This is a genomic window from Caulobacter sp. GW821-FHT05F04 (assembly GCF_059419665.1).
On the sequence record NZ_JBWKSF010000014.1, the window covers coordinates 1 to 55,969 of the forward strand.

51 protein-coding genes, 1 pseudogene and 1 riboswitch are annotated in these 55,969 nt (G+C 67.0%); of the genes and pseudogenes, 23 read left to right on the forward strand and 29 right to left on the reverse strand.

All coding sequences use genetic code 11. The features are described from left to right. The 6 genes and pseudogenes from AC07R7_RS24530 to AC07R7_RS24555 form a co-directional block, all read left to right on the forward strand. A pseudogene (locus tag AC07R7_RS24530) lies at nt 1–191 on the forward strand (P-type conjugative transfer protein TrbL); the annotation flags it as partial. After that, on the forward strand, nt 191–877 hold the full coding sequence (gene trbF, locus AC07R7_RS24535) for a conjugal transfer protein TrbF (protein WP_125157671.1): 687 nt from the start codon (nt 191–193) through the stop codon (nt 875–877). The pseudogene AC07R7_RS24530 and the gene trbF, both read left to right, overlap by 1 nt. Continuing rightward, nucleotides 874–1,674: a P-type conjugative transfer protein TrbG gene (trbG, locus tag AC07R7_RS24540; protein ID WP_125157672.1), complete on the forward strand. Its 801-nt coding sequence runs from the start codon at nt 874–876 to the stop codon at nt 1,672–1,674. The genes trbF and trbG overlap by 4 nt, the downstream gene beginning before the upstream one ends. Next, on the forward strand, nt 1,671–2,831 hold the full coding sequence (locus AC07R7_RS24545; RefSeq protein ID WP_494636919.1) for a TraB/TrbI/VirB10 family type IV secretion system protein: 1,161 nt from the start codon (nt 1,671–1,673) through the stop codon (nt 2,829–2,831). Before trbG ends, AC07R7_RS24545 begins: the two co-directional genes overlap by 4 nt. After that, on the forward strand, nt 2,828–3,052 hold the full coding sequence (locus AC07R7_RS24550) for a DUF2274 domain-containing protein (RefSeq protein WP_494636920.1): 225 nt from the start codon (nt 2,828–2,830) through the stop codon (nt 3,050–3,052). The genes AC07R7_RS24545 and AC07R7_RS24550 overlap by 4 nt, the downstream gene beginning before the upstream one ends. Before the next feature lie 169 nt (nt 3,053–3,221). Next, nucleotides 3,222–3,392: a hypothetical protein gene (locus tag AC07R7_RS24555; protein ID WP_494636921.1), complete on the forward strand. Its 171-nt coding sequence runs from the start codon at nt 3,222–3,224 to the stop codon at nt 3,390–3,392. A gap of 400 nt (nt 3,393–3,792) precedes the next feature. Here AC07R7_RS24555 and AC07R7_RS24560 read toward each other — a convergent pair whose 3' ends face one another. The 3 genes from AC07R7_RS24560 to AC07R7_RS24570 form a co-directional block, all read right to left on the reverse strand. Continuing rightward, nucleotides 3,793–4,200, reverse strand: coding sequence for a ribonucleotide reductase subunit alpha (locus AC07R7_RS24560; RefSeq protein ID WP_494636922.1), 408 nt, complete (start codon nt 4,198–4,200; stop codon nt 3,793–3,795). 123 nt (nt 4,201–4,323) lie between these two features. After that, entirely contained in the window at nt 4,324–4,830 is a 507-nt protein-coding gene (moaC, locus tag AC07R7_RS24565) for a cyclic pyranopterin monophosphate synthase MoaC (protein WP_494636923.1), read from the reverse strand. Next, a complete protein-coding gene (locus AC07R7_RS24570; protein ID WP_494636997.1) occupies nt 4,827–5,300 on the reverse strand; it encodes a molybdenum cofactor biosynthesis protein MoaE in 474 nt (157 codons plus the stop codon). The genes moaC and AC07R7_RS24570 overlap by 4 nt, the downstream gene beginning before the upstream one ends. A 321-nt stretch (nt 5,301–5,621) precedes the next feature. Between AC07R7_RS24570 and AC07R7_RS24575 the strand changes: the two genes are divergently transcribed. The 6 genes from AC07R7_RS24575 (at nt 5,622) to AC07R7_RS24600 (ending at nt 12,772) form a co-directional block, all read left to right on the forward strand. Next, nucleotides 5,622–6,803: an acyl-CoA dehydrogenase family protein gene (locus AC07R7_RS24575; RefSeq protein ID WP_494636924.1), complete on the forward strand. Its 1,182-nt coding sequence runs from the start codon at nt 5,622–5,624 to the stop codon at nt 6,801–6,803. A gap of 311 nt (nt 6,804–7,114) precedes the next feature. Beyond that, nucleotides 7,115–8,983: a methyl-accepting chemotaxis protein gene (locus tag AC07R7_RS24580; RefSeq protein ID WP_494636925.1), complete on the forward strand. Its 1,869-nt coding sequence runs from the start codon at nt 7,115–7,117 to the stop codon at nt 8,981–8,983. A 228-nt stretch (nt 8,984–9,211) separates the two neighbouring features. Next, the gene (gene ubiT, locus AC07R7_RS24585; protein ID WP_494636926.1) at nt 9,212–9,682 is read left to right on the forward strand and encodes a ubiquinone anaerobic biosynthesis accessory factor UbiT; all 471 of its coding nucleotides are present in this window, start codon (nt 9,212–9,214) and stop codon (nt 9,680–9,682) included. After that, the gene (gene ubiU, locus AC07R7_RS24590) at nt 9,682–10,674 is read left to right on the forward strand and encodes a ubiquinone anaerobic biosynthesis protein UbiU (protein ID WP_494636927.1); all 993 of its coding nucleotides are present in this window, start codon (nt 9,682–9,684) and stop codon (nt 10,672–10,674) included. The genes ubiT and ubiU overlap by 1 nt, the downstream gene beginning before the upstream one ends. Next, on the forward strand, nt 10,671–11,579 hold the full coding sequence (ubiV, locus tag AC07R7_RS24595; RefSeq protein ID WP_494636928.1) for a ubiquinone anaerobic biosynthesis protein UbiV: 909 nt from the start codon (nt 10,671–10,673) through the stop codon (nt 11,577–11,579). The genes ubiU and ubiV overlap by 4 nt, the downstream gene beginning before the upstream one ends. Continuing rightward, entirely contained in the window at nt 11,576–12,772 is a 1,197-nt protein-coding gene (locus AC07R7_RS24600) for an NAD(P)/FAD-dependent oxidoreductase (protein WP_494636929.1), read from the forward strand. The genes ubiV and AC07R7_RS24600 overlap by 4 nt, the downstream gene beginning before the upstream one ends. On the opposite strand, the gene hemN is transcribed toward AC07R7_RS24600, so the two are convergent. From hemN to AC07R7_RS24665, 13 genes are read right to left on the reverse strand one after another with little or no spacing between them, the layout of a single operon-like run. After that, nucleotides 12,735–14,111, reverse strand: a complete 1,377-nt coding sequence (hemN, locus tag AC07R7_RS24605) for an oxygen-independent coproporphyrinogen III oxidase (protein WP_494636930.1) — start codon at nt 14,109–14,111, stop codon at nt 12,735–12,737. The genes AC07R7_RS24600 and hemN overlap by 38 nt on opposite strands. Nucleotides 14,112–14,120: 9 nt before the next feature. Then, nucleotides 14,121–14,675: an SRPBCC domain-containing protein gene (locus AC07R7_RS24610; protein WP_494636931.1), complete on the reverse strand. Its 555-nt coding sequence runs from the start codon at nt 14,673–14,675 to the stop codon at nt 14,121–14,123. Between the two features lie 10 nt (nt 14,676–14,685). Next, nucleotides 14,686–15,330 (reverse strand): molybdenum cofactor guanylyltransferase, encoded by a 645-nt coding sequence (mobA, locus tag AC07R7_RS24615; RefSeq protein ID WP_494636932.1) that lies wholly within the window; start codon nt 15,328–15,330, stop codon nt 14,686–14,688. Beyond that, complete coding sequence (locus AC07R7_RS24620; protein ID WP_494636933.1) at nt 15,327–15,992, reverse strand: carbonic anhydrase; 666 nt, start codon at nt 15,990–15,992, stop codon at nt 15,327–15,329. Before AC07R7_RS24620 ends, mobA begins: the two co-directional genes overlap by 4 nt. A gap of 15 nt (nt 15,993–16,007) precedes the next feature. After that, nucleotides 16,008–16,553, reverse strand: a complete 546-nt coding sequence (locus AC07R7_RS24625; protein WP_494636934.1) for a hemerythrin domain-containing protein — start codon at nt 16,551–16,553, stop codon at nt 16,008–16,010. A 28-nt stretch (nt 16,554–16,581) separates the two neighbouring features. Continuing rightward, nucleotides 16,582–17,781 carry an alginate export family protein gene (locus tag AC07R7_RS24630; RefSeq protein WP_494636935.1) on the reverse strand — a complete coding sequence of 400 codons (1,200 nt, stop codon included), beginning with the start codon at nt 17,779–17,781 and terminating at the stop codon, nt 16,582–16,584. A 6-nt stretch (nt 17,782–17,787) separates the two neighbouring features. Continuing rightward, the gene (locus tag AC07R7_RS24635; RefSeq protein ID WP_494636936.1) at nt 17,788–18,894 is read right to left on the reverse strand and encodes a peptidylprolyl isomerase; all 1,107 of its coding nucleotides are present in this window, start codon (nt 18,892–18,894) and stop codon (nt 17,788–17,790) included. A gap of 4 nt (nt 18,895–18,898) precedes the next feature. Next, entirely contained in the window at nt 18,899–19,672 is a 774-nt protein-coding gene (gene narI / locus AC07R7_RS24640; RefSeq protein WP_494636937.1) for a respiratory nitrate reductase subunit gamma, read from the reverse strand. 2 nt (nt 19,673–19,674) lie between these two features. Then, nucleotides 19,675–20,394, reverse strand: coding sequence for a nitrate reductase molybdenum cofactor assembly chaperone (gene narJ / locus AC07R7_RS24645; protein WP_494636938.1), 720 nt, complete (start codon nt 20,392–20,394; stop codon nt 19,675–19,677). A 4-nt stretch (nt 20,395–20,398) separates the two neighbouring features. Further along, nucleotides 20,399–21,922 carry a nitrate reductase subunit beta gene (gene narH, locus AC07R7_RS24650; protein WP_494636939.1) on the reverse strand — a complete coding sequence of 508 codons (1,524 nt, stop codon included), beginning with the start codon at nt 21,920–21,922 and terminating at the stop codon, nt 20,399–20,401. Next, nucleotides 21,919–25,650 carry a nitrate reductase subunit alpha gene (locus AC07R7_RS24655; protein ID WP_494636940.1) on the reverse strand — a complete coding sequence of 1,244 codons (3,732 nt, stop codon included), beginning with the start codon at nt 25,648–25,650 and terminating at the stop codon, nt 21,919–21,921. Before AC07R7_RS24655 ends, narH begins: the two co-directional genes overlap by 4 nt. Next, on the reverse strand, nt 25,647–27,068 hold the full coding sequence (locus AC07R7_RS24660) for a NarK family nitrate/nitrite MFS transporter (protein WP_494636941.1): 1,422 nt from the start codon (nt 27,066–27,068) through the stop codon (nt 25,647–25,649). The genes AC07R7_RS24655 and AC07R7_RS24660 overlap by 4 nt, the downstream gene beginning before the upstream one ends. A gap of 14 nt (nt 27,069–27,082) precedes the next feature. Beyond that, a complete protein-coding gene (locus tag AC07R7_RS24665) occupies nt 27,083–28,393 on the reverse strand; it encodes an MFS transporter (RefSeq protein WP_494636942.1) in 1,311 nt (436 codons plus the stop codon). A gap of 321 nt (nt 28,394–28,714) precedes the next feature. Between AC07R7_RS24665 and ftrB the strand changes: the two genes are divergently transcribed. After that, nucleotides 28,715–29,485: a transcriptional activator FtrB gene (gene ftrB, locus AC07R7_RS24670; protein WP_492841565.1), complete on the forward strand. Its 771-nt coding sequence runs from the start codon at nt 28,715–28,717 to the stop codon at nt 29,483–29,485. 7 nt (nt 29,486–29,492) lie between these two features. Here the strand turns inward: ftrB and moaA are convergent, their stop codons facing one another. From moaA to AC07R7_RS24685, 3 genes are all read right to left on the reverse strand, one after another. Beyond that, nucleotides 29,493–30,470, reverse strand: coding sequence for a GTP 3',8-cyclase MoaA (gene moaA / locus AC07R7_RS24675; RefSeq protein ID WP_494636943.1), 978 nt, complete (start codon nt 30,468–30,470; stop codon nt 29,493–29,495). Further along, a riboswitch (molybdenum cofactor riboswitch) is annotated at nt 30,460–30,598 on the reverse strand. Its footprint overlaps the gene before it by 11 nt. 57 nt (nt 30,599–30,655) lie before the next feature. Beyond that, nucleotides 30,656–31,831: an NnrS family protein gene (locus AC07R7_RS24680; protein ID WP_494636944.1), complete on the reverse strand. Its 1,176-nt coding sequence runs from the start codon at nt 31,829–31,831 to the stop codon at nt 30,656–30,658. Between the two features lie 73 nt (nt 31,832–31,904). Then, nucleotides 31,905–34,148, reverse strand: coding sequence for an adenosylcobalamin-dependent ribonucleoside-diphosphate reductase (locus AC07R7_RS24685; protein ID WP_494636945.1), 2,244 nt, complete (start codon nt 34,146–34,148; stop codon nt 31,905–31,907). A gap of 185 nt (nt 34,149–34,333) precedes the next feature. Between AC07R7_RS24685 and AC07R7_RS24690 the strand changes: the two genes are divergently transcribed. Further along, nucleotides 34,334–34,933 (forward strand): hemerythrin domain-containing protein, encoded by a 600-nt coding sequence (locus AC07R7_RS24690; RefSeq protein WP_494636946.1) that lies wholly within the window; start codon nt 34,334–34,336, stop codon nt 34,931–34,933. Nucleotides 34,934–34,949: 16 nt separating this feature from the next. Here the strand turns inward: AC07R7_RS24690 and AC07R7_RS24695 are convergent, their stop codons facing one another. The 7 genes from AC07R7_RS24695 to AC07R7_RS24725 form a co-directional block, all read right to left on the reverse strand. Then, nucleotides 34,950–36,137 carry a molybdopterin molybdotransferase MoeA gene (locus tag AC07R7_RS24695; RefSeq protein WP_494636947.1) on the reverse strand — a complete coding sequence of 396 codons (1,188 nt, stop codon included), beginning with the start codon at nt 36,135–36,137 and terminating at the stop codon, nt 34,950–34,952. Then, entirely contained in the window at nt 36,134–36,703 is a 570-nt protein-coding gene (moaB, locus tag AC07R7_RS24700) for a molybdenum cofactor biosynthesis protein B (protein WP_494636948.1), read from the reverse strand. The genes AC07R7_RS24695 and moaB overlap by 4 nt, the downstream gene beginning before the upstream one ends. 2 nt (nt 36,704–36,705) lie before the next feature. Continuing rightward, entirely contained in the window at nt 36,706–36,960 is a 255-nt protein-coding gene (locus tag AC07R7_RS24705) for a MoaD/ThiS family protein (protein WP_494636949.1), read from the reverse strand. A 164-nt stretch (nt 36,961–37,124) separates the two neighbouring features. Beyond that, nucleotides 37,125–37,907, reverse strand: a complete 783-nt coding sequence (modC, locus tag AC07R7_RS24710; RefSeq protein ID WP_494636950.1) for a molybdenum ABC transporter ATP-binding protein — start codon at nt 37,905–37,907, stop codon at nt 37,125–37,127. Continuing rightward, nucleotides 37,904–38,569, reverse strand: a complete 666-nt coding sequence (gene modB / locus AC07R7_RS24715) for a molybdate ABC transporter permease subunit (protein WP_494636951.1) — start codon at nt 38,567–38,569, stop codon at nt 37,904–37,906. Before modB ends, modC begins: the two co-directional genes overlap by 4 nt. Before the next feature lie 420 nt (nt 38,570–38,989). Then, the gene (fixJ, locus tag AC07R7_RS24720) at nt 38,990–39,595 is read right to left on the reverse strand and encodes a response regulator FixJ (protein ID WP_494636952.1); all 606 of its coding nucleotides are present in this window, start codon (nt 39,593–39,595) and stop codon (nt 38,990–38,992) included. Then, nucleotides 39,588–41,087, reverse strand: a complete 1,500-nt coding sequence (locus AC07R7_RS24725) for a PAS domain-containing sensor histidine kinase (RefSeq protein WP_494636953.1) — start codon at nt 41,085–41,087, stop codon at nt 39,588–39,590. Before AC07R7_RS24725 ends, fixJ begins: the two co-directional genes overlap by 8 nt. A gap of 149 nt (nt 41,088–41,236) precedes the next feature. Between AC07R7_RS24725 and AC07R7_RS24730 the strand changes: the two genes are divergently transcribed. From AC07R7_RS24730 to AC07R7_RS24760, 7 genes are all read left to right on the forward strand, one after another. Next, entirely contained in the window at nt 41,237–41,926 is a 690-nt protein-coding gene (locus AC07R7_RS24730; protein WP_494636954.1) for an alternative oxidase, read from the forward strand. 48 nt (nt 41,927–41,974) lie between these two features. Then, entirely contained in the window at nt 41,975–42,358 is a 384-nt protein-coding gene (locus tag AC07R7_RS24735; RefSeq protein WP_494636955.1) for a response regulator, read from the forward strand. A gap of 73 nt (nt 42,359–42,431) precedes the next feature. After that, nucleotides 42,432–44,465, forward strand: coding sequence for an ATP-binding protein (locus AC07R7_RS24740; protein ID WP_494636956.1), 2,034 nt, complete (start codon nt 42,432–42,434; stop codon nt 44,463–44,465). Nucleotides 44,466–44,791: 326 nt separating this feature from the next. Next, on the forward strand, nt 44,792–45,658 hold the full coding sequence (locus AC07R7_RS24745) for a DUF6538 domain-containing protein (RefSeq protein WP_494636957.1): 867 nt from the start codon (nt 44,792–44,794) through the stop codon (nt 45,656–45,658). Next, nucleotides 45,549–46,535 (forward strand): DEAD/DEAH box helicase, encoded by a 987-nt coding sequence (locus tag AC07R7_RS24750; RefSeq protein ID WP_494636958.1) that lies wholly within the window; start codon nt 45,549–45,551, stop codon nt 46,533–46,535. Before AC07R7_RS24745 ends, AC07R7_RS24750 begins: the two co-directional genes overlap by 110 nt. A 112-nt stretch (nt 46,536–46,647) precedes the next feature. Continuing rightward, nucleotides 46,648–47,115, forward strand: a complete 468-nt coding sequence (locus AC07R7_RS24755; protein ID WP_494636959.1) for a hypothetical protein — start codon at nt 46,648–46,650, stop codon at nt 47,113–47,115. 568 nt (nt 47,116–47,683) lie between these two features. Further along, a complete protein-coding gene (locus AC07R7_RS24760; protein ID WP_494636960.1) occupies nt 47,684–49,231 on the forward strand; it encodes a N,N-dimethylformamidase beta subunit family domain-containing protein in 1,548 nt (515 codons plus the stop codon). A 152-nt stretch (nt 49,232–49,383) separates the two neighbouring features. On the opposite strand, the gene AC07R7_RS24765 is transcribed toward AC07R7_RS24760, so the two are convergent. After that, complete coding sequence (locus AC07R7_RS24765) at nt 49,384–50,658, reverse strand: aminotransferase class III-fold pyridoxal phosphate-dependent enzyme (RefSeq protein WP_494636961.1); 1,275 nt, start codon at nt 50,656–50,658, stop codon at nt 49,384–49,386. A gap of 79 nt (nt 50,659–50,737) precedes the next feature. On the opposite strand from AC07R7_RS24765, the gene AC07R7_RS24770 reads away from it, so the two are divergent. Both AC07R7_RS24770 and AC07R7_RS24775 read left to right on the forward strand, forming a co-directional pair. Continuing rightward, a complete protein-coding gene (locus tag AC07R7_RS24770) occupies nt 50,738–51,682 on the forward strand; it encodes a carbohydrate kinase family protein (RefSeq protein WP_494636962.1) in 945 nt (314 codons plus the stop codon). Then, nucleotides 51,682–52,332: a class II aldolase/adducin family protein gene (locus AC07R7_RS24775; protein WP_494636963.1), complete on the forward strand. Its 651-nt coding sequence runs from the start codon at nt 51,682–51,684 to the stop codon at nt 52,330–52,332. Before AC07R7_RS24770 ends, AC07R7_RS24775 begins: the two co-directional genes overlap by 1 nt. 65 nt (nt 52,333–52,397) lie before the next feature. Here AC07R7_RS24775 and AC07R7_RS24780 read toward each other — a convergent pair whose 3' ends face one another. Both AC07R7_RS24780 and AC07R7_RS24785 read right to left on the reverse strand, forming a co-directional pair. Further along, nucleotides 52,398–54,641: a TonB-dependent receptor gene (locus tag AC07R7_RS24780; RefSeq protein ID WP_494636964.1), complete on the reverse strand. Its 2,244-nt coding sequence runs from the start codon at nt 54,639–54,641 to the stop codon at nt 52,398–52,400. A 363-nt stretch (nt 54,642–55,004) separates the two neighbouring features. Then, a complete protein-coding gene (locus tag AC07R7_RS24785) occupies nt 55,005–55,658 on the reverse strand; it encodes a TetR/AcrR family transcriptional regulator (RefSeq protein WP_492841005.1) in 654 nt (217 codons plus the stop codon). Between the last annotated feature and the right edge of the window lie 311 nt (nt 55,659–55,969).

Here is a 55,969-nt window from a genome sequence, read left to right on the forward strand (position 1 = left end):
GCGGCGAGCCCGGCGCGGGCGCCGCGTCGTCCGGCGCGGGCGAGGCCCCGGCCGCCGAGGCGCCGGCCTGGGCGCGCGATCTCAAGCAACAGCAGGCCCTGGCCCATGGCGCGAGCCTGGCCGCCCACGGCCTGGCCAGCGGCGACGACCACAGCGGCGGCGCCAGTCCCTCTCTCTCGGAGCAAAGCTGATGAACCCCTTCAAGGGTCCCTCGCGCCTGGGCGCGACCCCCGTCCCTGAAACCCCTTACCAGCGCGCCGGCCAGGCCTGGGACCAGCGCATCGGTTCGGCCCGGGTCCAGGCCGCCAACTGGCGGCTGATCGCCCTGGGCCTGCTGGCCAGCAACATCGTCCAGTCCGGCGGCATGATCTGGCAGGCCGCGCGGGGCACCGTCACGCCGTGGGTCGTCGAGGTCGATCGCCTCGGCCAGACCCTCGCGGTCGGCCCTGCGGTTCGCGGCTATCGTCCGCCCGATCCGGTCATTGCCTGGACCCTGTCGCGCTTCATCGAGAACACCCGCGCCCTGCCGGCCGACCCGGTGGTGCTGGGCCAGAACTGGCGGCGCGCCTACGACTTCACCGACGCGGCGGGCGCGGCGGCCCTGTCGGACTATGCGCGGGGCGCTGATCCCTTCGTAGAGGTCGGCAAGGCGCAGGTCTCCGTCGACGTCACCAATGTCGTGCGCGCCTCGCCCGACAGCTTCCGCCTGGCCTGGACGGAGCGGCGCTATGTCGATGGCCAGCTGGTCTCGACCCAGCGTTGGAGCGCCATCCTGACCCTGGTGATCGCCGCGCCGACCTCGCCGGAGGCCTTCGTCAAGAACCCGTTCGGGATCTTCGTGCGGGCGATTTCGTGGTCCCGGGAGTACGGCGCATGACCCGCTCGATGCTGATGATCGCGCTGGCGGGGCTCGCGACGCCGGCGGCCGGCTTGGCGGCGCCGGCCCACAAGGCCGCCGACCGGACTGTGCAGGCGGTGGCGGCCACGGAGTATCTCTTCGTCGAGCGCGGGGTGTTCGAGCTGGTCGCCGCGCCAGGCCGGATCACCGACATCGTCCTGGAGCCGGGCGAAGCCCTGGTCGAGACCAATCCGATCGCCGCCGGCGACACCGCCCGCTGGGTGATCGGCGACACCACGAGCGGGGAGGGGGAGAGCCGCCGCGTCCATGTCCTGGTCAAGCCCGTTGAGGCGGGCCTTTCGACCAACCTGATCATCAACACCAGTCGGCGCAGCTATCACCTGTCGATGCGCGCCTCGCCGCGCGCCTATCTTTCGCAGGTGGCCTGGCGGTATCCGCAAGCGCCGAACCTGGCGTCGACGGTCCCGGTCAAGCCGGTCGTCTTGGTGTCACCGCCGGCTCCGCCAGCGCCGGTGACGTTCAATCTCGGCTATCGCATCACGGGCGAGGCGCGCTGGCGGCCAGCGCGGGTCTATGACGACGGCGCACGGACCTATGTCGAGTTTGGTCCCGCGATCGCCCTGTCCGACCTGCCGCCGCTCTACGGTCTGGGACCCGACGGCAAGACCTCGGAACTGATCAACTATCGCCTCGAAGGTCGTCGGCTGGTGGTCGATCGGCTGTTCGACCGCGCCGAGCTGCGCTTTGGCCTGAAACGATGGGAACGCCGCATCCGCATCGAGCGAACGGCGTCTGGGCGGGAGGTCGGCCAATGACCCCGCCTGTCGATCAAGAACAGCAGGCCATCGCCAAGAGTTTGCGCCTGCGAGGCGCGGCCAAGCCCGTGGCGCGCGTCTCGCGCAAGGCCCTGATCATCACCGCTAGCGTTGTGGCGATCGGCGTGGCCGCCGCCGTGGCGTGGTCGCTGCGCGAAAAGGAGCGTTCCGCCGCCCAGCCGGTGTTCCAGCCTGCCGCCTCGCCGCCCGAAGCGGTCACCGGCTTGCCGCGCGACTACCTGCAACGTCGGCAGGTTCCGGTGCTGGGGCCGCCGCTGCCGGGCGATCTTGGCCGGCCCATGCTCAGCGCCCAGCGCGCTCGCGGGCTTGACGCTACAGCCGCGCCGTCGGAGCAGGCGACCTCTTTGCCGCCGCCAGTGACCCCGCGTCCGGTCGAGAGGCCGGTGGCGGTGGACCCAGCGGTCCTGGCCCGTCAGACGGCGCGCAAAGCCGGTCTCTTCGCGGCGGCGACGGTGAAGGGCGGTGAGCAGACGTCGCCGCCTGTCGCTTCGGCGGGCCCGGCAGTCGCCAGCATCGCCGACGAGCGGGCGACCAGCCCCGAGCGGCTGCAGCCGCCGGCCTCGCCCTATCTGCTACAGGCCGGATCGATCATTCCAGCGGCCCTGGTGACGGGCCTTCGATCGGACGCGGCGGGTCTGGCCATCGCCCAGGTCAGTCAGGATGTCTTCGACAGCCTGGGCGGCCATCACCTCCTGGTCCCGGCCGGATCCCGGCTGATCGGGCAATACGAAACCGCCACCCACGTCGGCCAGAGCCGGCTGTCGGTGGCGTGGACGCGGCTGATCCTGCCCTCGGGACGTTCGATCATCCTCGACAAGCTGCCGGGCGCCGACGCCCAAGGCATGGCCGGGCTGGCCGATGGCGTCGACCGGCACGGCAAGGCGGTGCTCGCCGCCGCCGCGCTCAGCACGGTCCTGGCGATCGGCGCGGAGGCGGGACAGTCGAGCAGCGGGGACGACCTGGAGCGGGCGATCCGCCGCGGCGCCAGCCAGTCGATCAGCAACGTCGGCCAGCAGGCCGTCGGCCGCAGCCTGTCCCTCACCCCGACCCTGACGATCCGACCCGGCGCGCCCCTGCGCGTGTTGCTGTCGCGTGACCTGGTGCTCGAACCCTACACCGTGGGACGCCCTCAATGAGCAAGCTGAAACTGGGTCCTATCGAGGACGACACCCCCGTGAAGGTCACGGTGGAACTGCCCGCGGCCCTGCATCGCGATCTGCTCGAATACGGCAAGCAACTAGCGGCCGAGACGAACGCCAAGGTCGCCGAGCCAGGCAAGCTGATTGTGCCGATGGTCGGCCGCTTCATGGAAAGCGATCGCGGCTTCACGCGCGGCCGCAGGGCTCGAAGGACCTAACGTCGGTCGCCTTTGATTTCGAGCAAGAGCCGGCCAGGATCATGCCAGCGCGCCGCTCGTTATCGCGTGAGTGTTCGAGCGGCGCGTTGTGGGGTGGTCATGGGATGGCAGCCCTCTTAGATCGCTGCTGTCGGCGCTGGCCGGTTCCGTAATTTTGGGACGTCCTGTTGTGTTCAAAACCACCCGCGCCGAGGCGCTTGTGATGGCTCGCCGGCTGCTGCGCGGCTATGCCAGCGCTCCCGACCCCCGCCGCCAGGTCCAGCAACTTAATAGCGCGCTGCTCCATGGCGAGGGCTGGTCCTCCGGCCATGCGGGGGACATCCACGCCTTCGGAGCCTAGCTGCAGAGCCATCCCAATCTCGCGAACTGAAGCCGCGGTGCGCGGCGCTGCTCGGTAAGCTCGGCTGAGCGCACCCAGCAGGTCGACAATCCCTCTAGACAGAGCTTGGCCTGATGGGCGCCGGGACGGTTCCGCCGTCCTTACAGGCATAACCAACGCGCATGGACCGTTGCTCTCCGGTCAATTGTGTTTTTCTACCTTGCCCGGTTGAAGGTCGGCGTCGGTTCGTCTTATGGGACGATCATTGAGCCCGCGACGGAAGGCTTGCGAGCCCATGTCCGCCGAGCGGCCGCGGAAAACGATCACAATGCTGGGGGGATCGGCCAAGTTCGCGTGCCGGGGGGCGGGCGAGCGCGCGGTCCTCTCTGACCCGACTGCCTAAGATCACCAATCGGCCGGCTCAGTGGAAATGAAGCGGATCGCCGTTGGGGCCGAAGGCGGCGTATCGATCGACGCCACCCACCCGCACGGCGTCGACCATTGTCTTGAGCGCCGCGTCGATCTCGGCCTTGGCCGGGGGGCTTCCGTCGCGCCCGGACAGGGCGGCGGCGAACACAACCTGCCAGGGCGGTCCCGCGTCCTTGGATTCGCGAGCCAAGCTGTCGAAGTCAGACAGCTCGTCAGGGGCTTTGTCGACACACATCAGCGCCGCTAAGGCGCCGCCGCGTCCGGCCAGGAAGTTTACCCGCTGCGTCGGGGTCGGATGATCGGGCAGTTCGGCGCCAGCGAACACAAACAGCAGGCGATGAGGCTGCACCTGGGCGGCGGCGGTCTTCAGCAGTTGCTGAAAGTGGGAGTCTTCGGTCATGGGCGCACCTTTGGGGTATTTGACAGACCAAGCCCTTGCGCGAGATCAAGGTCGCCTGGACACGACATCAGCCTGGACCTCTATCCTGCTCGGCGCCACCGGCGACGAGGCGAAAGGCCGCCGTCACGGAAGGGGGCGGGATTGGGCAGCATCGCCCGGGGGCGATGAAAGCCAGGCTCCTGACTTGCCGCCACTCTTGGCGGTCAGACGCACAGCCTCGATGACCATGCCCTTCTCGGCCGCCTTGAGCATGTCATAGATGGTCAGGCAGGCCACCGAGACGGCGGTCAAGGCTTCCATTTCTACCCCGGTCGGGCCGGTGGTCTTGACCCGCGCCGTCACCGCCAATCCGCCCTCGCCGGGCTCGACGCAGACCTCAACCTTGGACAGGGCCAAGGGGTGGCACAGCGGGATCAGGTCGGACGTTTTCTTGGCGGCCATCACCCCGGCGATCTCGGCCACCGCTCGCACCTCACCTTTGGCGCCGGTCCCCGACTGCGCCAGGGCCAGGGTCGCGGGCGTCATGCGCACGAAGCCAGCCGCCACCGCTTCGCGGGTCGTCGACGCCTTGCCCGTGACGTCGACCATCCTGGCCCGTCCCTCGTCGTCGATGTGGGTCAGGCGAGTCATTGGGCAAGATCCTCGGTGGGAAGGCGCGAGCGATCCCATCGCCCTACGTCGTTATGGTCCTGGGCGGTCGGCTCGATCCAACGGACGCCGTCTGGGCCATGCTGCTTTTTCCAGAACGGGGCCTGACTTTTCAGATAATCCATCAGGAAATCGCAGGCTTCGAAGGCCGCGCGACGGTGGCCCGCGGCCGTGGCCACGAAGACGATCGCCTCGCCGGGGGCGATGGACCCCGTGCGATGGACGATTTTGTAGTCCAACAACGCGAACCGCGTCTTGGCCCGCTCTGCGAAGTCGGCGATCACCGCGTCGGTGAAACCTGGATAGGCCTCCAGCTCAAGGATCTGGGCCGCGCCGCCTTCGGCCCTCGCCAGGCCCGTGAAGCTCGCTATCGCACCGACCTCAGCGCGACCGCGGCAAAAGGCGTCGAGCAGCACGCCGGGCGCGAAGGGCTGTTGGGTCAGGGTGATGATCGGCCGTCGGGTTGCCGTGGCGACGTCACCGTCGTCTAGGCCGCCCGACGATGGAGAAACAGGTGAGCTCATGCGGCGCGGACGATAGGCGCGCCAACGGGGCAAGCAAGGGCGAATCCGGGCCTTGCGACGATGCCGCATGGCTGTCGTGTCCGGACTTGCCGCCCATCAAGCTGGCGGACGGCGACTTTGTCGATGGCGGTTGCGGTTCATCAAGGCGTGAGCCCTCTGGGCGGCCTAGGAGGAGAGGGCCGCGGATCGCGCGGGGCCAGGATCGGCTTAGTGGTTCATCGAGCAACCCCCCTTCCGGATCCAGTTTCGATGCGATCGGTGTCGGATGAGGCCTTCTTGGCCTTGGTGAGCGCCTTCCTCGAGGAGGCGCTCACACCCGACCTACGGCGGGCGGGCCGACGAACCCTGGGCGTCCATTCCGAGATCGAGGCGTGCCGGATCTGGCACGCGCGATTGTTCGCGCGCGGTTGGATCGCCCCGGCCTGGCCGGCGTCCTGGGGCGGGACAGGTTGGAGCGCTCGCCAGCGTTTCCTGTTCGATCGCGAATGCGCGTTGAACGATGCGCCGGTCCTGTTCGCCGGTGGCCTGCGGAGCCTCGGGCCACTGTTGATCGAACTGGGCAGCGACGCCCAGCGCGCCCGCTATCTGGAGCCGATCCTGTCGGGGCGAGATCTCTGGTGCCAAGGGTTCTCCGAACCGGGGGCGGGGTCGGACCTGGCGGCGGTGTCGTGTCGCGCGGTCCGTCGCGGCGAGGCCTATCATGTCAGCGGGACCAAGATCTGGACCACCGGAGCCCATCTGGCCAATCGGATGTTTGGCATATTCCGCACCGCCGACGGCCAGCGCCGTCAGCACGGACTGACCTTCCTGCTCATCGACATGGATAGCCCCGGCCTGACGGTGGCGCCGATCCTCGATCTGGCGGGTCAACACGAGTTCAACCAGGTGTTCTTCGACGAGGTGGTCGTGCCGGTCGATAACCGGGTCGGGGCCGAGCATGACGGCTGGACGATGGCCAAGCGCCTGATGCAATTGGCCCGCGCCAACAACACCCCCGCGGCCCTGGTGCGTCGCGCCTTCCGCCACGCCGCCGGGCAACTGGACCGGGCAGGGCTGAGCGTCGATCCAGACCTGTGCCGCCGCCTGACGAGCCTGGCGATCGAGGTGGACGCCTTCGAGCAGCTGGAGCTTGCGGCGCTTCCATCGGGTCGCCCCGGCCCTCACGATCAGACGGCCCCGTCCATGCTCAAGCTGGTCGGCAGCCAACTGCATCAGCAGGTGGCCGAGCTGGCGATGGAGATCGCCGGCGACGCGGCGTCGGCAACGCTCGACGCCCTGGACGTGGCCGCCGACCTGACCGGCGGCGAGGCGCTGGACGTCGGCGCGCGAGCCATGGCGCGGCGCCTGTGCTTGCGCGCCGCGACAATTTATTCGGGAGCTAGCGAGATGCAGCGCGACATCATCGCGCGGGCCTTGCTGACGGCGGGCTGATCGCTGCGTCGGGGGCGTCCCGAGAGCCCTGAACCCGAGACGAGCGGGGCCTATCACGGCGGCTTTCGAGCCGACCCATGCGCCGCGTAGACCTTCGCTTTGCGGACTCCTGACATTCAACCAGACCGGAGCTGACGGGGGTCAATTACAGCCGGAGCAGCCTGTGTCAGGCTGATCGCAACACTGGATGCGGCCCTTCCCTTTGGCAGCCCTGGTGTTCGATCCTGGTGCGTGGACCAGGCGCTCGCTTGCCTCGCGCCGTCTCAGATCGCCCATCCGGGCGTGAGGTGTTCGTCAGTCCCGAGACCCCCATGCTGTCGCATCTTCGCATCTCGCGAAAACTGTTCGTCGCCTTCAGCGCGATCATCGCCGTCTTTATCGGCGTCAGCGCCACTGTTCATTTCAACCTATCGACCATAACCGCCGCGGCGGCGTCCAAGGACATCACCAAGATGGTGATGGAAGATCGCGCGGCGATGGACACCGCGCTGCTGGCGCAGGAAAGCGCCGTGCGCGCGTTCGTCGCCACTCAAGATTCCGCCTTCGTTGATCATTATCGCCAGGAAGGGCGCGCCTATGACGCCGCGCTTAGGCATCTGCGTCGGGTCGCAACCGATCGCAAGAACCTGGCGCTGGTCGGTCAGATGGACGCCGCCGCCAACGCCTGGCGGCGCGACGTAGCCCTGAACCAAATCCGCCTGGCGAGTGACCCAGCGAGCCGACCGCAGGCGGTGGCCATGATCAGCGGGGGCAAGCTGGCGGCGGCCCAGGCGCTCAGCGCCACCATCGCGCGCAGTATTGACCAGGTCTATCAGCGTCGCACCTTGGCCCATCGCGCGGCGGTCAGTCATTCGACCCTGATCCTGTGGCTGGGATCTGGCGCCGTGGTGGCGCTCGCTGGCCTCGCCGGATGGCTCCTGACCTGCGGCGTCGCGGTCCCTGTGGCGGACATGACCCAAACAATGGGCGCCCTGGCGGCCGGACGTCACGATGTGGAAATCCCGGCGATCGGTCGCCGTGACGAGGTCGGCGACATGGCCCAGGCGGTGCTGATCTTTCGCCAGAACGCCATTGAGAAGCAGGATCTGGAAACCCTGACCGCCGCCCAGCGCGCCGCCGCCGAGGCTGAACGCCAGGAGCATGAGGACCAACGCGCCCTGGCGGCGGGGCAGCAGGCGGCCGTGGTCGCCGCCATCGCCGACGGTTTGGGCAAACTTTCGGCCGGCGACCTGACTCAACGCCTGACGCAGACTTTCGCGCCTGAATACGAACAGCTTCGCGCCGACTTCAATGCCGCGGTGGCCAAGCTCAATGACACCATGGGCCTGATCATTCTCAACGCCGAGGCGATCGGCTCAGGCTCCCAGGAAATCAGCGAGGCGGCCAGCGACCTGTCGCGGCGCACCGAACAACAAGCCGCCAGCCTTGAGGAGACCGCTGCGACGCTTGATGAGATCACCGGCACGGTCATGCGGACCGCCGAGGGCTCGACCGACGCCCACCAGATCGTCGCGGCCGCCAAGGACGAGACCGATCGCAGCGTCGACCTGGTCAACCGCGCGGTGGACTCGATGAGCGCCATTCAGGCCTCCGCTGGTCAGATCGACCAGATCGTCGGCGTGATCGACGAGATCGCTTTCCAGACCAACCTCCTGGCCCTCAACGCCGGGGTCGAGGCCGCCCGGGCGGGTGACGCAGGCCGCGGTTTTGCCGTGGTCGCCCAAGAGGTGCGCGCCCTGGCCCAGCGGTCGGCAAGCGCGGCCAAGGAAATTCGCCTGCTAATCGGCGCCTCCTCGCGTCAGGTCGATGCGGGGGTGGATCTGGTCGGCCAAACCGGCGCGGCCCTGACCCATATCGCCGACCTGGTGGGACGGATCACCGGCATCGTCGAGTCGATTTCGGCCTCGGCCCAGGAACAGGCCACCGGCCTGCAACAGGTCAATACGGCGGTCAATCAGATGGACCAGGTCACCCAGCAGAACGCCGCGATGGTGGAGCAGAGCACCGCCGCCAGCGTTTCGCTGGCCAATGAAGCGGCCGAACTGTCGCGATCCATGGCTCAGTTTCGTCTGGTCGGGTCGTCTTCGACGCCGCCGGTCCGCGGTGAGCGCGCGACGGCGAGCGTTTATCGGCCAAGCTTCGGCGGCGGCGCGGCGCGAGCCCATGGGGTCGCCCTGTAAACCTGGGAGGATTTCTAGGTCGGGCCCTGGCGGACTTGATCATCGGCAAGGTTCGACTTGCTCATTGTGCGCACTCGCGACCCCTTCAACGCCCTATCGCGCGCCGCAGGCGGCAAGGCATATCCCGAGCCCTCAAGAGGGCGCTTCATGTCAACGCGATATCGCCGAAAGACGACTTGGACAGGGCGATCACGTCCATCGGCCGATCACCTCGCGGCCGATATGTTGATGGCTCTGCGTCATCCGGTCGAACAGGTTTTGACCGGTGGTTTGCGACAGGTGGCGCGGCGGCGGCCAGAGATCTTCGAGCGCCTGGGCACCTATCAAGAGGCGCGGTTCATTCTCGCGCCCGAAGACTGGCCTGTGGTCTTTCAACTGTCGCCGCGAGGCGAGTCGGGCTCGGTGCGCGTCGCGCGGGCCACGGCGCCGATGGCGGCCACCGCGCGGGTAGGCGGCCGCCTGAGCGCGCTGCTGGGCCTGTTCGACGGCTCGGTCGACGCCGACGCGGCGTTCTTTTCGCGCAGCATCAAGGTCGAGGGCGACATCGGGGCGGTCATGGCCCTGCACAACGCGCTCGAGGCGGCGGAGTTGACGGTGGCTGATTTGCTGGGCCTGGCTGCGCCGGCCGGCGCCATGGCCAATGCTGGCCTGGCCTTTTGGCTTAGGCGCTTGGCCCCACGCGGCGGAGCCGACCTCTGATGTCGCGCATCGAGCTCGTCTGCCCGGCCGGATCGCCGGCCATGCTGCGCGCCGCCATCGAGGCCGGCGCCGACAGCGTCTATTGCGGCCTGCGTGACGAAACCAACGCCCGCAACTTTCCAGGCCTGAACTTCTCGCCCGCGGAATTGCAGGTCGCCGCCGACTGGGCCCATGAGCGGGGCGCCAAGGTGTTGGTGGCGATCAACACCTTCGCCAGGGTGGGGGCGGTGGCAACTTGGCGCGCTTCGGTCGATGCGGCGGCTCGAACGGGCGTCGACGCCATCATCGTCGCCGACCTGGGGGTCTTAGCCTATGCGCGCGACGCCCACCCGCAAATGAGGTTGCATCTTTCGGTGCAGGCGGCGGCCGGTTCGGCTGACGCCATCGACTACTACGCCAAGACCTATGGCGTGCGGCGTGTGGTGTTGCCGCGGGTGCTGTCGGCCCCCGAGATCGCCGCGCTCAATCGCTCGATCAGTGTCGAGACCGAGGCCTTCGTGTTCGGCGGCCTTTGTGTGATGGCCGAAGGCCGCTGCGCCATGTCGTCCTACGCCACCGGTCGCTCGCCCAATCTCTCGGGCGTCTGCTCGCCGCCCGAAGCGGTGTCGTTCGAGGACCAGCAGGGTCAGCTCACCTCGCGCCTGGCGGGTTTCACCCTCGACCGCTTCGCAGCGGGCGAGACCGCCGGCTATCCGACGCTGTGCAAGGGCCGCTTCACGGCCGGCGGCGAGGCGTCCTATCTGTTCGAGGAGCCCGTCAGCCTCAACGCCATGAGCCTTCTGGCCGATCTGGCCAAGGCTGGCGTCACCGCCGTGAAGGTCGAAGGCCGCCAACGTGGCAAGGCCTATGTCGCGCGGGTGGCGGCGGCCTTTCGCGGCGCGCTGGACGCGCTCGATCGCGGCGAAACGACCGCCCCCTACGAGGCGCTGCTGTCGAACCTGGCCGAAGGCGGCCGCGAGACCGCCGGGGCCTACCGAAAGTCCTGGCGATGAAAGCACGACGCATGGAGCTGGCCTTGGGACCGTTGCTGTTCAACTGGTCGCCGTCCCGCGCCGCGGCCTTCTATGACCAGGTCGCCGCCGATCCCGCGATCGATCGCGTCTATCTGGGCGAGGTGGTGTGCGGCAAACGTGGGCCCCTGCTGGCCGACACCTTGGGCCGAGCCGCTGAGGTTTTGCAGGCGGCCGGCAAGACCGTTGTTTGGTCGACCCTGGCGCTGCCCGCCTTGCCACGCGACCGCCAGGCGACCGCGGCCCTGGCCAGCGATCCGGCCCTGATCGAGGTCAATGACATCAGCGCCCTGGCCCGACGTCCGGCCGGCGCGCCCTTCGTCGCGGGGCCTTTGCTCAACATCTACAACGAGGCCGCGGCGGCCGAACTGACCGCGCGCGGCTGCGTGCGGCTGTGCGCCAATATCGAATTGTCGCTATCGGCCTTGGCGGGGTTGTCGATGCGCTGCCCAGGTCTCGAGATCGAAATCTTCGCCTATGGCCGGTTGCCGCTGGCTCTGTCGGGACGCTGCTATCACGCGCGAAGACATGGGCTGCACAAGGACAATTGCCAGTTTGTCTGTGATCGCGACCCCGACGGCCTGGCCGTCGAAACGCTTGACCACGCCGGCTTCCTGGCGGTCAACGGCGTCCAGACCCTGTCCCACGGCGTCCAGATCGTCGACAGTCCCTTGGCGCACTTGAGCGCGGCCGGCGTCACCGCCCTGCGCCTTTCGCCCCATTCGGGCGACATGGCCAAGGTGATCGCCAGCTTCCGCGCCTATGCCGACGCGAATCTTCCCCCGGCCGAGCTGGGACCGGCGATCCTCGCGGCCGATCCGCCGGGGCCACTGGTCAACGGCTATCTCCAGGGCCAGGCAGGCGCACGATGGATGACCTGGTCATGACCGCCAACCCTTGCCGTCAATCGGTCGACGTGGTCGTCCTGGGAGGTGGAATGGCGGGCGCGGCCCTGGCCGCTCACCTGTCGGCGGGCGTGCGGGTGGCGCTGATCGAGCGCGAGCCTGTGCTGGGCTATCACACGACGGGCCGTTCGGCAGCGATGTATATTCCCTCCTACGGCGGTGAGGCGGTCGCCGGGCTGACGGCGGCCAGCCGGCGCTTCTTCACCCAACCGCCTCGGGGCTTTGGCCGGCCGCTTCTGGCGCCGCGGCCGGTCATGCACCTGGCCGGTCCAGATCAGGTCCGTGGGCTCGAGCGCCTCGCCGCGCGCCACGCCGCCGATCGTCACGGGGTCCGGCTTGATTGGCTCGACGGCCAAGCGGCCCAGGCGCGAGCGCCGATCCTCCGGTCCGAGACGGTCGCCGCGGCGCTGATCGAAGCCGGGACCGGCGATCTCGACGTGGCGCGATTGCACGCGGCCTTCCTGCGCCAGGTTCGCGAGGCCGGCGGCCAATTGGTGGCCGGCGCCGGCCGCGCTGCTGTGGAACGTGACGGATCGGGGTGGCGCGTGCGGGGTAAGGGCGCGGAGATCTGCGCGCCTGTCCTGGTCAACGCCACCGGGGCCTGGGCCGATGAGACCGCGGTCGCCGCAGGGCTCGCGCCGCTTGGGCTGGCGCCGCTGCGCCGGACGGTGCTGCTGGCCAAGGCCCCGGGCCACAACAACTTCGCCGACTGGCCGGTGGTCAAGGACATCGACGAGCGCTTCTATTTTCGGCCCTGTGGCGGTCGCCTGTTGATCACCCCGGCCAATGAGACGCCGAGCACGCCCTGCGACGCGGTCGCCGAGGAAATGGATGTCGCCCTGGGCATGGCCCGGTTCGAGGCCGTCGCCGATCATCCGGTGCGCCATCTGGTCGGCCGATGGGCCGGCCTGCGGACCTTCGCGCCCGACCGGGCGCCGGTCGTGGGCTGGTCGACCCAGCATCCTGGGTTCTTTTGGCTGGCGGGCCTAGGAGGCTTTGGCATCCAGACCGCTCCAGCCATGGGCCGCCTGGCCGCGGCGCTGCTCGAGGGACGTCCAATCCCAGGCGATCTGATCGACCATGGGGTCGAAGCGCGGGCCTATGCGCCCAACCGGTTCGAACCTGTCCCATGCGCCATCAGATCGCCTTGGCGTGGCGCTGGCCCTCGGCGTTGAAATAGGCGTCGAACACCGCCGCGATCGATCGCACCAACAGCCGGCCCGGCGGCAGAATTTCGATTTTGGCGTCGCTGATCCGCGCCAGACCGTCGGCCACGAACGGGGTCAGGCGCGCCAGCTCGGCGGCCAGGTCGCTGGGCCGCCGGCCATGGCGCGCGCAGACCGCCGCCAGGTCGACGGAGAAGTCGCACATCAGCCGCTCGATGATCTCGCCTCGGAAGCGATCATCGTCGCTGATCACGACCCCGCGCGCCACCGGCAGCCGGCCCTCCTTGACCGCCGCGCGCCAGGTCAGCTCATGGGCGGCGTTCTGCACGAAGCCCTGCGGCAGGCCGCCGATCGCCGAGGCGCCCATGCCCAGGAGGGTGACGGCCGGATCGGTCGTGTAGCCCTGGAAGTTGCGCCGCAGGGTCCCGGCCGCCAACGCCTTGGCCATCGGATCGTCCGGCAGGGCGAAATGGTCGAGGCCGATCCGCACATAGCCTTCTGCCGCCAGCCGTTCGGCGGCGCTTTCGCTCTGGTCCAGGCGCGCCTGGGGTCCGGGCAGGGCCGCCTCGTCGATCAGCTGCTGGTGGCTTTTCATCCACGGGACGTGTGCATAGCCGAACAGGGCGAGCCGCTCGGGGCGCAGGGGCAGGAGCTGGTCCAGGGTCGACAGGGTGTTGGCCGTTGTCTGGTGGGGCAGGCCATACATCAGGTCGAGATTGATCGAGCCGACCTTGGCCTCGCGCAGCCAGGCGACGCAGTCGGCGATGTGTTCGAAGGTGTCGCGGCGATTAACGGCGGCCTGGACCTCGGGGGTCAGGTTCTGCACGCCCAGGCTGGCGCGGTTCATGCCGCGGGCGGCGGCGGCGCGCACCCAGTCCTGGGTCAGGACGGCGGGATCCATCTCGACGGCGATATCGATGTCGGGCGCAAGATCGAAGACCTGGCCCAGGCGGTCGAAGATCGCGTCGACCTCTGTGGTCGATAGCATGTTGGGGGTGCCGCCGCCAAAATGGATCCCGCCCGCGGCCTGGCGCACGGGCAGGGCGGCGCCCAGCAGGTCGATCTCGTCCAGCAGCAGGCGCACATAGTCGCCGACCGGTTCGTGGCGGTTCACCGCCCGGGTGTTGCAGCCGCAGTACCAGCACAGCCGGGCGCAGAACGGGATGTGAAGATAGAGTGATACGGCCTGGTCGGTCGGCAGGTCCCGCAGCCATGCGCCATAGGTCTCCGCGGTGACCTGCGGCGTGAACTGAGTGGCCGGCGGATAGCTGGTGTAGCGCGGCGCGCGGCCGTCATATTTGGCGATCAGGTCGGCGGAGGGGCGGGCGGATAGAGGGGCGAGGGGCATGGCGGCGGCTCAGGCTGGGACGGCGTTGGCCGCCGGCGTCGCGCCAAGCGCCCAGGCGGCCTGCGCGATCGCCACCGGCGCGCGAAAGGTCTCGCGGGCGGCTTGGAACCGCGCGTAGGGGAAGCGGATGGGAACCTCGGCCAGGGCGGCGGCGAGCATGTCCAGATGCGCCGCCCAGCCGGCGGCGGCGCGACCGGCGTCCTCGCTGGCGGGCAGGTTCAAGCTAAGGGTCAGGCGCGCGCCGTCGCCGGCCGCTTCGATCTCCCAGCGCAGGGGGCGGGCCGCCTCACCCGCGCCGCTCCAGCCGTATTCCAACAGCTGGCCTGGCTTATACGCGGTCACCAGGCTGTCGATGACCACGCCGCTGTCGCCAAAGTCCAATTGGACGGCGCCGCCGACCTCCAGCGCGATGGTTCCTGGAGCCAGCCATTGGACCAGATCCTCGGGTTGGGTCAGGGCGGCCCACAGGCGCTCGGGCGAGGCGTCGAAGCCCCGGCGAATCTGCACGGCGATGACCTCGCCCTGGCGCAGGAAGGTGGTGATCGGCTCGGCATGATCGAACATCGGCGGTCTCCTAGACTACAGTCTGGGCCAGGACGGGCGAGGGGGCCTTGACCCGGGTCAAGCTGGCTTGTCGCCTAGGCTGCTGGGCCTCGAGCTCGGCCAGGGTGTTGAGGTTGACGAACGGGTCGGGGGTGATCGCGCCCCAGTCGTCCGTCACCTGGCCCGCCGTCTCGGCCAGGCCGCGGAGCGATGAGCGGCCCTGCGCCAGATATTGGGTCAGCACCGGTTCGACCTTTATGCTCCACAGACCGCAGACTGGGTGCAGCCGGCCGTTGCTGGCGGGCAGGGCGACCACGGCGCCTTCAGCCAGGGCCGCGGCCAGGCGGCAGGTCAGATCGGCGGGCAAGCAGGGCATGTCGCAAGCCAGGAGCTGCACCCGCGCTGCGCCGCGGGCGCGGGCGAAAGCCAGGGCGGAGGCCAGGCCAGCTAGCGGACCGGGGATGTCGGGATGATCAAACAGCAGCGGGGCGCCCACGCCGTCGCCCAATTGCCCGGCGTCGCGGACGGCGACGGCGACCTCGTCGGCATAGCCCCTCGCCAGGGCCAATGCGCGGGCCACAAGCGAAACCTCACCCCAGGCCCGCAGCGGCTTGCCGCCGCCCATGCGCGAACCCGCGCCGCCGGCGAGAACCACGGCAACGCACGGCTTGCTCATGATGAGGCCCTTCGCGCGCTTCGCCGCCGCGGGGCCTCCGGCACTGGACCGCCGACGAAGCTCATCGCCTGTTTCAAGCTACTGATGGTGGTTTCCAGATCGCGTAGCAGGCCATCGGCCGCCGAATGGATCCAGCCATGCAGCGTAAGGGACTGGCCGCGACGCCATGCGTCCTGGACCAATGGATTGCCAGCGAGATTGACCAGTTGCGCGGTCACGTTGAGCTCGCAAAGCCGATTGGCTCGAGCGCCCGGATCTATGATCGTCTCCAACGCCTCGGCGTGACGCGAGGCCAGGGCGCGCACCGGGCCGAGCCAGCGATCAAGGAGATCAATCGGCGTGTGTGACAGCGCGGCGGCCATGACCCCACAGCCATAGTGACCGCAAACCACGACGTGTCGCACTTTCAAGACTTCCAGCGAGAACTGAAGGCTGGACAGGAATCCGACGTCCAGAGGCGGGGCTAGGTTTCCCGGATTGGTATGATGGAAGATCGCGCCGGGCGGCAGATCGGTCAGCTCCTGTCCAGAGAGCCTGCTATCGGCGCAGCCCAGCCAGAGGTAATCGGTCTGGCGCTCAGCTGCCGTGCGCCTGAAAAACTCGCTATCGTTATAGCGGCCGGCGACCCAGGCCATGTTGCTGGTCAGCAGATCTTCGGTCATGCCCTGCCTGTTCCTTTAGTCAACAACAGCGCTGAGCAGGTGACCGCGACGAGCCGCGAGCCGGCGGCCCAGAGTCGTCAGGTCGTCAGGTGTCAGGCGCAGGCGCGCGATCGGCAAGACGATGGCGTTCTCCAGGCCCAGGTGACGGCGTTCCTGGGCGGCGAAAGCGATCATCGCCTTGCGCTGCGCGGGATCTAGGCCTGGAGCGCAGCGGCGCTCCAGGCAGGCTTGCAGATGCGCGCGCACCGCGCCGGCCTGGACCACGTCGGCCCGATGCTCGGCCGACAGCATGCCCAGCACCCGCTCGACATCGTCTCCCGCTTCGCAGCGCCGCCGCAAAAGCGGGAAGAAGTCCTCCTCCTCGTCGATCACATGCAACGGCAGGTCGTGATCGAGGAAGCCGATCAGCTGGAAGAGCATCGGGCCGTCGAACACCATGGCCGCGGCGGCCGTCTCGATCATTTTGCAGGCCTGCCGATGACGATAGTGCTCGGCGAAGAACCACTCAATCGGCTCGGCCAGCAGATGCAGGGGAATCGCCTCGATCTGGGTCGTCGTCATAGCGTCCTCATCGGGCCGGGCCCGTGGATCAGAGCTTGTAGGCGAGCGTCAGCCATACCTTGGTGCGGTCGCGATAGGCTGGTTGGTCGCCGTCGAACGCCGCCGCCGCCAGCTCCGCCGACAACCTCGACGTCAGCGGCGCCGAGATGGCCAGGTCCAGCTCATCGCCCAGTCGGGCGTCGCCGCGCGCGGCGTCGAAGCGATGCGCGGCCGCCTGCAGCTTGATGGGGTGAGCCTTGGAGGCGGTCAGGTTGGTGGAGGCGGCCAGCTGCAAATCGCGCACGCCGCTGGCCGGGGTGGTCAGGAAGACGTCAGCCCAGCCCTGGAAGGCGTGCAAGGTGGCCAGCGGGGTCTGGAAGCCGCGGCTCCCGTCGCCGTCCAGGCGCTCGATCCCCAGCGCCACGGCGCTGGTTTTGGTCTTTAGGCCCGCCATCAGGTTCAGATAGTCGAGGCTGAAGGCGGCCGGGCTGTTGGCGTAGTCGCCTTGCCGGGCGTACTGCGCCTCATAGGTGAGCGTCAGGTCCGAGCGCAAGGGACGCGCGCCGCTCAGCCGGATGTCGTAGGTGGCGCTGGACTGGGTCGGAGCGTTGGCGAAGTCCAGCAGGTAGGCGCTGGCCGAGACCTGGCCGATCGGGGTCTTGGCGGCGATCTGGGCGACATGGGAGTCGCTACGCCAGCTTCCTTGGGCATGACCGTCGCCAAGGATACGATGGACCTTGTCCAGATAGGCATAGGTCAGGCTGAGCTTGGGCGAGGGGCGATAGGCCAGGGTCACCGCATCAAAGGTCTGTTCGGTCTGGCGAAAGCCGACATTGCCGATGAAGCGGGCGTTGTCGAGGATCAGGCGCTGGCGACCCACAGTGGCGCCGCCCGTCGCGCCGCCGCCGAGCGGACCGGTCCAGGACAGCTGCAGACGGTTGAGCTGGGTCGTTTCAGGATCGGCGACCACCGGATAGGCCGTCTTGCCGTTGATCTGGCTGTTGTAGCGGCCGTCCAGGGCGCTGACGTTTTCGCCCTCGACCAGCAGCTTCAGGCCGTGAACGGCGGCGGTCTCGTAGCCGAGGCGCGTGCGCAGGGTCAGGGCCTGGGCGTCCTTGGACAGGCCGTCCTGGGAGACGGCCTCGTAGCGCAGGCGGGCGTCTAGCAGGATTTGGCCGCGGGCTGGTTCGGCGGCCTGGGCCAGGGTGGGAAGGGCCGCGGCCAGGGGCAGCAGCCAGAGGATACGCATGAGGATCTAGACTTTCCGGAAGATCGTATAGGTGCGAGCCTTGGGCGTGAGCCGGGTGCGCAGCAGGGAGGCGATGGCGGCGATGGCCGGATCTTCCGCGCCCTGGGCCGCGGAGATCAGGTGGGTCCAGGACTCGTCGCCGGCGGTGTTGACGAAGTCCTTCACCGCCCGCTGGACGAAGGTGTCGATGTCGATCCCAGCGGCGGTGGCCGCAGCGCGCACCCGTTCGGCAAGGTCCGGATCGGAGGCGTCGAGCCAGGCTTCGAGACCGGCCGCCGAGGCGCCGGCCAGCCGTTCGCCGAGGGACAGCGCCCCGGTGTCGAAGCGACCGTCACGGGTCAGGCTGAAGGCCACGCCCAGGCCCCTGGCGCGATCGGCCAGGTCGGACACGTAACGCGTGGCCGCCGCCGTCCAGGCCCGGCTCTCCAGATGTAGCCGGATCTTGTCCTCGACATAATCGAAGGGCAGCTCGCGCCCCTCGATGCGGCGATCCAGCTTGAGGACATGCCAGCCGAACCGCGAGCGCACCGGCTGATTGAGAACCTGGCCAGCCTTGAGGCCGATCAAGGCCTGTTCGATCTCGCTGACCACATCCCCTGGACCAAGTTGTCCCAAGGAGCCGCCGACCTCGCTGGACGGGCAGCTCGACAGGGCCTTAGCGAGGGCGGCGAACTGGCCGGGGCTGTTGACCAGGGTCGCCACCGCGTCGAGCGCCGTCAGACGGGCGGCCTCCCAGTGGGCGTCCTCCGCGCCTTGCGGGGCGATGAGGATATGGGCCGCCTCGACCAGGGCGGGGCTGGTGAAGCGTTCGCGCTGGGTGTCGTAGATCCGTCGGCAGAGCTCGGTGGTAGGGGTCTCGATATCGACCTCCTCGTCGAGGACGGCGCGGATCAAGGCTTCCTCGTCGGTTTCTTCGCGATCGGCCGCATCGCGCTCGGGCTCAGGGCGCAGGCCTAACTCGTCGGCGCGATGCAGGAGTAGAGCCCGCACGGCCAGGGCCTTGCCCGCGGCCCGACGGGCCTCCATCGCTGAAAGGCTGGGATGGTTCTGGGCTTCCTGGGCGATCAGGAACTCGGGAATCTCGACGCCGTCGACAACGGTGGTGGCGGTCATTCGGCTACTCCCGGGTCTTGAAGGAAGAGGGCGGCCACACCGCTTCGGTCCTGTCGCGATAGACCGGCGCGGCCGGCTCGGGGGAGATCGGCATGCCGCGCTTGGTGCGCACCAGCTGCCAGCCGCGGCGATTGAGGTACCAGACCGGCGCAGACAGCATGTGGACCAGGCGCGTGAACGGGAACAGCAGCAGGATGGTCATCCCGAGCACCAGGTGCAGCTTGAAGATCGGGTTCACGTCGGCGACCGCGCTGGCGATGCCCGGCTGGAAGGTGAAAACCCCCTGGGCCCAGGTCATGAACTTGATCATCTCGTGACCGTCCAGGTGATGAGCCGAGATGGCGATGGTCGACAGACCCAGGATCAACTGCACCATCAGGATCACCAGGATGGCGATGTCGCTGAAGCTGGAGGTCTTGCGAATGCGCGCGTCGAACAGCCGGCGATGCAGCAGCAGCAGGCCGCCGGCCAGGCACAGGGCCCCGGCTAGGCCGCCGGCCACCATGGCCAGGATCTGCTTGGCGCCGTGCGGCACGCCCAGGGCGTCGAACACCCAGATCGGCGTCAGCAGGCCGACGAAATGGCCGCCGAAGATGACCAGGATGCCCAGGTGGAACATCACCGAACCGGCCACCAGCTGACGGCGGCGCAGCAGCTGCGAGGAGCCCGACCGCCAAGTATATTGCTCGCGATCGAAGCGCAGAATGCTGCCGAGCACTAGCACCGCCAGGCAGATATAGGGATAGACCCCGAACAAGAGTTGGTTGAGCACGGCCATGATCAGGCTCCTTGGGGGGCGCCGGCGCGAGCCCGGCGTGGAACGCGGCCCGGTTCGGCCTGCATGGCTTCGACCAGAGCGCCGGCCTTGGGGCAGCCGACATCCGAAGGACCGAAGGTGACGGCGGTCTCGGCCCAGGCCTTATCGAGGACTTCGAGATCGTCAGGATCCTCTTCGGGCTCGCTGAGCAGCGCCGCCAAAGCCCCCGGATCGGCCTTTTGGGACGCCAGGCTGGCCAGGGCGCCGAAGATCGCGCGATAGGGGCTGTCGCGCTTTTTGAGGCGCTCGCCCATGGCGTCCAGGACGTGGGTCGCCTCGCCGAGCAGCGAGGAGGCCTCGGCGTCGGGCAGGATCGACAGGAACTCCAGGAACACCGGCAGAAAGTCGGGCAATTCGTTGGCCGTCAGCTCAAGGCCTTTGGTGCGATAGAGCTCCAGAAGCGCCACCATGGCCTCGCCCCGATCGCGGCTCTCGCCATGGACGTGCTCATAGAGGTTGAGCGACAGCGAGCGCGTGCGATCGAACAGATCGGTGTAGCGCTCCTGCAGCCCGTAGATATCGTCGTTGGTCAGGATCGAGGCGAGACCGCCCAAGGCCTTGACCAGAGGCGCTGGCAGCAGGTTTTCCTTGATGATCTCCCCCAACGCGTAGGGAGCGGTGTCCTGCACTTGCGGGCTCGGATAGGTCAGGAGCAGGGCAAGCGCCTTGTAGGTGCGGGCCATGACTTTAGGCCTCCATAGGGGTCTTGGCGCGCGAGCGCGGATTGGAGCCGAACAGGCCCAACTCGGTGCGGCCGCCCGAGCAGCCATTGCCGAAGGTGAAGCCGCAGGAGCCGCGCAGGTCGTAGGCGTCCTCGGCCACCTCGCGGTGGGCCGAGGGGATGACGAACCGGTCCTCATAGTTGGCGATGGCCATGTAGCGGTACATGTCCTCCACCTGGGCGGCGGTCAGACCCACCTTGCCGGCGATGGCGTGGTCGATGCGGCCATCGACGGTCTTGGCGCGCATGAAGCCGCGCATGGCCAGCATCCGCTCCAGGGCCTGGACGACCGGCGGCTCGTTGCCGGCGGTGAGCAGGTTGGCCAGGTAGCGCACCGGGATGCGCAGCGAAGCGACGTCGGGCATGTCGCCGTCCATCTCCAGCGCTCCGGCCGAGGCGGCCGACTGGATCGGCGACAGCGGCGGCACGTACCAGACCATCGGCAAGGTGCGGTATTCGGGGTGCAGCGGAAAGGCGACCTTCCAGTCGATCGCCATCTTGTAGACCGGGCTCTTGCGGGCCGCGTCCAGCCAGGCCTCGGGAATGCCGTCAGCGCGCGCCTGGGCGATCACCGCCGGGTCGTTGGGGTCCAGGAAGATGTCGATCTGAGCCTGATAGAGGTCCTTTTCGTCGGGCGTGGAGGCGGCCGCCTGGATGCGGTCGGCGTCATAGAGCAGCACGCCCAGATAGCGGATGCGGCCGACGCAGGTCTCCGAACACACCGTCGGCTGACCCGCCTCGATGCGCGGGAAGCAGAAGGTGCACTTCTCCGATTTTCCCGATTCCCAGTTGTAGTAGATCTTCTTGTAGGGGCAGGCCGAAACGCACATCCGCCAGCCGCGGCACTTGTCCTGATCGATCAGGACGATGCCGTCCTCCTCGCGTTTATAGATCGCGCCCGACGGACAGGCGGCCACGCAGGTGGGGTTAAGGCAGTGTTCGCAAAGCCTCGGCAGATACATCATGAAGGTGTTTTCGAACTGGCCGTAGATCTCCTTCTCGATGCCCTCGAAATTGGCGTCGGCCGAACGCTTGGAGAACTCGCCGCCCAGGATCTCCTCCCAGTTGGGCCCCCATTCGATTTTCTCCATCCGCTGGCCGGTGATCTTCGAGCGCGGCCGCGCGGTGGGGAAGTTCTTCATCTCCGGGGCGTTTTGCAGGTGGGCGTAGTCGAAGTCGAACGGCTCATAATAGTCGTCGATCTCGGGCAGGTCGGGATTGGCGAAGATCTTCGCCAGGATGCGCCATTTGGCGCCCATCTTCGGTTCGATCTTGCCGTTGGCCTTGCGGACCCAGCCGCCGTTCCACTTCTTCTGGTTCTCCCAATCCTTGGGGAAGCCGATGCCGGGCTTGGTCTCGACGTTGTTGAACCAGGCGTATTCGACGCCCTCGCGGTTGGTCCACACGTTCTTGCAGGTGACCGAGCAGGTGTGACACCCGATGCACTTGTCGAGGTTCAGCACCATGCCGATTTGCGCGCGCACCTTCATTGAGCGAAGTCCTTCTGAACGAGCGTTTCTTCGAGCCAGTCGATCTTGGTCATCTTGCGAACGACCACGAACTCGTCGCGGTTGGAGCCGACGGTGCCGTAATAGTTGAAGCCGTAGGCCAGCTGGGCGTAGCCGCCGATCATGTGGGTCGGCTTGAGCACGGTGCGGGTGCAGGAGTTGTGGATGCCGCCGCGCAAGCCCGTGATCTGCGATCCTGGGGTGTTCACGATCTTTTCCTGGGCGTGATACATGAAGGTCGTGCCTTCACGGATGCGCTGGGAAACCACGACCCGGGCGGTCAGGGCGCCGTTGGCGTTGAAGACCTCGATCCAGTCATTGTCGACCAGGCCCGCCTTCTTGGCGTCGACCTCCGACACCCAGACCACCGGACCCCCGCGGTTGAGGGTCAGCATCATCAGGTTGTCGCTATAGGTGGAGTGGATGCCCCACTTCTGGTGCGGGGTGATGAAGTTGAGGACGATTTCCTTTTCGCCATTGGGCTTGGCGCCCGTGACGTGGGTCGTCTTCAGGTCGATGGGCGGGCGATAGACGCACAGCGCCTCGCCGAACGCCCGCATCCACAGGTGATCCTGATAGAGCTGCTGGCGGCCGGTCAGGGTTCGCCACGGGATCAGCTCGTGCACGTTGGTGTAGCCGGCCGTGTAGCAGACCTTCTCGCTCTCGATGCCCGACCAGGTCGGCGAGGAGATGATCTTGCGCGGCTGGGCCAGGAGGTCGCGGAAGCGGATCTTCTCGTCTTCCTTGGGCATGGCCAGATGGACGTGTTCGCGGCCGGTCTGCTTTTCGAGCGCCTCCCAGGCCTTGACCGCCACCTCGCCATTGGTTTCGGGGGCCAGCATCAGGATGGTCTCGCAGGCGTCGATATCGGTCTCAATCCGCGCCAGGCCCTGGGTCTGGCCCTCATCGAGCACCTCGCCGTTCAGCGCCTTGAGCAGATCGACTTCGTGCTCGGTCTTCCAGCCGATTCCCTTGCCGCCATTGCCGCTTTTGGCCAGCAGCGGGCCAAGCGCGGTGAAGCGCTTGTAGGTGTTGGGGTAGTCGCGCTCGACGATGGTGATCTGCGGCATGGTCTTGCCGGGGATCGCCTCGCATTCGCCCTTGGACCAGTCGCGGACGTCGAAGGGTTGGGCGAGTTCGGCGGCGCTGTCATGCTGGATCGGGGTTAGGACGACGTCCTGTTCGACGCCAAGCACCTCGGGCGCGACCTTGGAGAAGGTCTTGGCGATGGCCTTGAAGATTTCCCAGTCCGACTTCGACTCCCAGCCTGGATCCACGGCCGCGCTCAGCGGGTGGATGAAGGGGTGCATGTCGGAGGTGTTGAGGTCGTTCTTTTCGTACCAGGTGGCGGTCGGCAGGACGATGTCGGAATAGACCGCCGTGGTCGACATCCGGAAGTCCAGCGTGACCAGCAGGTCGAGCTTTCCTTCCGGCGCTTCGTCGTGCCATGCGACCTCGGTGGGCTTGACGCCGCCGGTCTGGCCTAGGTCCTTGCCCTGCACCCCGTGCGAGGCGCCCAGTAGGTGCTTGAGGAAGTATTCGTGGCCCTTGCCCGATGAGCCGAGCAGGTTGGAGCGCCAGACGAACATGTTGCGCGGCCAGTTGGCCGGATCGTCCGGATCCATGCACGACATCTCAAGCTCACCGCTCTTGAGCTGGTCGAGCGTATAGGCCTTGGCGTCCTGACCCTTGGCGGCGGCGGCCTTGGCCACCTCCAGCGGATTGGTTTTCAGGGCCGGGGCCGAGGGCAGCCAGCCCATGCGTTCGGCCTTGGCGTTGAAGTCGATCATCGAGCCGTTCCACACGCCCTCGGGCGCGGTCGGCGAGAGGATTTCGTCCATGCCGACGGTCTCGTAGCGCCACTGGTCGCTGTGGGCGTAGAAGAACGAGGTCGAGTTCTGCTGCCTTGGCGGCTTGATCCAGTCGGTGGCGAAGGCCAGCGGCGCCCAGCCGGTCTGCGGCCGCAGCTTTTCCTGGCCGACATAGTGCGACCAGCCGCCGCCGGACTGGCCAACGCATCCGCACATCACCAGCATGTTGATGGCGGCGCGGTAGTTCATGTCCATGTGGTACCAGTGGTTCATCGCCGCGCCGATGATGATCATCGACTTGCCGTCGGTCTTCTCGGCGTTGCCGGCGAAGCCGCGGGCCACGGCCAGGATCTGGTCGCGCGGCACCGAGGTGATGGCTTCGGCCCAGGCCGGCGAATAGGGCTGGACGTCGTCATAGTCGGCCGGCATGTGGTCGCCGCCAAAGCCCTGGTCGACGCCGTAATTGGCCAGGAACAGGTCATAGACGCAGGCCACCAGGGTCTCGCCCTCGGGCAGCATCATCCGCTTGACCGGCACGTTGCGCACCAGGACATCGGGGTGGTCGGTCATGGCGAAGCCGTTGGTGGCCGCCCCGCCGAAATAGGGGAAGCGCACGCCGGCGATCTCGTCATGGACGCCTTTGAGGCCCAGACGCAGAGTGGTCTCGCGACCGGCCCCGTCCTTTTCCTCCAGGTTCCACTTGCCGTCCTCGCCCCAGCGGAAGCCGATCGAGCCGTTGGGGACCACCACCTGGCCGGTGGCGTCGTCCAGCGCGACGGTCTTCCAGTCGGGATTGTTGGTCTCGCCCAGGGCCTGGTCGAACTCGGCGGCGCGCAGCAGGCGCTCGGGCACATAGGCGCCGTCCTGCGGGACCAGGCGGACCAGCATCGGCAGGTCGGAATATTTGCGCAGATAGTCGCGGAAATAGGGGACTTGGCGGTCGACGTGGAACTCCTTGAGGATCACATGGCCAAAGGCCATTCCCAGGGCCGCGTCGGTGCCTTGCTTGACCGCCAGCCACAGGTCGGAGAACTTCGAGGCTTCCGAATAGTCGGGGCAGATCACCACCGACTTGGCGCCGCGATAGCGCGCCTCGGTGTAGAAATGGGCGTCGGGGGTGCGGGTCTGCGGGACGTTGGAGCCCCACAGGATCATGAAGCTGGAATTGAACCAGTCGGCGCTTTCGGCCACGTCGGTCTGCTCGCCCCAGGTCTGGGGCGAGGCCGGCGGCAGGTCGCAGTACCAGTCATAGAACGAGCCGCAGACCCCGCCGATCAGCTGCAGATAGCGAGCCCCGGCGGCGTAGGAGACCATGGACATGGCCGGGATCGGCGAGAAGCCGAACACCCGGTCGGGGCCATGGGCCTTGATGGTGTGGGCGTTGGCCGCGGCGATGATCTCGGTGACCTCGTCCCAGGTGGCGCGGATGAAGCCGCCGCCGCCGCGCCGCGTCACATAGTCGGCGCGCTGGGCCGGGTCGTTCTGGATCGAGGCCCAGGCGGCCACCGGGCTGCGGGTGACCCGCGCCGCCCGCCACAGCTTCAGCAGCCGCGAGCGGATCAGCGGGTATTTCACCCGGTTGGCCGAATAGAGATACCAGCTGTAGCTGGCGCCGCGGGCGCAGCCGCGCGGCTCGTGGTTGGGAAGATCGGGCCGGGTGCGCGGATAATCGGTCTGCTGGGTCTCCCAGGTGACGATGCCGCCCTTGACATAGATCTTCCACGAGCACGAGCCGGTGCAGTTCACCCCGTGGGTGGAGCGCACGATCTTGTCGTGCTGCCAGCGGTTTCGGTAAGCCTGCTCCCAGGTGCGGTCGTCATCGTTCATGACGCCGTGGCCGTCGGAGAACAGTTCGGTCTTGCGGGTGAAGAAGGCAAGACGGTCCAGGGTATGGCTCATTGGGCGGGGACCTTGATGAGGGCGGGCGCGGGGGCGTGCAGCAGCGAGGCTTTGCGGCCGTAGAAGGCCCAGTTGACGACCACGCAGCTGATGTAGAAGCCCAGGAACAGGTAGAGGGCGAACAGGGGATCACCGGTGGCCTTCAGCGAGTCGCCGAACGCCTTGGGAATGAAGAATCCGCCAAAGGCGCCGATGGCCGAGGTGAACCCGACGATGGCGGCCGATTCCATTTCCGCGGCCCGTTGGCGCGCCTCGATGGGCGCTTGCGCCATCAGGCGGGGCATGTCGGCTCGGACGATGGCCGGGATCATCTGGAAGGTCGAGGCGTTGCCGACCCCGGTCCAGAAGAACAGCCACAGGAAGCTGGCGAAGAAGATCGGGAAGGACGGGGCCGCGCCATAGGCGCCAACCCCGGCCAGCACGCCCAGCACGCCGACGGCCAGGGCCAGGAAGGCCCAGTGGGTGACGCGCTCGCCGCCGAACCGATCGGAGATCCCGCCGGTCAGGGCGCGCGAGGCCGCCCCGATCAGCGGGCCCAGGAAGGCCAGCTGCAGGACGTTGATGTCGGGAAACAGGGTCTTGGTCAGCAGCGGGAAGGCGGCCGAGAAGCCGAGGAACGAGCCGAAGGTGCCCAGATAGAGCCAGCACATGATCCAGTTGTGCTTGCGGGTGAAGATCACGGCCTGGGCCGAGAAGGAGGCCTTGGCCGACGCAAGGTCGTTCATGCCAAACCAGGCCGCCGCGGCGGCGGCGACGATGAACGGAACCCAGACATAGGCGGCGTTTTGCAGCCAGATCAACTTGGCCACGCCGTGTTCGACGATGGTCTGGGGCGCGCCCACCAGCGGGCCAAACAGCGCCAGGCCGATCACCACCGGCACCAGGAACTGCATGACGCTGACGCCAAGATTGCCAAAGCCGGCATTGACGCCCAGCGCCGCGCCCTTTTCGCTCTTGGGGAAGAAGAACGAGATATTGGCCATCGAGGAGGCGAAGTTGCCACCGCCCAGGCCGCAGGCCAGGGCCAGCAGGACGAAGACGCTGTAAGGGGTCTCCGGATGCTGCACCACCACCCCGATGCCGATGGCCGGGATCAGCAGCGACAGGGTGGCCAGGGCCGTCCAGCGCCGCCCTCCGACGATCGGCACCATGAAGCTGTAGAAAATCCGCAGGGTGGCGCCGGACAGGGCCGGCAGCGCGGCCAGCCAGAACAGCTGCTCGGTGGTGAACTTGAAGCCGACCAGCTTGAGTTTGGCGATGACCATCGACCAGACCATCCAGACCGAGAAGGCCAGGAGGAGGTTGGGCACCGAGATCCACAGATTGCGGGTGGCGACGCGCTTGCCGGTTTCACTCCAGAACGCGGCGTCCTCGGGACGCCAGTCGGTGATCACCGGGCCAGGTTTGGAAGTCGACATCGATTGAGCCTTACTCACGAGTGAGCGGGAGGGGGGGCGACGCGCCCGGCGGACGCGGCGAAGGAGGCGGTTTTGGACAGGCCGGCCATTTCCGGAAGCTCCGGCAGGTTGGCCAATTGGGGCGCGTTGGCGCGCTCCATCCGGCCGATGGCCAGGTGCATCCAGGTCAAGGCCCCGGCGACCAGGACGAACAGGAGCATGAAGCAGCTGGTCCAGACGCCGGTCAGGTCGTTGAGCGCCCCAAAAGCGATCGGCATGATGAAGCCGCCCAGGCCGCCGACCATGCCGACCAGGCCGCCGACCGCGCCGACGTGATCGGGGTAGTAGACCGGGATATGTTTGTAGACGGCCGCCTTGCCCAGGCTCATGGCGAAACCCAGGGCGAACAGCAGGATCACGAACGGGACGAGACCGGTGGCCAGGCGGAAGGCGATGGGCCCGCGCACCCCGTCGACCACGTAGCTGGTGGCCGGATAGGCCAGCAGGAAGGCGCAGACCACGCTGATGCCGAAGGTCAGGTACATGACCTTGCGCGCGCCGATCTTGTCCGACAGCCAGCCGCCGAAGACGCGAAACAAAGAGCCGGGGATGGAATAGGCGGCCGCCAGCATGCCGGCGGCGACGATGTCGAGGTGATAGACCGCGACCAGATAGTGCGGCAGCCACAGCGCCAGGGCCACGAAGCCCCCGAACACGAAGAAGTAGTAGAGCGCGAACCGCCAGACCTGCAGCTTGCGCAACGGGGCCAGCTGGGCGCCGGTGGCTTGCGGCTTGGCGCCTGTGCGGCGTCGCGTCAGCAGGTCGGGCTCGTCCTTGGTGGTCAGGAAGAAGGCGACCGCCAGCAGGGCCAGCGCTCCGGCCCAGATCTGCGCCACGCTCTGCCAGCCGAGGGCCAGCATCACAAAGGGGGCGGCGAACTTGGTGACGGCGGCGCCGACATTGCCCGCCCCGAAGATGCCCAGCGCCGCGCCCTGGCGCTCCTTGGGAAAGAACTTGGAGACATAGGCCACGCCGACCGCGAACGAGCCGCCGGCCAGGCCGACCCCCAGAGCCGCCAGCAGAAACTGCGGATAGGTCTGGGCGTAGGACAACAGGAAGGTCGCCGCCGCCGCCGACAGCATGACCAGCAGATTGACCAGACGGCCGCCATATTGCTCGGTCCAGACGCCCAGGAACACCCGGACGAGCGAACCGGTCAGGATCGGGGTGCCGACCAGCAGGCCAAACTGCGCCTCGCTCAGCCCCAGGTCCTGCTTGATCTTGACGCCGATGATCGAGAACACCGTCCATACCGCGAAACAGGCGGTGAAGGCGATCGTGCTCATCGTCAGGGCCGATCCGGCTCCCTGTTGTGATGGCGTCGCCGTCTGCATGTCTGCCCCCAAAATCGCGCACGACAACATCTGCCGCGAACAATCTATTGCGGGGAGGAGGCTTCAGCGCATTTGATAAGCATCAAGCAAAGCGAAATAACCGACGTTCACTTACAAGTCTTCGGTGCGGCAAAAGGGCACGGTTCTATTTCATCAACCGCAATTGACTAACGCGTCAAGTATGCGATTGATATTCATCAAGCGACGCGTCATTAGCCGGGTTGACCTGCGTCAAGGCCGCCCGGTCGCGACGACGCCATTAGGGGGGGCATGATGAGAAGCGCTGATCTCGACCGTGTCAGGAGTCTGCCCTTGTTCGGCGTGATGTCGGACGAGGCGTTCAGGAACGTCACCGGCGGGGCCTTCCTGCAGAAGTTTCCGGCCGGTACGACCCTGCTCACCGAGGGCGACGCGGTCGACTTCCTCTATGTGCTGCTCGACGGCAGCGTCGAGCTGGGCGCGACGTGGAATGACAAGGACACCACCCTGGCGGTGCTGCGGCCGGTCTCCACCTTCATCCTGGCCGCCGTGGTGCTCGACGCCGACGCCCTGATGAGCGCCCAGACAATCGAGCGGTCCGACATCCTGATGTTGTCGGGCGAGGCTCTGCGTCGGGCGATGAAGGAGGACGCCGCCTTCGGCTTCGCCGTGGCCCAGGAATTGTCGGGTTGCTATCGCGGCCTGGTGCGGGCCATCAAAAACCAGAAGCTGCGCGGCGGGCTCGAGCGGCTGGCCAACTATCTGATCACCCAGAAGGTGCGCCAGGGCGGGGCAGACACCTTCACCCTGCCGCACGAAAAGCGCCTGCTCGCCTCGGTGCTGGGCATGACGCCGGAGAACCTGTCGCGGGCCTTCGCGGCGATCGCCGACTATGGCGTAGTGGTCAACGGACCGCGGGTGACGATCGCCCGGCCGGTGGTGCTGGAGCGCCTGGCCAAGCCCGATCCCCTGATCGACAACCACACCCTGCCCACCGATGCGCCGACCGGCAAGGCGCAGCGCGAGCGCTGGCCGACGGCGCGGGATATTCGCTCGGTCCCCTAAGCTCGGCCTAGCCGCCGAACTGCGCCAACTGCCGCGTGTCGCCGCTGTTGTTCTCATGCAGCCGGTGGCCGACCGGCTTGCCGACCAGGGCGGCCTCGATGCGAGCTTGCAAGGCTTCTTCTTGGCCGGGAACCAGCAGATCGCGAAGATTGACCCCCAATTCGCCAAACAGGCACAGACGCAGCGCGCCCTTGGCGGTGATGCGCAGGCGGTTGCAGCTGTCGCAAAAGCCCGGCGCATAAGGGGCGATCAAGCCAATACGGCCGCGATAGTCGGGATGGGCGTAGTCGGTCGCCGGCCCATCGTCGAAGGCCTTGGCCACCGGCGTCCAGCCGCGCACGGCCAGCCAGCCCTGCAGGTCGACACCCGAGACATGCTGGTCGTCGAAATAGGCGGCGTTGTCACCGGTGCGCATCAACTCGATGAAGCGAAACGAGATCGGCCGATCGCGGACGAAGGCGGCGAAGGCGTCAAAGCCGGTTTCCACCGTGTCGCGCAGCAGGACGGCGTTGACCTTGACCGTCGGCACGCCCAAGGCCAGGGCCAGGTCGAGGCCAGCGACAACCTCATTCAACTGGTCGTGGCCGGTGATGCGATGGAAGGCGGCCGGATCGAGCGCGTCGATGCTGACATTGAGATTGGTCAGGCCCGCCTCGCGCCAGGCCTGGATATTGCGCTTGAGGCTCCAGCCGTTGGTGGTGATCGCCACCTTCTCGATTCCGGGCGTGGCCGCGGCGCGGCCGATGATTTCCACCAGGTCGCGGCGCACGCTCGGTTCGCCGCCGGTCAGGCGCAGCTTGGCGACGCCGAAGGCGGCGAAGGCGCGCACCACGCAGTCGATCTCGTCGGGGGTGAGAAAAGCCATTGACCCGGACTTCTTGAAGCCGTCGGGCAGGCAATAGGTGCAGCGGTAGTTGCACACCTCGGTGACCGAGAGGCGCAGATAGCGAAAGCGGCGGCCAAAGCCGTCAACCAGACGTCCCATGCGGGCTCCTTTCCAAGCAAGGGAGGCGACGGTGTTTCCCCCGTCACCCTTGCCGGCTGAGCCGGCGCGGCGGCCCGACCCTGGCGCGGATGCGCTTTAGGCCGGAACGCTCGGAGCGAGCCTCATGGGTAAGCCTTGCCGGCGAGGGCGGCCATGACGCCATGCGTCGCAGGGCTTGATATCGGTCAAGCCTTGGCCGGGCGCGGAAGGACCAGCATGGGTCCATAGCTCGCCGCGAACCCGGCGAAGGCCAAAATCCAAAGGCCGGCGGAAAGCATCAGCAGGTTCTGCTGCCAAACGCCGGTGAACGGGGCGGCGACGCGAGCCAAGGCCGCGGCGTTGATCCCCGCATAGATGACGGTGGTCGCGGCGTCGGCGCGCAGGTCGCGCCCGCTGTGGCCTCGGCTCGAGCGGGTCATCACCGCCAGGGTCATGACGCCGACGGCGCCGGCGGTCAGGGCATGGATGCCAGCGGTGCGGGCAATGGCCGGATCCAGCACCGAGGCGCCCAGCAGCAGCAGACTCACGCCCAGCCAGCCATAGCCAAGGTGCAGGATCCAGACTAGGGGCTCGGCTCGCGTGGCCCAGCCGCTCCAACGCGCCAGGCGGACTAGGTTGGTCAGGCCGGCCAGGGCCAGCAGGGCGCCGCTGAACCGGGCGTCGGGCAGAGCGACCCAGGCCGCCGCGGCCAGGCCGGTCAGCGCCAGGGCGGCTTGGTCGATCGGACCGAACAGGGCGGGCTGGGCGGCGGCGCCGCGCGCCTTCAGCCAGTTGCGGGTGAAGCTGGGCGTGATGCGCCCGCCGATCAGGGCGAGCAGCAAAGTCGCCACGCCCAGGGCCAGGCGCTCGCCCACGGCCGAAGCCCAGCTGACGCCGTGAAGGTGGAAGGCGATGTTGCCCAGGGCCAGAGCGGTCACCAGGCCGCAAACCGGCAGGTTGCGCCAATTGCGGCCGGCCAAAACCTCGCGCCAGATGACGGCGGCGAAGACCAGCAGGAATAGGCTGTCAATGACGCCCGCGGCGACAGGGCCGATGCTGGCCTGAAACAGCATGGCCACCCGTCCCGCCAGCCACAGCCCCACCAACTGGGCCAGGGGCGTGCCGATGATCGGCATGCGCCCGGTCCAATTGGGCACCGCCGTGGTCAGGAAGCCGGCGACGATGGCGGCCAGAAAGCCAAACAGCATCTCATGAACATGCCAATCGCGGGTCAGCATGCCCGGGCCGCCGGCCAGATAGCTCCAAAGCCAGAGCGGAACGACCAGGGCCGACCAAAGGGCGCCCAGGAGATAGAAGGGGCGAAAGCCGAAGCTGAACAGGGCGGGGCCGCGATAGGCGCGGCGCATTGCGGCAGTTGACATCCGGTCACCCTGCACCCGAACCGACGCCGGCGCCTTGATAGGGGTCCTGTTGGCCTTGATGATCGTCAACCGCTCAGCCGCACTTGGAATAGCCGCAGTCGAAACAGGTGTCGCAGCCCTCCTTACGCACCATCTCAAAGCCGCCGCAGCGCGGACAGCTGACCCTGTTGGCGGCGAAGGGATTGGCCGAGGGCGCGCTTGACGTCCGCGGGGGCTCTTCGACGGCGGGCTCGCGCGAGGGCTGGCCTCCAAGATGCCGCTCGATGATCCCGCCGATCGCGGCCAGCAGGGAGGGGGTGTAACGGCCGTCGATCCACCCGCCGCCGCGCGGATCGAACACCGCCTTGAGCTCCTCGGCCACGAACGACACGTCACCGCCGCGGCGGAACACCGCCGAGATCATCCGCGTCAGGCCCAGCGTCCAGGCATAGTGCTCCATGTTCTTGGAGTTGACGAAGATCTCGAACGGGTGGCGCCCGTCCTGAGCTTCCACGTCATTGATCGTCACATAGACGGCGTGAGCGCTGTCGGGCCATTTGATCTTGTAGGTCGCGCCGCCCAGGGCGTCGGGACGCGAGGGCAGGGGAAGGTCAGGCGCAGCGGTCGGCGGCGGCTGGGGCGTCGGCGCCACCGACAGCACCGAGCCGGTGATGGCGTTGGGGCGATAGGTGGTCAGGCCCTTGCAGCCCAGTCGGTAACCCTGGCGATAGATGTCGGCGAAGTCGTCGAAGGCGATGGTCTCGGGGCAGTTGACGGTCTTGGAGATCGAACTGTCGACCAGGGCCTGGGCGGCGGCCTGCATGCGCAGGTGATCGGCCGGGGTTAGGTCCTGGGCGCTGACGAACGCCGCCTCGGGGGGCGGGGCGTCGCCGTGCAGCCGCTTCCACACCGCCAGGGCGTAGTCCTCGACCTGTTCCTCGCGGCTGCTCCCGTCCGGCTGGCGCACCTTGCGCGTATAGGCGTAGGCGAACACCGGCTCGATGCCCGAGGAGACATTACCGGCCAGCAGCGAGGTGGTGCCGGTCGGGGCGATGGAGGTCAGGCAGCCGTTGCGCAGCCCGTGGGCGGCGATCAGGGCGCGGGTCTCTTCGTCCAGGCTGATGAGGTTGGGCCGCTCAAGGATCTGCGGATCATAGAGCGGGAAGGAGCCCTTTTCGGCTGCCAGGCGCGCGGAGGCCCGATAGGCCTCGCGCTTGATGACCCCCAGCCAGCGCTGGGTCAGCGCAACGGCCCGGTCATCGCCATAGCGCGCGCCGCAGAACACCAGGGCGTCGGCCAAGCCGGTCACGCCGATCCCCAGCCGCCGCTTGGCCCGGGCTTCGAGGGCCTGGGCCTCCAGGGGAAAGCGGGAGATGTCGATGACATTATCGAGCATGCGCACGGTTGTGCGGGTGAGGGCGCCCAGCCTGTCCTCGTCGAGGGCGGCGCCCGGTTCGAACGGGTTGTCGACCAGGCGGGCCAGGTTGAGCGATCCCAGCAGGCAGGCGCCATAGGGCGGCAGCATCTGCTCGCCGCAAGGATTGCTGGCCAGGATCTGCTCGCAATAGGCCAGGTTGTTGGCGGCGTTGACACGGTCGATGAAGATCACTCCCGGCTCGGCGGCGTCATAGGTGGCCCTCATCAGCTGCGCCCACAGATCGGCGGCGCGAACGGTGCGGTGGACCTGGCCGCCAAAGGTCAGCGGCCAGTCGCCATCGGCCTCTAGCGCGGCCATGAACGGATCGGTGACCAGGACCGAGAGGTTGAAGTTGCGGAAGCGATTGGCGGTGCGCTTGGCGTCGATGAAGGCCTCAATGTCGGGATGGTCGATGCGCAGGCAGCCCATCATCGCCCCGCGCCTCTGTCCGGCCGACAGGATGGTGCGGCACATCGCGTCCCAAACATCCATGAAGCTGAGCGGACCCGAAGCGTCGGCGCCGACGCCCTCGACCCGCGCCCCGTTTGGACGGATGGACGAGAAGTCCATGCCCACCCCGCCGCCCTGCTGCAGGGTGACGGCTGCTTCGCGGACGTGCTCGAAGATGCCGCCCAGGTCATCGGGCGTCACGCCCATGACGAAACAGTTGAACAGGGTCACCGCCCGGGCGGTGCCGGCGCCGGCCAGGATGCGGCCGGCTGGCAGGACCTTGAAATCGGTGAGGGCGTCCAGGACCTCGGCTTCAAAGCCCTTGCGCAGCTTGGGCGTCTCGGCCTGGGCGACCGCTCTGGCGACGCGCGACCAGGTTTCGGCGACGCTGGCGTCCCCGCCGCCGTCCGGCGGCGCGAAGCGGTACTTGCTGGACCAGATCTCGCCGGCGAAGGGATTGTCGAACGCCATGGTCGCTCTTTCTGATTTTGGGGAGGAAAGGCTGGGTGATTCCCTGCGGCGCATGAAAGGCGTCGTTGCCCGCCCAGTCTGCGACATTGGCCAGGCGGGGCCTTGCGCAACATCAAGGCGCGGGTCGGCGCCGCTCAATGCGCCGCCGCGGCGAAGCTCCTAGTGTGGCGATGGGAGGATCTTCCATGACCGAAAACGCCCAAATCGCGGTGCTAAGCCGCGCGCTCGCCGCACCTGACACCGCCGAGCAATTTGTTCTCGACCCCGCCGACACGCGCGCGGTCGAGGCCTATCTGGTGCTCCATGCCCCAGGCGATCCTGAGGCCGCGCAGCAGGCCGGAGCGCTGATCGATCACATCCTGACCCGCTACCATCAGGTCCATATGGAGGACTTTCCTCAGGCCATCGCGCTGGCGCGCAAGGTCGAGGCGGTGCACGTGGCCGACGCCGAATGCCCCGACGGCCTGGCCGATCACCTGGCGCTGATGGCCGACGAGTTGGCCGGTCACCAGCGCAAGGAGGAGACGGCGCTGTTTCCGATGATGCGCCACGGCGGGGGGGCGATGGTCCGCATCGCCATCGCCCGGATGCAGGCCGAACATCGCGACGTGGTCGAACAACTGACCCGCCTGGCGGTGATCACCAAGGATTTCACGCCGCCCCAGGAAGCCTGCCGCACCTGGCGGGCCCTCAATCAGCTTTGCCACAAGATCGACCGCGAGCTGCGCGAGCACATGCGTCTGGAGGACGCGATCCTGTTTCCGCACTTCGCTGACGCCGTCTAGGGACGGCGCGGCCTCGTCAGAAGTCGAGCGTCTCGACTAGCGTCCCGGCCTTGGCCGGCGGCGCGCCTGGGCGGCGGCGGATCAGGACATCGCTCATCGCCAGGGCCTTCTGGGCCGAGGCGTCCTGGTCGCCGATCGGCTCGACGCCGCCAGGCAAGCGTCTGGCCCGCACGAAGGTCTCGCGATCGCCGCAAGGACCAAGCGGAGAGGCCAGGGGCTCATGGCGCCAACCGAGCGCCTTGCCCGGCTCGAGGCCAGCTAGGCCGGCGATCAGCGGCGCGAGGAACAGACGGGCGGTGACCATGGCCGAGGTCGGATTGCCCGGCAGGCCGACGATCAGCGCGCCGCGCGCCCGGCCCAACCACACCGGCTTGCCCGGCTTGATGGCCACCTTGGAAAAGGCGAGGTCCAGGTCGAGGGGCGCGAACATGGTCTTGGCGAAATCACGGTCGCCCACAGAGGCGCCGCCGGTGACGACGACGATATCGGCCAGTTCGACCGCCGATCGCGCCGCCTTTTCCAGCGCCGACAGCTCATCGCCGACCCGCCAGCGATCCACCACGCTCCCGCCCCAGGCGCGCGCTAGGGCGGCGACGCCGAAGCTCACGCTTTCGGGAATGCCGGGGCGCAGGCTGGAGGGGCGGCCCGGTTCGTCCAGTTCGTCGCCGGTGCCGATGACCAGCACCCGAGGCCGAACGATCACCGACAGCTTGGCCCGGTCGGCGGCGGCGGCCGCCACCAGCCGCTGGGGGTTTAGGCGTGCGCCGGCCTCGACCAGCACGTCGCCAGGCTGAAAGTCCGAACCGGCCAGCCGCAGGTTGCGCACGCCGCTGGGCGGCCGCGCGAACAGGGCCAGCGGTCCGGCGCGTTCGACCTCTTCCTGGATGATGACCCGATCGGTTCCAACCGGGGCGACGGCGCCGGTGAAGATTCGCACGCAAGACCCTGGGGCCAGAACCCCGTCGAAGGCCTGGCCGGCATAGGCCTCGCCGATGACCGCCAGGCGCACCGGCGTGTCGGTCAGATCGTCATCACGCACCGCATAGCCGTCCATGGCCGAGACGTCGGCGCAAGGCGTGGCGCGGCGCGCGACGATGGCCGCGGCCAGGACGCGGCCGTCGGCCTTGTCTAGGCGCACGGTTTCGCGGCCCAAGGGCTGGGCGAACCCCATCACCAGGGCCGACGCCTGATCGTAGCTGATCAATTACAGACGCCCCGATAGCGGGGGATCTGGCCTACCAGCGAGCAGGGGCGAAAGCGGCTGTCCAGCTCCTGGCCCAGCACCAGATCCCAGGCGTCGCGGCAGGCTCCGGTCGAGCCAGGCACGCAGAACACGAAGGTGTCGCCGATCTGGCCGGCCAGGGCCCGCGACTGCAGGGTCGCCACCCCCACCGTAGCTTGGCTGGCCTGATGGAAGACCACCGAGAACCCGTCCATGGTCCGGCGAAACAGCGGCGTCACCGCCTCGGGTGTGACGTCGCGCGGCGCGAAGCCCGTGCCGCCGGTGGTGAGGATGACGTCGACGGCCGCGTCGTCGGCCCAGGCCTGAACCTGACGGCGGATGGCGTCGACCTCGTCGGGCACGATCACGCGGCCGACCAGACCATGGCCAGCGACGGTCAGGCGGTCGGCCAGCAGGGCGCCCGAGGTGTCGGTGTTCAGGTCGCGGGTGTCGGAAATGGTCAGCACGGCGATGTTGAGCGGATAGAAGGGCAGCTGCTCGTCTATGCCGGCCTTGCGGGCCTTGGCGGCCAAGGGCGCGTCATCCATCGTCAACCTCCAGAAAACATCGACAGGAAGGCCACGTCCTGTCCGGGGCTCACCCAGGCCTGATCGCCGACGATCAGGTGATCGATGGCCACGCGCAGACCGCGTTCGGCCAGAGCCTCGGCGCCGCCGTCAGTCTGATCGGCGAGCTGCGCTCTCAGCCAGGGCAACGAACAACCCTCAGCGGGGATATCCACACTGAGGCCGCGCCCGAAACGGTCGGCGACCTTGCCGAAAAAACAAACCTGGATCGTTCCCATTGGGGGGAACGTCCGAGCCAAACCTTGAGTCATCACAAAACCCATCTTCGCCAACCGTTACCGGCCAAACCGACCTACACCCGCGGCGAGACGATGCGATTGTCGGAAGTCAAGCGACGCGCCGACGTCTGCCGTGTGCGAAGCGAGGCGTCGAGGCTCCAAGTCTAGGCCGGATCCAGGCCGGCCAACAGCGCCGCCAGGGCCAGGCGGCTAAGGCTCGCCGGGTCCATGCCGGCCAGACGTCGAGCAGCGGCCGCGCGCTCGACATCGGCCGTGGTCCGAATGTCCGTCGCCCTCGTCACGATGCGACCGGCGCGCATCTCCAGACGGTGATCGGCCAGCCTGCGCACCTCTTCGGCGTCATGGCTGACATAGAGCACCGGGATGGCCAGGGCTCGATGCAGGCGCTCCAGATGGGGCAGGATTTCGGCCTTGCTGTCGGCGTCCAGGCTGGACAGCGGCTCGTCCATCATCAGCAGGCGCGGCTGGGACAGCAGAGCGCGACCCAGCGCCACCCGCTGTCGCTCGCCGCCGGAAAGGTGTGTCGTCGACCGCCCCAACAGAACCTCCAGCCCCAGCAACGCGACGACCTCGTCAAAGCCCGTGGCCAATGGTGCTCGCGTGCGTCGCTGGCCGTAGCGAAGATTGTCTGTCACCGACAGGTGGCTCAGCAGACTGGCGTCTTGGAACACCATGCCGATCGGTCGACGGTGCGGCGGCAGAAAACGGCGCTCATCCTGCCAGACCTCGCCATCGACCACCAAAGCGCCCGGAAGTCTTGAAAGCCCGGCCAGGCAGCGCAGCAGGCTGGTCTTGCCCGCCCCAGATGGGCCCACCAGGGCGGTGATCCCCCTGGGCGGCAGGGTCAGGGCGACATCGAGGGTGAAGGCCCCCAGGCGTCCGCGCAGCCGCGCTTCCAGGCCGGGTTCGGCAGAGAACGGGATCATCGGGCAGGCCGCGACGTGCGCCGCTCGATCAACAGCATCGCCAGCAGCACGGCGAAGGCGAACACCAGCAGGCCGGCCGATAGTCTGTGGGCCTCGTCAAACTGCAGCGACTCCACTTGCTGATAGATGCGCGTCGAAATCACCTCGGTTTCTCCGGGCACAGAACCGCCAATCATCAGCACGACGCCAAACTCGCCGACCGTGTGGGCGAAGACCAAGACCGCGGCGGTCAGCAAGCCGCGGCGCGCCTGGGGCAAGGCGACGGTCAAGAAGGCGTCCAGTGGCGCCGCGCGCAGGGTGGCGGCCGCCTCCATCGGACGATCGCCCATGGCCTCGAAGGCGTTGCGGATCGGCTGTACGGCGAAGGGCAGGGAATAGACCATCGAGCCGATCACCAGACCGGTGAAGGTGAAGGCCAGGCTGCGAACGCCCAGGGGATGGAGCAGGGCCATCAGGGGACTGGCCGGGGCCAACAGGATCAGCAGGTAGAAGCCCAGCACCGTGGGCGGCAAGACAATGGGAAGGGCGGCGATGGCGGCGATGATCTCCTTCCACCAGGCGCGCTGGCGCGCCAGCCACCAAGCCAGCGGTGTCGCCACCAGGAGCAGCAAGACCGTGGTCACCACCGCCAGCCTCACCGTCGTCCAGATCACTTCAAGCATACTGTTCGCGCCTCGGGGCTGTGATAGCGGGCGCCGTGGACAGGCTCGGCTCGCAAGAGCGTGGCGTCGAGGCGGACTTCAATCGCCGCAGCGTATGCGGGCGGATGTCATGCGGTGTTAGAGCGCGAAACCCAGCCGATCCGATTGATGGTCGTCAAGCCGCGACAAAAGCGCTGGCCCGGCGACGATAGGCGCCGCCGCGTGGGTCGCGGCAGGGGCGCGGCAGGGTCACGCCAAGGATCAAAGGTCGTGATCCTGGCCCGCGCACCGGCCGTGAGCGCCGGACGCGAACAGCCGGTCGCGCCGCGGGTTGGGCCGGAGCGTCGGCGGCGCGCTTGCGGTCGCTCAGCCAGGTCTCGGAGCAGGCCGATGGCGGAGGGCCGGCCGAGGTCGCCGTGGTTCACGACTGAAAGAAGTCGGCTAACGCCGTGCCGACAGCACAAGACGAACCAGCTGCGAAAGGCTGCCGGCTTGCATCTTGCTCATCACATGAGCGCGGTAGATCTCGACGGTGCGTGGGCTGATGCCCAGGTCGTAGGCGATGACCTTGTTGGCCGAGCCGGCGATCAGGCCTTCCAGAACCTCGCGTTCGCGACCCGACAGCAGGTTCAGGCGTCGGTTGACCTCGATGATCTCGGACTCCTCGACGCGCTCGGCCTGCCGCTGCTGCAGCGCCGAGCCCAGGGCGGACAGCATCAGCTCGTCGTCGAAGGGCTTTTCGATGAAGTCGCGCACGCCTTCCTTCATCGCCTCAACCGCGAGCGGCACATCGGCGTGACCGGTCATGACGACGATGGGATCACGGTAACCCAGGGCGTTCAGCCGCCGAACCAGCTCCAGACCGTTCATGTCGGGCATGCGCACGTCGGTGAGCACGCAACCGCTGGCGCGCTGCGAAAGTCCGTCGAGGAAAGCGTAGGCCGACGGATACAGCGTGCACTCGATCCTGGCGCTGCCGAGCAGGAAGCCCAGAGAATCGCGTAGCGCCTCGTCGTCGTCGATGATGTGAACCACGCCCTCAGGCATCGTTGTCGTCTCCCCCGTCGGCGCGTTTGAGCGTGAAATGAAAGGTCGCGCCGCCGCCCGGCGTATCTTCGACCCACAGGCGACCGCCATGGGCCTCGACGATGGTGCGTGAGATCGACAGCCCCACGCCCATACCGTCGCGCTTGCTGGTGACGAACGGCGCAAACAGCTGTTCGGCCATAAGGGGCGCTATGCCGGGACCTGTGTCGGCCACGGTGACGACGGCGTCGCCCTCGAGTTCCGCGACCTTGACCAGAAGCTCGCGGCGCGGCGAGGTTTCCATGGCCTCGATGGCGTTGCGCATCAGGTTGAGCAGCACCTGCTGCACCTGGACGCGGTCGGCGAGAACCAGATCGATCCCTGGCTCATAGGCGAACCTGACGCGCACGCCATGTTCTTGAACCCCGACGAGCGCCAGGGCGCCGGCCTCCTCGACCAGCCTCGGCAAGCTTTCGACCGCGCGCTCGGTTTCGCCGCGGGCCACGAAGTCGCGCAGCCTGCGGATGATGTCGCCCGCCCGCAGCGCCTGGTTTCCGGCCTTGTCGATGGCGTCGATCACGCGCTCGATCTCGGGCGGGCCGTCCTGGGATAGAAGCCGCTTGCTGCCCTTGAGATAGTTGGCGATCGCCGTCAGCGGCTGGTTGATCTCGTGCGCCAGGGCCGAGGCCATCTCGCCCATGGCGGTCAGGCGCGAGATGTGGATCAGCTCGTTCTGAAGCTCCTGCAGGCGCGCCTCGGTTTGCTGGCGCTCGGTCAGGTCCCTGACGAATCCAGTGAAGAAACGGCCGGCCGTGGTCAGCATTTCTCCCACCGACAACTCCATCGGAAAGGTGGTGCCGTCCTTGCGCTCGCCGACCACGACCCGGCCCTGGCCGATGATCCGGCGCTCTCCGGTCCTGTAGTAGCGCGCCAGATATCCGTCGTGCCCCTGCCGGTGGGGATCGGGCATCAGGATGTTGACATTGCGACCGCTGACCTCGGCCGCCGACCAACCAAACAAGCGCTCGGCCGCCTGGCTGAAGGACTGGATCAGGCCTGCGTCGTCGATCACGACCATGGCGTCTGGAACCGTATCGAGGATCGATTTCAGGTGGGCTTGGCGGGCCGCCAGATCGTCATTGGTCCGTTCAGCCCTGCGCCGGGCCGCGTGGAAGATCTCGCCGCCGATCAGCACGCAAACGCTGACGGCGACAAAGAGCGCCACCCCGAGGAAGTCGCCCTGGTCGAGCGGCCGATGGCGGAGCGCGAGGCCCAGGCAGGCCAGCGCCGCCAGGACAGTGTTGAAGCCCCCGGCGGCCGTTCCGCCAAACGCCGAGCCGGCGATCACCGCTGGAAAGAAGAACAGATAGACGCCCCGCTCGCCCAGGACGGGTTCACAGGCCAGGCGCGCGATGACGCCGCCCGCCACCAGAACCCCGCCGAGGGCGGCGGTCCGCAACAGGTTGTGGGGCCGGATCCAGCGAATGCGCGCCGCCCAGGTGGTTTCGGTCATTCCGGAAAATCGCCCTTCTGGCGGGCCAAGCCCGCCTCCGGCAAACGCCTTAGGGTCATGACCCGAGTGTATCGCCAACGCCCCACCGGATATCAAGCTCTCAACTTCAACGGCCCGCCGTGGCGGGCTTCACTTCAAGGAATAGCGCGATGACCGCTCCGGCCATTGATCTTTCGGTTCACCACAGGCCGGCCGGCGCGTCGGATGTCGTCGCCCAGGGTTTCGTCAAGCTGCTGCGGTTTTGCGCCGACACCTTCTTCGCCAAGCGCTACGGCCACCGCGCCGTGGTGCTGGAAACCGTGGCCGCCGTTCCGGGCATGGTGGGCGCGACCCTGACGCACCTGAAGTGTCTGCGGCGCATGGAAAGCGACCGGGGCTGGATCAAGACCCTGATGGACGAGGCCGAAAACGAACGCATGCACCTGATGACCTTCATCGAGGTGGCCAAGCCCACCGCGTTCGAGCGGTTCGTGGTCGTCTCCGTCCAGTGGGTGTTCTATCTGTTCTTCTTCGCCCTCTATCTGATCTCCTCCAAGACCGCTCACCGCGTCGTCGGCTACTTCGAAGAAGAAGCCGTGATCAGCTACACCCACTATCTGGCCGAGATCGACGAAGGTCGCTCGCCCGATGTGCCCGCGCCGCAGATCGCCCTGGACTACTGGAACCTTCCGGAGGGATCGACCCTGCGCGACGTGATCGAGGTGGTGCGGGCCGACGAGGCCCACCATCGAGACGTCAATCATGGCTTCGCCAACCAATTGGCCGGCCTGCCCCTGGGCGCTGTGGCCCCGTGCCCGCCCCACGTAGTGCTCGAGCCCCATTGGAAGACGGCGGCCTGAGTCAGGCGCGGCGGCGGTCGTGATCGCCGCCGCGCATTGGAGATTCACATGTCCGGCATGTCCCCCATCATCCTGATCGACCGAGACGAAGCGGTTCGAAACGCGATCCAGTTCGCGTTCGGGCTGGAAGGATTCGGCGTGGCGGTCTACGCCGCCGGCGAGGCGGCCACGCCGGAGAGTTTGGCCGCCGCCGGATGCCTGATCGTCGACCAGGATCTCGACCGCCAGCCGGGACTGGACCTGATCCAGGATCTGCGGCGGCGGGGCGTCGAGGCGCCCGCCATTCTGCTGGCGACCAATCCCGGACGACTGCTGCGCAAGGCGGCCAAGGCGGCTCATGTCTGCCTGGTGGAAAAGCCGTTGCTTTCGGACCTGCTGCTTGAGCGGGTCCGGGCCGCCCTGCATAGCGAGCGTCCCCGCCCGCCACCCTAGAAGCGCCCGCCTCGAACCCGCGTGTCCGCGCTGGCGGCGACGCATGATCGCCAAGTCTCACAAGAGGGACACTATGACCGATACGGTCCTGGCCGACGATGAAGTCGCCCGCCTGCGGACGCTACGCGCCCTTCAGGTGCTCGATACGCCGCCCGAGCGGCATTTTGACCTGATCGCCGAGTGCGCGCGGGCCGCTGCGAACACGCGTTGGGCCATGGTCTCCCTGGTTGATCAGGACCGGCAGTGGTTCAAGGCCGGTCTGGACTTTCCGCTTTCCCAGACCGAGCGGTCCGTCTCGTTCTGCACGCATGTCGTGGCGCTTCGCCAGCCGCTGACCATCACCGACGCCCGCCTGGATCCGCGGTTCGCCGCCAGTAGCCTGGTCATCGGCGCGCCGGGCGTGCGCGCTTACGCCGGCGCGCCGATTATCGTTGAAGACCAAGCCGTCGGCGCGGTCTGCGCGGTCGATGACAGGCCGCGGGCCTTTAGTGCTTCGGCGCGCCGGCAAATCCTGTTGTGCGCCGAGCTGGTGGCGGAAATCCTCGAACAGTTCCGGCGCAAATCCTTTCTCGGACAGCTTTTCGAGGGCACGGCGGACGCGGTCCTGGCCGTCGACGCCGATCAGCGGATCACGCATTGGAATGCGGCGGCGGAAGACCTCTTCGGCTTTGACGCTCAAGAGGCGATCGGTCAGCAACTTCGCATGATCATCCCCGAGCGCTTCAGGGCGGCTCACGACGAAGGCTTTCACCGTCTGTGCCAAACAGGGCAGGCCCGCCGAGGCGCGACGGTGGAAGTGCCTGCCCTGCGGCGCGACGGCACTGAATTTCAGGCCGATCTGTCGGTGTCGGTTTGTCGGGACGGACCTTCGGCCCTGGTCGGGGCGATCATCCGCGATGTCAGCGATCGCAATGCCCTGGCCCAGGCGCGAAGCGCCAATCTCGCCAAGAGCCGGTTTTTGGCCAATATGAGTCACGAGATCCGCACGCCTCTGAATGGCATTTTAGGGTTGGGGCATGTCCTGGCGCGGACCGACCTCGCGCCCGAGCAACGCGCGCTTCTCAATACGATCAATGGCGCCGCCTCGACCCTGCAGGCTCTGTTGACCGACGTACTGGATCTGGCGCGACTTGACGATGGCGCTTTGCCGGTGAGCCACGAGCTGTTCGACCTGGCTCAGATGGTCGCCGACGTCGCCGCGCTCCATCAGGCCGGCGCGGAAGCCAAGGGGTTGGGATATACTTGCCAGCCGCCACAGGAGACCTGGGTGCGCGGCGACTCCCTGCGGCTGCGACAGGTGTTGGGCAACCTGCTGAGCAACGCCGTCAAGTTCACCGCCGCGGGCGAGGTGCGCCTTTCGGTCCACGCCGAAGGCGATCTTTGGTGTTTTGAAGTCGCCGATACCGGCATTGGGTTCGACGCGGCGATCGCCGAACGGATTTTTGATCGCTTCGTTCAGGGCGACGACTCGGTCACGCGCGCCTATGGCGGTTCGGGTCTTGGCCTTTCGATCTCCCGGGAGATCGCACAGGCCTTGGGCGGCCAACTGATAGCTGCGGGCTCGCCGGGCGAGGGAGCGGTCTTCACGGCCCGTGTCCCGCTCCAGGCGTGCGCGCCGCCGCGGCAAGATCAAGAGGCAGCGCCTCAGCGGACCTACCTGGGCCGCATCCTTCTGGCCGAAGATCACCCCGTCAACCGGCAGGTGGTGGAGATGATCCTGGCGCCGCTGGGCGTCGAACTCGACGCGGTGGAGAACGGAAGTCTCGCGGTTGAGGCCGCGCGGAGCAAAACCTACAGCCTGATCTTGATGGACATGCAGATGCCGGTCATGGACGGCCTGATGGCGACCCGGCGCATCCGCGAGGACGAACAGCTGACCGGCAGGCCTCGCTGCCCCGTCATCATGCTCACGGCCAATGTGTTGCCGGAACATCTGTTCGCATCCTTTCAAGCCGGCGCGGACCAGCACCTGGGCAAACCCATAGACGCCGCCACTCTCATCGGCACGGTGGCCGATTTTCTGGCGCAGGCCGATGTGGCGGGGCAGGCCTCATCATCACGAATGAGTGGGCATCATCAATCGCCGGGTCGAACCGGACGCGCCTAAGCTCGGCGCAGTGTTCGGGCAACTTGCACGCTCGTCGGAGCAGTCTGCGGTGCGCGAGAAGGAACGTGCGGCGCTTCGCCGAGCTGCGCCAACCTAGTCATCGTTGGAGCTTTCAGGGCCGCCGCTGCTCCAGTAATACCCCGGCTCTAGCCCGTTCTCTGCGCGGATTTGAGCATATAGCTCGACTACCGTTCGGGGCTCGCCTTGGCTTCTGGATGGGGACGCTATCCCTATAATTCCCACTCGGTTTCGACACGGCGCGCCACCCTTCCAGAAGTCGTTGAAAACATTGTGACTTCACCGTCAGAAAGACCGTCTTCGGACGATTGCTACACAACCCTGATACACAATCGGGTGCCCGAAACCATCCTAACCATCAGGGATGGCTCAGGAAACGGTCGGGCGGCTACTCCACAAGCAGTCTACACGCTGTTCGATTTCATTTAGTTCGGCGGGGTTGTCGCTTTTACTACCGGCGGCGGGTGCCCGAGGCTCTCAGGGCGATTATCGGGAAGCGTGAGGTTTGGAAATCGTTGGGGACGGACAGTCCAACGGTCGCCGTGCGGCGGTCTCATGATGTTGCGGCGACGATTGAGCGGTACTTCGAGGAGGCTCGTGCTCGCTCCGGGCTGAGCGTCGATCACCGAATTCTGGCGAGGCTCGGCGCGTCAGTCTCGACGTCCGCCAAGATCGACCTGCCCGAGAGCGTTGCGGTCGGCCCGTCCGATCCTACTCCGGGCGTCACCCTTCGAGAACTTTACGACGCCTACATGTCCGATCCCACGCGGGACTGGTCTCCACGAACGCGGCTCGCTTACGACACGACGCGCAGGCTGGTTCTGGCCATAGTCGGGGAGGCGACGGCAGTTCGGTCGATCACGCGGGCTCACTGTCGGACTCTGATCGACACGCTGCGCTGGATGCCGCGCAATGCGCTGAAACTCTATCCCTGCCTCAGCCCAATAGAGAACGCCGCGAAAGCCAAGGAGGCCGAACGCAACGGACCTGACGAGTCCGAGCAACATCAACACCTACCTCAACAAGTTAAGTGGCTGGTTCAACTGGGTGGTCAAGGAAGAGATGATGGACCGCAATCCCGCCAAGGAATTGATGTTGGCTTTCAAGACGACTTCACCCACGCTCAGCGCGACGGAATCGCCGGCGACGCTCTTCCAGACGCTCACTCGGCGTAAGTTGCCGGACGTGATGACGCACCAACGCGATATGCTGCGAGCCTACGGTGACCAGATGTTGGGCGAGAGTGACATCGCCCTCCAATTGCCCACCGGCAGCGGAAAAACTCTGGTCGGTCTACTGATCGCTGAATGGCGTAGGCGGAAGTTCAAGGAACGTGTTTTGTACCTCTGCCCGACGCGGCAGTTGGTCAATCAAACCGTGGAGCAAGCCCAGAATAGGTACGGAATCGACGCGGTCGGATTTACAAGTTCAAAAGCCGAATATTCTGCTGCGTCCAAGTCGGACTATACGACGGGTGTGAAGGTTGCAGTGACAACCTATTCAAGCCTATTCAACACGGCACCGTTTTTCACCAATCCGGATGTGGTGATCATTGATGACGCTCATGCGGCGGAGAACTACATCGCCAAGATGTGGTCGTTGGAGATACCGGCCAACGACGAGGCGCATGCCGAGCTTCACGCCGCGATCAGCAGCTTATTGCGCCCCTATCTTTCCGGGCAGTCGTACGCGCGCCTAACGGGGCAATGGAAGGACCCTTCAGACGCAACTTGGGTGGACAAACTGCCCTCCACCATACTTCAGGAAATCGCGCCGCGCCTGACGGGCATCCTCGACGCAAACTCCGACGCCAGCAAAGACGTGACCTTTCGCTGGCAGCTAATTCGCGACCATCTGGAAGCGTGCCACGTTTACCTAGCGTCTCGTGAAATTCTGATCCGCCCGCTGATCCCGCCGGTCTGGAGCCATGCACCTTTCGCGCAGGCGAAGCAGCGGCTTTATATGTCCGCGACACTCGGCGCGGGAGGCGATCTGGAGCGTCTTACGGGGACGCCTTTGATCAAGCGCCTACCAGCCACCGGGTGCAGCTGAGCGGTGAATCCATGCGGAAGTTGAAGGCCTGACCCAAGGTCACGCGGCGCTAGGCGTCTATCGGCTGGCGTCGCGTGACCGCTCTCTGTCTCCGCTTGCCGAAGGTGATCCGATGAGCGCCTCGTACGAACTTGTAAATTGGATCCTGCTCGGCGTGGCCGCCCTCTTGGGGCTCGCGATGGGGCTCAACCATTTAGCCCTACTTGAAGCCCGTAAGCGCAACCGCGACCGTCAATCTGACGAGCCTGACGCCTTCGGAGCGCATGTGACATTGGTCGTCACTTTCGAGGTGGACCAGACCGGAAGCGCATCCTTGATCGATGCGGTGAAATCGATTGGCGAGTGGTGCGCTCTCACCTCGTCGTCCTACTTGGTCGCGACGACTATCGCCACCAGCAGCGTCATGGAAAGGCTCCAGCCACTGCTGGGACCGGCCGACCGCCTTTGGGTGATCCCTGCGTCTGGACCTTGGGCGGGCTATGGAAACCTCGAGGTCGAGGATCACGCACTCGCCTTGCTGGGCAGAGAGGCTAACTGGGTACCCAAAGATTGGGACAACGCCGCGAAGTCGCGCCCGTGATCTAGAGCCCGGGTGTGGTCAGCATGGCAAATGACACCTTCCCAGAAGCTGACCTTCGCCGTGTCCACTCGGATGGCGCGGCTTGACCAGCCGTGTGGCGCTGGCCGTCCAGTGCAGTTGGCGCGGGGCGATCAGATTGGTGGCTGCATGTATCAGGGTTGTGTAGCAATCGTCCGAAGGCGGTCTTTCTGACGGTGAAGTCGCAATGTTTTCAACGGCTTCTGGAAGGGTGGCGCGCCCTGGCCTTTCGCCAATATCAGCATCATCGCGGTCTTCGGCGATCAGGGCCGACTAGATTGAGACCTTCTTAGGCTGGCTCGAGGGGCATGCAAAGACGCAGATCCGACCCGGCTATCCACGCCGACGATCTCGAGAGCGCCCGCCGCGCTTGATGTCGCGCGCGCCCTTCCTTGCTCCCGTCCTGGAAGCGAGTTGTGGCTTGCGATCGCCGCAAATAGAATAGTAAAAACTACTCCATGGTTCGGCGCTGAATGGGCCGAGACAAACCAGTAGGCCCAAGGCGTCTCGTGATCCGCGCGGCTTGGCCGGAGTCTGAAGGGGGAACCGAATGCTCGCTTGCTATACCGACCGCCTGAGCGTGCGCCCTGGCGAGCGCTTCGCCCTCCATGCCAGCGCCGAAAACGGTCCGTGCCGCCTGTCGATCACCCGGATCGGCGCCGAGCGCCTGACGGTCCTGGAGCGCGACGACGTGCGCGTCGGCGATCATCCGGTTCCGGCCCACGCCGACCGCGACGGCTGCGGCTGGCCCGTCGCCCTTGAGGTCGAGGTCGGCGAGGGATGGGCGTCCGGCTACTACGATATCGTGCTGACCGACGCGAGCGGCGGGCAGGCCCATCACTTCGTGGTCGTCAAGCCGCCGGTCGGCGCGCGTCGCTCGGACGCCCTGATGGTGCTGTCGACCAACACCTACCAAGCCTACAACTACTGGGGCGGCGCCAACGCCTATTCGAACGTCACCGGCCTGATGAGCGGGCAGGTTCCGTTCGCCCAGGCCATGGACGAGGCGATCGGCGTCCTGTCGACCCAGCGTCCGTTTCCGCCGCTGATTGTCGCGCCGCCGCCCAACCCGCCTCGCCTGATCAACCTGCGCAAGCGTGGATTCGAGGAAACCCCCTGGGCCTCGGACATGGCCTGGATGGTCGAGCATCGGGCCTCGCCCTACGACGGTTCGGCCGGCTTCCTGCACAAGTGGGAGCACGCCTTCGTGGCCTGGGCGGAATCGAACGGCTACGCGCTGGACTTCGCCACCGACTACGACCTGGACGCCGAACAGGATCTCCTCGAAGGCTACGCGGCTGCGCTGTTCGTGGGCCACAGCGAATACTGGTCGGGCGGCCAGCGCGACCAGGTCGAGCGCTTCGTCGACGCGGGCGGCAACGCCGCGATCCTGTCGGGCAACAGCTGCTTCTGGAAGGTGCGCTGGGAGAACGACGGCAAGACCTATGTCTGCCACAAGTGGAAGGGGTTCGAGGCCGAGGACGTCCCGCCCGAGAAGGCCACGCACCTGTGGTCGCACCCGGCCTTCCAACGGCCCGAGGCCGCGCTGACGGGACTGAGCTTCGTCTTCGCCGGCTATCATCGCCTGGGCATGTGCGTGTCGCGCGGCCAGGCCGGCTTCACAGTCTATGACGACCGCCACTGGGCCTTGGAGGGCTCGGATCTGTTCTACGGCGACGTGATCGGCGGCGATCTGCCGCTGATCGGCTACGAGAGCGACGGCTGCCGCTTCCAGTTCGGCGATGACGGCCTGCCCAAGGCCGTGCCGATGCTGGGCGTGCCCGAGACCCTGGAGATCATCGGCGTCGCGCCCTGCGCCTTCGGCGAGGAAGCCGGCCGCGGTTACTTCCCGATCATCCCACCCGAGAAACTGGACGTGGTCGCCGAGGTGATGTTCGGAGACTCCGGTCCCGAGGCTCAGGCCAAGGTCCTGCGCGGTCATGCCGTCGTCGCCAGCTTCAAGCGCGGGAAGGGCGAGGTGTTCAACAGCGGCACCACCGAATGGGCTCATGGCCTGGCCGCGCGCGACCCGTTCATCGAGGTCATCACCCACAACGTCCTGCGGCGCTTTGGCGTCACCCGCGCCACCCCGGCCTGAAACGCGCCGTCGACACATTCCGTCAAAAAGAAGGGCCCCTCGGCAAGAGGGGCCCTTTGTCATGGCTGATGTGCGAACCGCGCCTGAATGGGTTGCGGGAAGCGCCGCCAGGGCAAGTCTGGCGGCGCCGCATCCAGGCGGTGCGAGGTCCGTCAGTCGACCATGGAATGCAGGAAGGCCAGCTTCTCGACCGGCGGCAGGGGACCGGCGGCCTTCAGCAGCTTGAAGGCCTCGTCGCCCGCCTCGATCGTATGGTCGATATCGGCGTCGGTCATGGCGGTGGTCATGAACATGTTGTGCCAGGGGTGGAAATAGACGCCGCGCTTGAGCAGGGCGTTGTTCCAGAAGTAGGCCTTGGCGCCGGTCGGATCCTCGTCGAACATGATCAGCGGCAGTTGGGCCGGACCGGTCTGGCGCAGCGAGAAGCCGTGGCGGTCGGCCGCCTCATCCAGGCCCGCGCGCAGGCGCTCGCCCAGGGCGATGGTGCGCTCCAGGTAGTCGGTCTCGCGGATCAGCTTCAGCGTCGCCAGCGATGCGGCCATCGGCGCGGCCGAGAACCAGAACGAGCCGGTCGCATAGATGGTGGCGGCGGCGAACCGGGCCTTGTCGGCGCCCAGCAGGGCCGAGATCGGATGGCCGTTGGCGATGGCCTTGCCCCAGGTCGAAAGGTCCGGCTTGACCCCCACCAGCGACCAGCTGCAGTCGCGGGCCAGGCGGAAGCCGGCGCGGACGTCGTCGATGATCAGCAGCGCCTCGTGCTCGTCGCACAGCGCCCTGGCTCGACGGGCGTATTCGGGATCGGGCAGCTCCTGATCGACGAAGGTGTCGTGCTTGATCGGCGAGGCGAAGATCGCCGCCAGGTCAGAGCCGGCCGCCTTGACCGCCGCCTCCAGGCTTTCGACGTTGTTGTACTCGTAGAACACCTGGTTGGCGCGGTCGGCCTCGGTGACGCCGTTCTTCAGCGGCGTGCACCAGGGCGCGGCGCCGTGATAGGCGCCTTTGGCCAGGACGATGGTCTTTTTCTGGGTGAAGTTGCGGGCGATCATCATCGCCATGGTCGTGGCGTCGGTGCCGTTCTTGCAGAACATCGCCCAGTCGGCGTGACTGACCTGGGCGGTCATGGCCTCGGCCAGCTCGACCATGGCCTGGCCGGGGCCGGTCATGGTGTCGCCCCGCTTCATGCGCTCGATATAGGCCTGATCGATGGCGGCATGGCCGTAGCCGAACAGGTTCGGGCCGTAGCCGCACATGAAGTCGATATAGCGGTTGCCGTCGACATCCCAGAGATAGGCGCCCTCGGCGCGGTCGAAGAACTGCGGGTAGTCGTCGGGCAGCAGCATGACCGACTGGTGGCCGTACATCCCATTGGGGATCACCGCCATGGCGCGTTCCCGCAGCGCCGCATCCTTGCTGTTCGTCCAGGTCAAGTTCAGCCCCTTATAAGATAGTTTTGACTATTATAATGACTGAGGCATAGTGACTGTCAATGCGTAGGGAGGACGTCGGATGAAGAATGGATTGGCGTGTATCGGGCTGACGACCCTGGACGTGGTGGCGCGCGCCATCGACGTGCTGCCGAAGGAAGAGGGAACGGGCCTGATCGAGGGGATCGCCTGCGCTCCGGCTGGCACGGCGGCCGCTCCGGCCCTACTGGCGGCTCGCCTCGGCGTGCCGAGCCGGCTGATCTCGGCGGTCGGCGACGACCTGATCGGTCGCTTCATCCTCACGGCCCTGGCCGACGCCGGGGTCGACGTCACCGACCTGGAGGTTCTGCCGGGCCTGCCCAGTTCCACGACCCTGCTGGCGGTCTCCTCCAGCGGCGTTCGTCCCGGCTTCCACGCGCTGGGCGCGGGCATGCTGGCCCGCGTCACCCCGCGCGCGCTGGAAACGGCCGCCGCGGTGGGCTTTCTGCACTATGGCGGCGTCGGCGGTCCCAAGCTCGACGGCGGCGAGGGGGAGGCGATCGTCCGAGCCGCCTCGCGGGCCGGGGCGATCGTGACCTGCGACCTGATCGCGCCCCAGCCTTCGGCGGTCGACGAGGTCAAGCGCCTGCTGCCGCATGTCGACTACTTCCTGCCCAGCGCCGCCGAGGCGGTGTTCCTGACAGGTCAGGAGGACCTCTTCGCCGCCGCCGGGACCTTCCGGTCGTGGGGCGCCAAGGGCTGCATCATCAAGAATGGCGCTCGAGGCTCGGTGGTGGTCCTTGACGGCGTCAGCACGACCCTGCCGGCGCATGTGATCACGCCGGTCGACACCACCAGCTGTGGCGATTCCTATTGCGCGGGGTTCATCGCCGCCCTCTCGCGCGGCTGGGCGCCGCTGGACGCCGCGCGTTTCGGCACGGCCACCGCCGCGCTGGTCGCCCAGGGTCTGGCCACGCTGGGCAAGGTCGAGAGCTTCGAGGCCACCGAGGCAGCGATGCGTCAGATGACGCTGAGCGAGGCGGCGTGATGGGCACGACGAATCGGGAGGCGGCTCTGCGCGAGCGCATGGCGCAGGTGATGCAGGCGATGGATGCGCGCGGCCTCAATAGGGGCACCTCGGGCAATGTTTCGGCCCGGTGCGGAGAAGACATGCTGGTCACGCCCACCGGCGTGCCGGCCGCGCGGCTGACCGCCGAGCATATGGTGCTCGTCCGTCCCGACGGCTCGTCGCCCGAAGGCGCGCTCAAGCCATCCAGTGAATGGCGCATGCACAAGGGGATTCTCGATCGGCGCCCCGACGTGGGGGCGGTGGTGCATTGCCATTCGCGCCACGCCACTATCCTCGCCTGCGCCGGCCTCCAAATCCCGCCCATGCACTACATGGTCGCCGTTAGCGGCGGCAGCAGCGTGCCGGTCGCGCCCTACGCCACCTTTGGTTCGGAGGAACTGGCCGCGACCGTGGTCGAGGCGCTGGACGGCCGCTACGCCGCCCTGATGGCCAATCATGGCCAGATCGTCGCCGCGCCCAATCTCGACTTCGCCCTGGCCATCACCGAGGAGGTCGAGGAGCAGGCGGCGGTCTATTGGGGAACCCTGGCGATCGGCGGCCCCAATCTGCTGGCCGAGGACGAGATGAGCCGCATCCTGCAGCGGTTCAGGTCCTACGGACAACGCTGAGCGCCGTCCGCGCCGAAGCAGCCCAGCCGCCGAAAGGGGGCTGGGCCGCCAATGGAACGTCCCCGCTAGTAGTGATAGCGCAGGAAGACGCCGAAGCTCCGCGGCCGGTTGTAGCTGAGGAGATCCACGCCGAGGCTGTCGATATTGGAGATCGACACGGCGTAGGTTTTGTCGAACAGGTTGCGGGCGAAGGCGCCGGCCTCGATCTTCTGGTCGGGCGAGCGCCAGCTGACCTGGGCGCCGGCCACCCATACCGCGTCCTGCGACAGGCGCGCGGCGTTGGAGTTGTCGAAATAGACCCTCGACGAATAGTTGGCGTCGACATTGGCCACGATCGACGCGCCGCTCGCCAGCGGCGCGACCCAGTTGGCCGCGGCGTTGAACGTCACCTTCGGCGACTGCGGCAGCCAGTTGCCGGTGAAGTCCTTGCCCTCGGTGAAATAGTCCCCGTACTTGGCGTGCAGCAACGACACGCCCGCGCTCAGGGTCAGGGGCTGGATCGGCCGGGCGGTGACCTCGGCCTCGCCGCCGTAGACCTTGGAGTTGGCGGCGTTGTCGAGCACCAGCACGGTCAGGCCGTTGCGCGTGGTCTGGGCGAACACCTGCTGGTTCTTGTAGTCGTAGTAGAAGCCCGACACGTTCAGGCGCACCCGACGGTCGAAGAACTCCGACTTCAAGCCCAGTTCGTAGGCGTCGAGCGTCTCGTTGTCGTAGGGCTCCATCTCCTGGGCCGTCGTGGCCATGCCGCCGAAGAAGCCGCCGCTCTTATAGCCGCGGTTGTAGGTGGCGTAGACATTGGCGTCGTCGCTCAGTTCGTAGCGCAGGCCTAGCCGGCCCGAGACCGCCGAGAAGGTCTTGCTCTGCTTGGAGGTCAGGATGACGATCAGGCCGTCTTCGGCCTGGCTCTGGTAGTCCATGGACTTGTCGTCGGCCGACCAGCGCAGGCCCACAGTACCCGTCAGTCTGTCGGTCAGCTTGTAGTCCGCTTGGCCGAAGACGGCGTAGCCCTTGGTGGTCTGGGTGTAGGGATAGCCGAAGGTTGCGACGCTGTTTTCGAGGCTGAGGCCCGTGGGATTGCTGGGTGTGGTGAACAGCGGTCGCAGGTCGCGCAGCACGTCCTGGCGCGTGTTGTCCTGTACTTGCTCGTCCATGTAGTAGACGCCCAGGACCCAGTTGAGGCGCGCCGAAGGATCGTTCGACTGCAGGCGCAGTTCCTGGGTGAACTGGTGTTGGCGGGAACGATAGTTGATCTCGATCATCCGCAGGGGGCTGGCGTCGGTGTTTTCCAGGTCGTTGCGGTGGGCCCACTGCCAAGCCGTCACCGAAATCAGGGACATGCCGCCCAGTTTCCAGGTCGCCTGGCTGGAGGCGCCGAACAGGTCGACCTTGTCCTTGCCCTCGAGGTTGGCGTCCACGGCGCGGGGATTGTTGTCGGTGTCGGCATAGCCCAGCAGATCGGCGCACTTGCCGCTGGCGTAGGCGCTGGCCGCGCAGAAGCCGTCCGAACCGGCGGCCGCTGGCGTCGCGGGGAACAGAGCGCGATGTCCGGGCGCGGTGGCGTCGCCGCGATTGACGTAGCGATTGACCTGGGTCAGCAGCTCGAAATCTTCGCTCGGCGTGTAGAGCAGCGACAGCCGTCCCGCCCAATGTTTGGCCGCGTTGAGATCATGGCCGGTGACCCGGTTGTGGGTATAGCCGTCGTCCTCGACGTATTGGGCGGCTGCCCGGAAGGCCAGCTTGTCGGCCACGATCGGCCCGCCCACGCCCAGATCGGCGGTCACGGCGTTGAAGCTGCCGTATTCCAGCGAGGCGTCGGCCCCGAACGTCTGGCTTGGGCGCTTGGTGGTGATGTTGATCGCGCCGCCGTTGGTGTTGCGGCCATAGAGGGTGCCTTGCGGCCCGCGCAGCACCTCGACCTGGGCCAGGTCGAAGAACCCCGCCATCTGAGCCAGGGGCGAGCCGACATAGACGCCGTCGACATAGACTCCGACGCCGCTGGAGGCGTTGGGGTTGAAGTCGCTGAGGCCCACGCCACGAATGTAGATCTTGGGATTGGCGGCCGCGTCGCCGGCGCTGATGCGCATGCCCGGGGCCAGGTTATTCAGCGCCAAGACGTTGTTGACGCCGCGCGCGGCCAAGGCGTCGCTGGTCAGGGCGGTGACCGATACGGGTACGTCCTGAAGGTTTTCCGACCGCTTCTGGGCGGTGACCACGATCTCCTCGATCGCCGTGCTGTCGTGCGTTTGGGCCGCCGCGACGCCAGCCGACAAAGCCAGCACGGCGCAGCTCAGAAACATACCCGCTTTCATATTCTACTCCCCGTTTATCCAGTACTCCGACCGGTCCAGGCCATTACGATAATAAAAACTATCTCGACGCAAGGGGGCGTAGCGCAAGCGATCGGACGGCTTGGCGTGGCGCGGCGGTCCAGGCGCCCGGTTTGCGGGCGAAACCGCGCCAAACCGCTCGAAGGACGACCGAGAACCAGGGAAGGGGGAGACGGGCCGTGGGCCTGTCGTGACTTTCGGCCACGGTCGCGCCGGCCCGGGCGGGCGCACCGGGACTCGTGGCTCTGGGCCACGGTCTTTAGGCTGGGGGCCGGGCCCGATCGTTCGGGACTCGGGAAGGCGATGAAGCTTCGCTCGAGGCCTAAGCGGGATCGGCCTGGGCGGTCAGTCCTTGGATAGCTGTGACCGGCGGGGGAGGTCGAAATGGTAGCGGCCGATCATCCAGGCGACTTCCTCGATGACCATGTCCTCGTCGAGCTCGGGATCCTCCACCAGCATCTCCATCGCCGCGTAGCTCATCAGTTCGGAGACGCGCATGGACAGCTTCAGGCGCTCTTCGTCGACCGGGGGGCCGTCCTTGACGCGAAACGCGAAGATCCGGTCCAGCACCGCCGTGCGCGACTGGACACGCACGTCCTGCAACGGCGGCATGGCGCGGATGGCCCGCAGGATCCAGAGCCCGCCCGGAAAGGCGCGGGTGACGGTGATGATCTCCTTTTGCAGCCGGATATGACTTTCGACGGCCGCGGCGAGGGTGGTCCAGTGGGCGCCGCCCGACTCCACCCAGGCGAAGACGACCTGATCCTGGGCGTCCATCAGTCGGCGGGTCAGCTCGGTCAGCAGGGCGTACTTGTTCGGAAAGTAGCGATAGAGCGCCGGCGGCGTCAGTCCCGCCCTTTCGCAGACGAGATTGGTCGTCAGGCGCTCGAAACCCACCTCGGCCAACAGCTCCCCGGTCGTCGTCAGAATCGCTTCGAAGGTGTTGATGCCGTTGCGCCGGGACGGTCGTGACTTGGCTTCGAGTTCTGGAGTGCTCACCACGGGTCCTTGAAGAGAGCCGCGGATCGGCGGCATGCTATCGAATAGCAACTGGGTTGCGTCAAGAGAACCTGTCGCCGCCGCGGCGTGCGTCGCGTGCGCGGCGTCCATAGCCCGCGTGGGTTTAGTGTAGCTCAAACTATCCTATTAGCGAGGGTGTTCACGTCGAACCCGGTGTGGCGGCGGCGCGCGCAAGCTCGGCCGGCCGGCGCCCAGCAAAGCGGCATCGCGGTCGAACCCATCAAACGGGAGACCGGTTGACGATACTCTTGAGATAGCAAAAACTACCCTAGGGCTGTCGGGCGAAGACC

Bases quoted from the DNA above. Each gene is read 5' to 3' on its own strand.
- AC07R7_RS24600 (WP_494636929.1), top strand. From the start codon at position 11,576: ATGACCGCCAACCCTTGCCGTCAATCGGTCGACGTGGTCGTCCTGGGA.
- AC07R7_RS24730 (WP_494636954.1), top strand. From the start codon at position 41,237: ATGACCGCTCCGGCCATTGATCTTTCGGTTCACCACAGGCCGGCCGGC.
- AC07R7_RS24625 (WP_494636934.1), bottom strand. From the start codon at position 16,553: ATGACGACGACCCAGATCGAGGCGATTCCCCTGCATCTGCTGGCCGAG.
- narJ (WP_494636938.1), bottom strand. From the start codon at position 20,394: ATGGCCCGCACCTACAAGGCGCTTGCCCTGCTCCTGACCTATCCGAGC.
- AC07R7_RS24680 (WP_494636944.1), bottom strand. From the start codon at position 31,831: ATGTCAACTGCCGCAATGCGCCGCGCCTATCGCGGCCCCGCCCTGTTC.
- AC07R7_RS24665 (WP_494636942.1), bottom strand. From the start codon at position 28,393: ATGAGCACGATCGCCTTCACCGCCTGTTTCGCGGTATGGACGGTGTTC.
- trbG (WP_125157672.1), top strand. From the start codon at position 874: ATGACCCGCTCGATGCTGATGATCGCGCTGGCGGGGCTCGCGACGCCG.
- AC07R7_RS24750 (WP_494636958.1), top strand. From the start codon at position 45,549: ATGGACCGCAATCCCGCCAAGGAATTGATGTTGGCTTTCAAGACGACT.
- moaB (WP_494636948.1), bottom strand. From the start codon at position 36,703: ATGGATGACGCGCCCTTGGCCGCCAAGGCCCGCAAGGCCGGCATAGAC.
- AC07R7_RS24655 (WP_494636940.1), bottom strand. From the start codon at position 25,650: ATGAGCCATACCCTGGACCGTCTTGCCTTCTTCACCCGCAAGACCGAA.
- AC07R7_RS24760 (WP_494636960.1), top strand. From the start codon at position 47,684: ATGCTCGCTTGCTATACCGACCGCCTGAGCGTGCGCCCTGGCGAGCGC.
- AC07R7_RS24755 (WP_494636959.1), top strand. From the start codon at position 46,648: ATGAGCGCCTCGTACGAACTTGTAAATTGGATCCTGCTCGGCGTGGCC.
- AC07R7_RS24775 (WP_494636963.1), top strand. From the start codon at position 51,682: ATGGGCACGACGAATCGGGAGGCGGCTCTGCGCGAGCGCATGGCGCAG.
- AC07R7_RS24545 (WP_494636919.1), top strand. From the start codon at position 1,671: ATGACCCCGCCTGTCGATCAAGAACAGCAGGCCATCGCCAAGAGTTTG.
- ubiV (WP_494636928.1), top strand. From the start codon at position 10,671: ATGAAAGCACGACGCATGGAGCTGGCCTTGGGACCGTTGCTGTTCAAC.
- hemN (WP_494636930.1), bottom strand. From the start codon at position 14,111: ATGCCCCTCGCCCCTCTATCCGCCCGCCCCTCCGCCGACCTGATCGCC.
- ftrB (WP_492841565.1), top strand. From the start codon at position 28,715: ATGAGAAGCGCTGATCTCGACCGTGTCAGGAGTCTGCCCTTGTTCGGC.
- narI (WP_494636937.1), bottom strand. From the start codon at position 19,672: ATGGCCGTGCTCAACCAACTCTTGTTCGGGGTCTATCCCTATATCTGC.
- AC07R7_RS24635 (WP_494636936.1), bottom strand. From the start codon at position 18,894: ATGACCGCCACCACCGTTGTCGACGGCGTCGAGATTCCCGAGTTCCTG.
- moaA (WP_494636943.1), bottom strand. From the start codon at position 30,470: ATGGGACGTCTGGTTGACGGCTTTGGCCGCCGCTTTCGCTATCTGCGC.
- AC07R7_RS24770 (WP_494636962.1), top strand. From the start codon at position 50,738: ATGAAGAATGGATTGGCGTGTATCGGGCTGACGACCCTGGACGTGGTG.
- AC07R7_RS24690 (WP_494636946.1), top strand. From the start codon at position 34,334: ATGACCGAAAACGCCCAAATCGCGGTGCTAAGCCGCGCGCTCGCCGCA.
- AC07R7_RS24740 (WP_494636956.1), top strand. From the start codon at position 42,432: ATGACCGATACGGTCCTGGCCGACGATGAAGTCGCCCGCCTGCGGACG.
- moaC (WP_494636923.1), bottom strand. From the start codon at position 4,830: ATGACTCGCCTGACCCACATCGACGACGAGGGACGGGCCAGGATGGTC.
- mobA (WP_494636932.1), bottom strand. From the start codon at position 15,330: ATGAGCAAGCCGTGCGTTGCCGTGGTTCTCGCCGGCGGCGCGGGTTCG.
- modB (WP_494636951.1), bottom strand. From the start codon at position 38,569: ATGCTTGAAGTGATCTGGACGACGGTGAGGCTGGCGGTGGTGACCACG.
- AC07R7_RS24735 (WP_494636955.1), top strand. From the start codon at position 41,975: ATGTCCGGCATGTCCCCCATCATCCTGATCGACCGAGACGAAGCGGTT.
- AC07R7_RS24560 (WP_494636922.1), bottom strand. From the start codon at position 4,200: ATGACCGAAGACTCCCACTTTCAGCAACTGCTGAAGACCGCCGCCGCC.
- ubiT (WP_494636926.1), top strand. From the start codon at position 9,212: ATGGCTCTGCGTCATCCGGTCGAACAGGTTTTGACCGGTGGTTTGCGA.
- AC07R7_RS24685 (WP_494636945.1), bottom strand. From the start codon at position 34,148: ATGGCGTTCGACAATCCCTTCGCCGGCGAGATCTGGTCCAGCAAGTAC.
- AC07R7_RS24610 (WP_494636931.1), bottom strand. From the start codon at position 14,675: ATGTTCGATCATGCCGAGCCGATCACCACCTTCCTGCGCCAGGGCGAG.
- AC07R7_RS24550 (WP_494636920.1), top strand. From the start codon at position 2,828: ATGAGCAAGCTGAAACTGGGTCCTATCGAGGACGACACCCCCGTGAAG.
- AC07R7_RS24660 (WP_494636941.1), bottom strand. From the start codon at position 27,068: ATGTCGACTTCCAAACCTGGCCCGGTGATCACCGACTGGCGTCCCGAG.
- ubiU (WP_494636927.1), top strand. From the start codon at position 9,682: ATGTCGCGCATCGAGCTCGTCTGCCCGGCCGGATCGCCGGCCATGCTG.
- AC07R7_RS24705 (WP_494636949.1), bottom strand. From the start codon at position 36,960: ATGGGAACGATCCAGGTTTGTTTTTTCGGCAAGGTCGCCGACCGTTTC.
- fixJ (WP_494636952.1), bottom strand. From the start codon at position 39,595: ATGCCTGAGGGCGTGGTTCACATCATCGACGACGACGAGGCGCTACGC.
- modC (WP_494636950.1), bottom strand. From the start codon at position 37,907: ATGATCCCGTTCTCTGCCGAACCCGGCCTGGAAGCGCGGCTGCGCGGA.
- narH (WP_494636939.1), bottom strand. From the start codon at position 21,922: ATGAAGGTGCGCGCGCAAATCGGCATGGTGCTGAACCTCGACAAGTGC.
- AC07R7_RS24620 (WP_494636933.1), bottom strand. From the start codon at position 15,992: ATGACCGAAGATCTGCTGACCAGCAACATGGCCTGGGTCGCCGGCCGC.
- AC07R7_RS24780 (WP_494636964.1), bottom strand. From the start codon at position 54,641: ATGAAAGCGGGTATGTTTCTGAGCTGCGCCGTGCTGGCTTTGTCGGCT.
- trbF (WP_125157671.1), top strand. From the start codon at position 191: ATGAACCCCTTCAAGGGTCCCTCGCGCCTGGGCGCGACCCCCGTCCCT.
- AC07R7_RS24575 (WP_494636924.1), top strand. From the start codon at position 5,622: ATGCGATCGGTGTCGGATGAGGCCTTCTTGGCCTTGGTGAGCGCCTTC.
- AC07R7_RS24580 (WP_494636925.1), top strand. From the start codon at position 7,115: ATGCTGTCGCATCTTCGCATCTCGCGAAAACTGTTCGTCGCCTTCAGC.
- AC07R7_RS24630 (WP_494636935.1), bottom strand. From the start codon at position 17,781: ATGCGTATCCTCTGGCTGCTGCCCCTGGCCGCGGCCCTTCCCACCCTG.
- AC07R7_RS24725 (WP_494636953.1), bottom strand. From the start codon at position 41,087: ATGACCGAAACCACCTGGGCGGCGCGCATTCGCTGGATCCGGCCCCAC.